The 57,671-nt window shown below is 31.4% G+C and carries 56 protein-coding genes and 1 tRNA gene (1 of these 57 running past the window's edge); 27 read left to right on the forward strand and 30 right to left on the reverse strand.

Annotated features, from left to right (window positions below):
- Together N5D03_RS07535 and N5D03_RS07540 are read right to left on the reverse strand one after the other, a co-directional pair.
- The coding region (locus N5D03_RS07535) for an IS3 family transposase (protein ID WP_280051296.1) at positions 1 to 199 on the reverse strand (199 nt) is incomplete at its 3' end.
- 149 nt (positions 200 to 348) lie between these two features.
- Complete coding sequence (locus tag N5D03_RS07540) at positions 349 to 615, reverse strand: transposase (protein ID WP_038336637.1); 267 nt, start codon at positions 613 to 615, stop codon at positions 349 to 351.
- Between the two features lie 112 nt (positions 616 to 727).
- Between N5D03_RS07540 and N5D03_RS07545 the strand changes: the two genes are divergently transcribed.
- The 5 genes from N5D03_RS07545 (at position 728) to drt3b (ending at position 9,216) form a co-directional block, all read left to right on the forward strand.
- Complete coding sequence (locus tag N5D03_RS07545) at positions 728 to 1,360, forward strand: hypothetical protein (RefSeq protein ID WP_280051297.1); 633 nt, start codon at positions 728 to 730, stop codon at positions 1,358 to 1,360.
- Between the two features lie 92 nt (positions 1,361 to 1,452).
- Positions 1,453 to 4,632: a type ISP restriction/modification enzyme gene (locus N5D03_RS07550; RefSeq protein WP_280051298.1), complete on the forward strand. Its 3,180-nt coding sequence runs from the start codon at positions 1,453 to 1,455 to the stop codon at positions 4,630 to 4,632.
- Between the two features lie 3 nt (positions 4,633 to 4,635).
- Complete coding sequence (locus N5D03_RS07555) at positions 4,636 to 5,433, forward strand: hypothetical protein (protein WP_280051299.1); 798 nt, start codon at positions 4,636 to 4,638, stop codon at positions 5,431 to 5,433.
- Position 5,434: 1 nt separating this feature from the next.
- Positions 5,435 to 6,919, forward strand: coding sequence for an antiviral reverse transcriptase Drt3a (gene drt3a, locus N5D03_RS07560; protein WP_280051300.1), 1,485 nt, complete (start codon positions 5,435 to 5,437; stop codon positions 6,917 to 6,919).
- Positions 6,916 to 9,216, forward strand: coding sequence for an antiviral reverse transcriptase Drt3b (drt3b, locus tag N5D03_RS07565; protein ID WP_280051301.1), 2,301 nt, complete (start codon positions 6,916 to 6,918; stop codon positions 9,214 to 9,216). The genes drt3a and drt3b overlap by 4 nt, the downstream gene beginning before the upstream one ends.
- Before the next feature lie 219 nt (positions 9,217 to 9,435).
- Here drt3b and N5D03_RS07570 read toward each other — a convergent pair.
- A tRNA-Ile gene (locus N5D03_RS07570) sits at positions 9,436 to 9,509 on the reverse strand.
- A 76-nt stretch (positions 9,510 to 9,585) separates the two neighbouring features.
- A complete protein-coding gene (gene mce, locus N5D03_RS07575) occupies positions 9,586 to 9,984 on the reverse strand; it encodes a methylmalonyl-CoA epimerase (protein ID WP_219034454.1) in 399 nt (132 codons plus the stop codon).
- 78 nt (positions 9,985 to 10,062) lie between these two features.
- On the opposite strand from mce, the gene N5D03_RS07580 reads away from it, so the two are divergent.
- Both N5D03_RS07580 and N5D03_RS07585 read left to right on the forward strand, forming a co-directional pair.
- Complete coding sequence (locus N5D03_RS07580; protein ID WP_038337013.1) at positions 10,063 to 10,815, forward strand: tetratricopeptide repeat protein; 753 nt, start codon at positions 10,063 to 10,065, stop codon at positions 10,813 to 10,815.
- 115 nt (positions 10,816 to 10,930) lie between these two features.
- Complete coding sequence (locus N5D03_RS07585; protein WP_114999401.1) at positions 10,931 to 11,269, forward strand: hypothetical protein; 339 nt, start codon at positions 10,931 to 10,933, stop codon at positions 11,267 to 11,269.
- 48 nt (positions 11,270 to 11,317) lie between these two features.
- Here N5D03_RS07585 and N5D03_RS07590 read toward each other — a convergent pair whose 3' ends face one another.
- From N5D03_RS07590 to N5D03_RS07610, 5 genes are all read right to left on the reverse strand, one after another.
- Positions 11,318 to 11,698 (reverse strand): hypothetical protein, encoded by a 381-nt coding sequence (locus N5D03_RS07590; protein WP_280038239.1) that lies wholly within the window; start codon positions 11,696 to 11,698, stop codon positions 11,318 to 11,320.
- A 250-nt stretch (positions 11,699 to 11,948) separates the two neighbouring features.
- Entirely contained in the window at positions 11,949 to 12,821 is an 873-nt protein-coding gene (locus N5D03_RS07595; RefSeq protein ID WP_280051302.1) for a hypothetical protein, read from the reverse strand.
- A 76-nt stretch (positions 12,822 to 12,897) separates the two neighbouring features.
- Positions 12,898 to 13,920, reverse strand: a complete 1,023-nt coding sequence (locus tag N5D03_RS07600) for an AMP-binding protein (protein WP_280051303.1) — start codon at positions 13,918 to 13,920, stop codon at positions 12,898 to 12,900.
- Between the two features lies 1 nt (position 13,921).
- Positions 13,922 to 14,533 (reverse strand): DUF1684 domain-containing protein, encoded by a 612-nt coding sequence (locus N5D03_RS07605; protein ID WP_221855293.1) that lies wholly within the window; start codon positions 14,531 to 14,533, stop codon positions 13,922 to 13,924.
- Positions 14,530 to 15,567, reverse strand: coding sequence for an o-succinylbenzoate synthase (locus tag N5D03_RS07610; RefSeq protein ID WP_280051304.1), 1,038 nt, complete (start codon positions 15,565 to 15,567; stop codon positions 14,530 to 14,532). Before N5D03_RS07610 ends, N5D03_RS07605 begins: the two co-directional genes overlap by 4 nt.
- 148 nt (positions 15,568 to 15,715) lie before the next feature.
- On the opposite strand from N5D03_RS07610, the gene N5D03_RS07615 reads away from it, so the two are divergent.
- The 11 genes from N5D03_RS07615 (at position 15,716) to N5D03_RS07665 (ending at position 24,216) form a co-directional block, all read left to right on the forward strand.
- A complete protein-coding gene (locus N5D03_RS07615; protein ID WP_280049698.1) occupies positions 15,716 to 16,168 on the forward strand; it encodes a hemerythrin domain-containing protein in 453 nt (150 codons plus the stop codon).
- A 104-nt stretch (positions 16,169 to 16,272) separates the two neighbouring features.
- The gene (locus N5D03_RS07620) at positions 16,273 to 16,713 is read left to right on the forward strand and encodes an Rrf2 family transcriptional regulator (RefSeq protein WP_280049699.1); all 441 of its coding nucleotides are present in this window, start codon (positions 16,273 to 16,275) and stop codon (positions 16,711 to 16,713) included.
- Between the two features lie 56 nt (positions 16,714 to 16,769).
- The gene (locus tag N5D03_RS07625) at positions 16,770 to 17,222 is read left to right on the forward strand and encodes a hypothetical protein (RefSeq protein WP_280049700.1); all 453 of its coding nucleotides are present in this window, start codon (positions 16,770 to 16,772) and stop codon (positions 17,220 to 17,222) included.
- Entirely contained in the window at positions 17,203 to 17,982 is a 780-nt protein-coding gene (locus tag N5D03_RS07630; protein ID WP_280051305.1) for a methyltransferase domain-containing protein, read from the forward strand. Before N5D03_RS07625 ends, N5D03_RS07630 begins: the two co-directional genes overlap by 20 nt.
- Before the next feature lie 12 nt (positions 17,983 to 17,994).
- Positions 17,995 to 19,029, forward strand: coding sequence for a copper-containing nitrite reductase (gene nirK, locus N5D03_RS07635; protein ID WP_280049702.1), 1,035 nt, complete (start codon positions 17,995 to 17,997; stop codon positions 19,027 to 19,029).
- A gap of 20 nt (positions 19,030 to 19,049) precedes the next feature.
- Positions 19,050 to 19,865, forward strand: coding sequence for a formylglycine-generating enzyme family protein (locus N5D03_RS07640; RefSeq protein WP_280049703.1), 816 nt, complete (start codon positions 19,050 to 19,052; stop codon positions 19,863 to 19,865).
- 18 nt (positions 19,866 to 19,883) lie between these two features.
- Complete coding sequence (locus tag N5D03_RS07645; protein WP_280049704.1) at positions 19,884 to 20,450, forward strand: SCO family protein; 567 nt, start codon at positions 19,884 to 19,886, stop codon at positions 20,448 to 20,450.
- Positions 20,451 to 20,470: 20 nt separating this feature from the next.
- Positions 20,471 to 20,881 (forward strand): c-type cytochrome, encoded by a 411-nt coding sequence (locus N5D03_RS07650; protein WP_280049705.1) that lies wholly within the window; start codon positions 20,471 to 20,473, stop codon positions 20,879 to 20,881.
- A 78-nt stretch (positions 20,882 to 20,959) separates the two neighbouring features.
- Positions 20,960 to 21,676 (forward strand): iron-sulfur cluster repair di-iron protein, encoded by a 717-nt coding sequence (ric, locus tag N5D03_RS07655; RefSeq protein WP_280051307.1) that lies wholly within the window; start codon positions 20,960 to 20,962, stop codon positions 21,674 to 21,676.
- Positions 21,677 to 21,808: 132 nt separating this feature from the next.
- Positions 21,809 to 22,399 (forward strand): hypothetical protein, encoded by a 591-nt coding sequence (locus N5D03_RS07660; protein ID WP_280051308.1) that lies wholly within the window; start codon positions 21,809 to 21,811, stop codon positions 22,397 to 22,399.
- 65 nt (positions 22,400 to 22,464) lie between these two features.
- On the forward strand, positions 22,465 to 24,216 hold the full coding sequence (locus N5D03_RS07665) for an outer membrane beta-barrel family protein (RefSeq protein WP_280051309.1): 1,752 nt from the start codon (positions 22,465 to 22,467) through the stop codon (positions 24,214 to 24,216).
- A gap of 460 nt (positions 24,217 to 24,676) precedes the next feature.
- On the opposite strand, the gene N5D03_RS07670 is transcribed toward N5D03_RS07665, so the two are convergent.
- The 7 genes from N5D03_RS07670 to N5D03_RS07700 all read right to left on the reverse strand — a co-directional run bounded on the left by N5D03_RS07670 (position 24,677) and on the right by N5D03_RS07700 (position 32,566).
- Positions 24,677 to 25,336, reverse strand: coding sequence for a YggS family pyridoxal phosphate-dependent enzyme (locus N5D03_RS07670; protein ID WP_280035881.1), 660 nt, complete (start codon positions 25,334 to 25,336; stop codon positions 24,677 to 24,679).
- 3 nt (positions 25,337 to 25,339) lie between these two features.
- Positions 25,340 to 26,587 (reverse strand): DUF1015 domain-containing protein, encoded by a 1,248-nt coding sequence (locus tag N5D03_RS07675; protein ID WP_280051310.1) that lies wholly within the window; start codon positions 26,585 to 26,587, stop codon positions 25,340 to 25,342.
- A 33-nt stretch (positions 26,588 to 26,620) separates the two neighbouring features.
- Positions 26,621 to 27,571, reverse strand: a complete 951-nt coding sequence (locus N5D03_RS07680; RefSeq protein WP_114999386.1) for a D-2-hydroxyacid dehydrogenase — start codon at positions 27,569 to 27,571, stop codon at positions 26,621 to 26,623.
- An 87-nt stretch (positions 27,572 to 27,658) separates the two neighbouring features.
- On the reverse strand, positions 27,659 to 28,729 hold the full coding sequence (gene serC, locus N5D03_RS07685; protein WP_038337000.1) for a 3-phosphoserine/phosphohydroxythreonine transaminase: 1,071 nt from the start codon (positions 28,727 to 28,729) through the stop codon (positions 27,659 to 27,661).
- Positions 28,730 to 28,891: 162 nt separating this feature from the next.
- Positions 28,892 to 30,151: an aminotransferase class I/II-fold pyridoxal phosphate-dependent enzyme gene (locus N5D03_RS07690; protein WP_280049708.1), complete on the reverse strand. Its 1,260-nt coding sequence runs from the start codon at positions 30,149 to 30,151 to the stop codon at positions 28,892 to 28,894.
- Positions 30,152 to 30,244: 93 nt separating this feature from the next.
- Complete coding sequence (locus N5D03_RS07695; protein WP_038336998.1) at positions 30,245 to 31,282, reverse strand: pyridoxal-phosphate dependent enzyme; 1,038 nt, start codon at positions 31,280 to 31,282, stop codon at positions 30,245 to 30,247.
- A 129-nt stretch (positions 31,283 to 31,411) separates the two neighbouring features.
- The gene (locus N5D03_RS07700; RefSeq protein WP_038336997.1) at positions 31,412 to 32,566 is read right to left on the reverse strand and encodes a GlmU family protein; all 1,155 of its coding nucleotides are present in this window, start codon (positions 32,564 to 32,566) and stop codon (positions 31,412 to 31,414) included.
- Positions 32,567 to 32,727: 161 nt separating this feature from the next.
- Here N5D03_RS07700 and aroB point away from each other — a divergent pair, with 161 nt between their 5' ends.
- The 5 genes from aroB to N5D03_RS07725 all read left to right on the forward strand — a co-directional run bounded on the left by aroB (position 32,728) and on the right by N5D03_RS07725 (position 36,787).
- Positions 32,728 to 33,780, forward strand: coding sequence for a 3-dehydroquinate synthase (gene aroB / locus N5D03_RS07705; protein ID WP_114999381.1), 1,053 nt, complete (start codon positions 32,728 to 32,730; stop codon positions 33,778 to 33,780).
- A gap of 113 nt (positions 33,781 to 33,893) precedes the next feature.
- Positions 33,894 to 34,304, forward strand: coding sequence for a peptide-methionine (R)-S-oxide reductase MsrB (gene msrB, locus N5D03_RS07710; RefSeq protein ID WP_038337020.1), 411 nt, complete (start codon positions 33,894 to 33,896; stop codon positions 34,302 to 34,304).
- A gap of 45 nt (positions 34,305 to 34,349) precedes the next feature.
- Positions 34,350 to 34,736: a hypothetical protein gene (locus N5D03_RS07715; RefSeq protein WP_280051311.1), complete on the forward strand. Its 387-nt coding sequence runs from the start codon at positions 34,350 to 34,352 to the stop codon at positions 34,734 to 34,736.
- A 9-nt stretch (positions 34,737 to 34,745) separates the two neighbouring features.
- On the forward strand, positions 34,746 to 36,080 hold the full coding sequence (locus tag N5D03_RS07720; protein WP_280051312.1) for an MATE family efflux transporter: 1,335 nt from the start codon (positions 34,746 to 34,748) through the stop codon (positions 36,078 to 36,080).
- Between the two features lie 95 nt (positions 36,081 to 36,175).
- Positions 36,176 to 36,787: a hypothetical protein gene (locus tag N5D03_RS07725; RefSeq protein WP_052217996.1), complete on the forward strand. Its 612-nt coding sequence runs from the start codon at positions 36,176 to 36,178 to the stop codon at positions 36,785 to 36,787.
- A 178-nt stretch (positions 36,788 to 36,965) separates the two neighbouring features.
- Here the strand turns inward: N5D03_RS07725 and N5D03_RS07730 are convergent, their stop codons facing one another.
- The 9 genes from N5D03_RS07730 to N5D03_RS07770 form a co-directional block, all read right to left on the reverse strand.
- Positions 36,966 to 38,240 carry a TolC family protein gene (locus tag N5D03_RS07730; protein WP_280051313.1) on the reverse strand — a complete coding sequence of 425 codons (1,275 nt, stop codon included), beginning with the start codon at positions 38,238 to 38,240 and terminating at the stop codon, positions 36,966 to 36,968.
- Position 38,241: 1 nt separating this feature from the next.
- Entirely contained in the window at positions 38,242 to 41,349 is a 3,108-nt protein-coding gene (locus tag N5D03_RS07735; protein ID WP_280051314.1) for a CusA/CzcA family heavy metal efflux RND transporter, read from the reverse strand.
- A gap of 13 nt (positions 41,350 to 41,362) precedes the next feature.
- Positions 41,363 to 42,493, reverse strand: a complete 1,131-nt coding sequence (locus N5D03_RS07740; RefSeq protein ID WP_280051315.1) for an efflux RND transporter periplasmic adaptor subunit — start codon at positions 42,491 to 42,493, stop codon at positions 41,363 to 41,365.
- A gap of 41 nt (positions 42,494 to 42,534) precedes the next feature.
- Positions 42,535 to 43,233, reverse strand: coding sequence for an MgtC/SapB family protein (locus N5D03_RS07745; protein ID WP_219034440.1), 699 nt, complete (start codon positions 43,231 to 43,233; stop codon positions 42,535 to 42,537).
- Between the two features lie 249 nt (positions 43,234 to 43,482).
- The gene (locus tag N5D03_RS07750) at positions 43,483 to 44,850 is read right to left on the reverse strand and encodes a HAMP domain-containing sensor histidine kinase (RefSeq protein WP_280051316.1); all 1,368 of its coding nucleotides are present in this window, start codon (positions 44,848 to 44,850) and stop codon (positions 43,483 to 43,485) included.
- Positions 44,834 to 45,523: a response regulator transcription factor gene (locus N5D03_RS07755; protein WP_114999365.1), complete on the reverse strand. Its 690-nt coding sequence runs from the start codon at positions 45,521 to 45,523 to the stop codon at positions 44,834 to 44,836. The genes N5D03_RS07750 and N5D03_RS07755 overlap by 17 nt, the downstream gene beginning before the upstream one ends.
- A 120-nt stretch (positions 45,524 to 45,643) precedes the next feature.
- Positions 45,644 to 46,333, reverse strand: coding sequence for an SDR family NAD(P)-dependent oxidoreductase (locus tag N5D03_RS07760; protein WP_114999363.1), 690 nt, complete (start codon positions 46,331 to 46,333; stop codon positions 45,644 to 45,646).
- The gene (locus N5D03_RS07765) at positions 46,302 to 47,291 is read right to left on the reverse strand and encodes an ABC transporter ATP-binding protein (protein WP_280051317.1); all 990 of its coding nucleotides are present in this window, start codon (positions 47,289 to 47,291) and stop codon (positions 46,302 to 46,304) included. Before N5D03_RS07765 ends, N5D03_RS07760 begins: the two co-directional genes overlap by 32 nt.
- A complete protein-coding gene (locus N5D03_RS07770; RefSeq protein ID WP_280051318.1) occupies positions 47,288 to 48,292 on the reverse strand; it encodes an iron ABC transporter permease in 1,005 nt (334 codons plus the stop codon). Before N5D03_RS07770 ends, N5D03_RS07765 begins: the two co-directional genes overlap by 4 nt.
- Before the next feature lie 85 nt (positions 48,293 to 48,377).
- Between N5D03_RS07770 and N5D03_RS07775 the strand changes: the two genes are divergently transcribed.
- The 3 genes from N5D03_RS07775 to N5D03_RS07785 are packed head-to-tail and all read left to right on the forward strand — an operon-like array spanning position 48,378 to position 50,347.
- The gene (locus tag N5D03_RS07775; protein ID WP_280051319.1) at positions 48,378 to 48,740 is read left to right on the forward strand and encodes a hypothetical protein; all 363 of its coding nucleotides are present in this window, start codon (positions 48,378 to 48,380) and stop codon (positions 48,738 to 48,740) included.
- Positions 48,741 to 48,791: 51 nt separating this feature from the next.
- Complete coding sequence (locus N5D03_RS07780) at positions 48,792 to 49,766, forward strand: TQO small subunit DoxD (protein ID WP_260509588.1); 975 nt, start codon at positions 48,792 to 48,794, stop codon at positions 49,764 to 49,766.
- Between the two features lie 2 nt (positions 49,767 to 49,768).
- Entirely contained in the window at positions 49,769 to 50,347 is a 579-nt protein-coding gene (locus tag N5D03_RS07785; protein ID WP_280051320.1) for a TlpA disulfide reductase family protein, read from the forward strand.
- Between the two features lie 76 nt (positions 50,348 to 50,423).
- Here the strand turns inward: N5D03_RS07785 and N5D03_RS07790 are convergent, their stop codons facing one another.
- The 5 genes from N5D03_RS07790 to N5D03_RS07810 are packed head-to-tail and all read right to left on the reverse strand — an operon-like array spanning position 50,424 to position 57,257.
- Positions 50,424 to 52,673 (reverse strand): multicopper oxidase domain-containing protein, encoded by a 2,250-nt coding sequence (locus N5D03_RS07790; protein WP_280051321.1) that lies wholly within the window; start codon positions 52,671 to 52,673, stop codon positions 50,424 to 50,426.
- Positions 52,674 to 52,685: 12 nt separating this feature from the next.
- A complete protein-coding gene (locus N5D03_RS07795; protein ID WP_280051322.1) occupies positions 52,686 to 53,132 on the reverse strand; it encodes a hypothetical protein in 447 nt (148 codons plus the stop codon).
- 45 nt (positions 53,133 to 53,177) lie between these two features.
- The gene (locus tag N5D03_RS07800; protein WP_280051323.1) at positions 53,178 to 55,829 is read right to left on the reverse strand and encodes a copper-translocating P-type ATPase; all 2,652 of its coding nucleotides are present in this window, start codon (positions 55,827 to 55,829) and stop codon (positions 53,178 to 53,180) included.
- A gap of 23 nt (positions 55,830 to 55,852) precedes the next feature.
- A complete protein-coding gene (locus N5D03_RS07805; RefSeq protein WP_280051324.1) occupies positions 55,853 to 56,674 on the reverse strand; it encodes a DUF3347 domain-containing protein in 822 nt (273 codons plus the stop codon).
- A 10-nt stretch (positions 56,675 to 56,684) separates the two neighbouring features.
- Positions 56,685 to 57,257 carry an AraC family transcriptional regulator gene (locus N5D03_RS07810; protein ID WP_114999350.1) on the reverse strand — a complete coding sequence of 191 codons (573 nt, stop codon included), beginning with the start codon at positions 57,255 to 57,257 and terminating at the stop codon, positions 56,685 to 56,687.
- Positions 57,258 to 57,484: 227 nt separating this feature from the next.
- On the opposite strand from N5D03_RS07810, the gene N5D03_RS07815 reads away from it, so the two are divergent.
- Positions 57,485 to 57,671, forward strand: the start of a protein-coding gene (locus N5D03_RS07815) for a DUF4256 domain-containing protein (protein ID WP_280051325.1). Its footprint extends 374 nt past the window's final position; only the first 187 of its 561 coding nucleotides appear in the window; the start codon lies at positions 57,485 to 57,487; its stop codon lies beyond the right edge, outside the window.

Genomic DNA, 57,671 nt, shown 5'->3' on the forward strand with positions numbered 1-57,671 from the left:
TATTTGGATAAATCGGACGTAAAAGCGGCTCTTTAATCCTTGCAGGAAGTCTTTTTTTACGTTTATTACGTAGGTTAAGTTTCATCGAAGTGTAAATTCGATAAACTCGTTTATGGTTCCAAGTAAAGCCTAAATTTCGTAAACGATAATGCATCATCCAAAAGCCCCAAGTTTGATGCTCGTTGGATAGTGCTATCAATTGAAAACGTATTTTATCATCCTCATCTTTACGTACTTTTTGATAATAAAAAACGGATGTTCTTAAGCTAAATAGACGACAAGCCCTGCGAGAACTTAGCTGATGTTTTTCTTTTGAATACAACACCAACTCTCGTTTTTCACAAGGCGTTATAGCTTTTTTTCGATAACATCTTTTAAAACTACGTTTTCCAAAGTAAGCTCTGCTACAATTTTTTTATATTGGGACAATTGCTTCTCTAGTTCTTTTAATTGAGCTAATTGATGGGCTTCCATTCCGCCATATTTACTCTTCCATTTATAAAAAGTGGGTTGACTTATTCCATGTTCACGACAAATTTCATTGACTGTTTTGCCTTGATTTTGTTCTGATAAGATCTTGACGATCTGAACTTCTGTAAAATTGCTTTGTTTCATAATTATCCCTAAGTTAATAAACTATATTTTTAAACGGTCCGGTTTTTAGGGAAGATTACACACTATTGGGAAAATAAAAAATTTTAGTGACATATATTATAAAGGTAACTTAATGGAATTTAAATCTTTTATAATAAATAAATTAAACAATTCTTCTTATAATTCATCCATTGTTTATTATTGTAAGATGGTAGATAAAAATATCAATGAAAATGAATTTTATAATAAAGACGAATTTTATAATGTAATTATTAATTTTTTTGAAAATTTAATTAAAAATAATGAAAATATTAACTCAGATTTTTGGGAATTATTTCATAATTGTTATTTCGAAAGATGGAAAACTATAGAAAATAGACATTTTAAAGAAAAATTTATTCATCCAAAAGCAATTGAAATATTTAAAGAATTTATGAAAAAAGACCTTGATAGTATTTTAGTAGGTTTTGTAAATACACAAAGTTTTTATTATGATGAAAAAAATGATAACAAAATTGGTATTTCTAAAGAAATACCTAAAATTTTTGGTAGTTATAATGAGTTAAAAAAATTGTTACAATCTAAATCTTTTTATACACAATTAAAAAATCCATCATTTTTTAGAATCGATTTTATTGATTTCATGAACAAATTAGGTGATTTAGATAATAATAAAGAGTTAATGATTGAAGATAATAAAATCAACATTGATTTTCCTCCATTAATAGAAAAACTAGAAAATTCGAAGTATAGAAAAAACTTTTAAGAATATATTTATTCAACACTATTTTAACGCATTTTAATTCTTTTTAAATTAAACTAAAATATTGTAATTTTAGAAATCTATTAAAACTTAAAATGACAACCCAACAATACTTAGAAAATTTAAACCGACTTTATCAAACAGGAAATGCTCGAGAACATTCATACAGAGGAGATTTACAAACTTTATTAAATACAATTTTACCTGATATTTTAGTAACAAATGAACCTGCAAGAGTTGAATGTGGCGCTCCTGACTACGTTTTAACAAAAGGAAAAGCAAATATACCTATTGGCTATATCGAAGCTAAGGATATTGGCGTAAAGCTAGATTCAAAAACATTAAAAGAACAATTCGATAGATACCGTAATGGATTATCTAATCTTATTATTACAGATTATTTACAGTTTGATTTTTACAGAGATGGTGAAAAAACGACAAGCGTAACAATTGCAGAAATTATTGATGGAAAAATAATTTCGAAACCTGAAAATTTTAATGTGTTTGAAAATCTAATTAAAGATTTTTCTCAAACCATTTCTCAAACGATTAAAAGTCCTCAACGTTTAGCCGAATTATTAGCTGGTAAAGCACGTTTAATGGCAGATGTGATTGAGAAATCATTGGATGCTGATGACGAGCAAAATATTACTTCTGAATTGAAAAATCAGATGAATACTTTCAAGAGAATGTTGATTCACGACATTAACAACAAGTCTTTTGCCGATATATACGCTCAAACAATTGCTTACGGAATGTTTGCTGCCCGATATAATGATCCAACTTTAGAAACCTTTTCTCGAATAGAAGCGGCTAATCTTATTCCTAAATCGAATCCATTTTTACGCAAACTTTTTCAAGATATTGCAGGATTCGATTTAGATGATCGTTTAGTTTGGATTGTAGAAGAATTGGTTTCAATTTTCTTGGCAACCGATGTGGCAAAGATCATGAAGAATTTTGGAAAATCTACCAAGATGGAAGATCCGATCATTCACTTCTACGAAACATTTTTATCAGAATATGATAGCAAATTGCGTAAAGCGCGCGGGGTATGGTACACGCCTCAACCAGTAGTTAATTTCATTGTGCGTGCAGTCGATGATATTCTGAAAGACGAATTTGGATTATCTCGTGGTTTAGCTGACACGTCTAAAACTAAAATCAAAGTAAATACACAAAATGCCGACAAACGTTCTGCTACAGGATATAAACAAGAAGAAAGAGAAATACACCGTGTACAAATCTTAGATCCTGCAACGGGTACAGGTACTTTCTTAGCCGAAACGGTAAAGCACATCCATTCTAAATTTAAAGGAATGGAAGGTATGTGGCCTAAATATGTAAAAGAAGATTTAATTCCTCGTTTAAATGGTTTCGAGTTGTTAATGGCATCTTATGCAATGGCTCACTTAAAAATGGATATGTTGTTGCAAGAAACTGGCTATAAAAGTACAGACGACCAACGTTTCCGTATTTTCTTAACCAACTCTTTAGAAGAAGCGCACCCAGATTCAGGGACTTTATTCAGTTCTTGGCTTTCGGATGAAAGCACACAAGCTAATGCCGTAAAACGAGATACTCCTGTAATGGTTGTTATTGGTAATCCGCCTTATAGTGGGGAATCTGCTAATAAGGGAAAATGGATCATGGACTTAATGGAAGATTATAAGAAAGAACCAGGAGGTAAAGAAAAATTAAAAGAACGTAATCCAAAATGGATTAACGATGACTATGTTAAGTTTATACGTTTTGCACAATACTTCATTAATAAAAATGGTAATGGTGTAATGGCTTTTATCAATCCTCATGGTTTCTTAGATAACCCTACGTTTAGAGGGATGAGATGGAATTTATTAAACGAATTTGATAAAATCTATACGATTGATTTACACGGAAATTCTAAAAAGAAAGAAACAGCTCCTGATGGTTCAGTCGATCAAAATGTATTCGATATCATGCAAGGTGTATCAATTAACCTATTTGTAAAAACAGGACACAAAAAAGCCAACGAATTAGGTCAAGTTTTCCATTATGATTTATTTGGAAAGCGTGAGTTGAAATATAATTTTTTAAATAATAATTCAATTAATTCGATTGATTTTAATTTTTTAGAAAATATTGCACCAAATTATTTTATGGTACAAAAAGATTTTGGTGTACAAGTTATTTATGACAAAGGGTTTAAAATAAATGAATTATTTCTTTTAAATAATGTAGGAATTGTTACATCAAGGGATTCATTAGTTATAGATTCTAATAAAAATTCATTAGCAAATCGAATTAACGATTTCTTCCATTTAAATATTAATGATTTAAAATTAAAATATAGTGTAAAAGAAAATTCAACATGGAAAATACAACAGACAAAAGATAATGCAAAATGTTTCAATGATAAATACATATATTCAATATCCTACAGACCGTTTGATAGTAAGTATATTTATTATAATGAAAATTTTATTGAAAGAAGTAGAAAAGAAATAGCAAAACATATTATTGATAAAAAACAAATTTCATTAGTAATAAGTAAACAATGTGTTAGTGATTGGAGATATATATTCATTAGCAAAACTATTGGTGAATTCAATCTAACAGGAACGGCTGGTAGACTTGGTTCAGGATATTATTTTCCTCTATACATTTACAATGATTCTAGTCAAACAAGTTTAGAAGATACCTCAGAACGCACACCAAACTTAAACCTAGAAATAGTAAATAAAATAGCTGATAAATTAGGATTATATTTTTCTGCTGAAAAGCCAGATTATGCTACACAAAAAGAGGAAACTAACCAATTTTATCCAATAGATCTATTAGATTATATTTACGCTGTATTGCATTCGCCAAAGTATAGAGAAACATACAAAGAGTTCCTTAAAATCGATTTCCCTCGTGTACCATACCCAACAGATCAAAAACAATTTTGGGATTTAGTAGCATTAGGAAAACAAATCCGTGAAATTCATTTATTAGAATCGCCCAAAGTTGATGATTTTATTTCTTCATACCCAGTAGAAGGAACTAACATTGTTGGTAAACCTAAATACGCAGAGGGTAAAGTATATATCAACGATACACAATACTTTGATAACGTGCCAGAAGTCGCTTGGAATTTCTACATCGGAGGATATCAACCTGCTCAAAAATGGTTAAAAGACCGCAAAGACATTGAATTAGGTTTCGAAGATATTATGCACTACAATAAAATTATTGTTGCCCTTTCAGAAACAGATCGTTTGATGAAAGAAATTGATAATGTTTTAGAGATATAAATTATGGTTGAAATAGAAAAAGTTAATCACTATACAAGTATTGATTCATTAGAAAAAATATTAGAGAGTAAAAAAATATTATTCAAAAGGTTTGATTTAATGGATGATCAAACTGAAAATGAAGGAGTACCAGAAATCATAAAAAAGAATTTTTTTATTTCTTGTTGGTCTAAAGAATCAAGAGAAATGATTCCTCAATGGGCTATGTACGCTCCTAAAGGAATTAGAATAGAATTACCCAAAAAATGGTTTAAAAAGGATAATCCTGTAAATAATGAAGGAGTTCAAATGCCCGATATTAAAGAATTTTTAGGAGAAAATCATCCAGCTGCAAATATGTTTTTTCCTTTACCATGGAATGAACTAATTAACAAAGACTTTATGATTACTCCACCTTTTGATTCGGATAGCGGATTTATAACTGAGGTTAGTTATTGTAAGGATTATAAAGAAAAGAAAGAAGAAAATTGGTGGTATGATGATCTAGATAAAACATATCACATTAAAAAATTATCTTTAGATTGTTTTGTTAAGTATAAAGATGAATATTGGGATTTTCAAAATGAAATAAGATATTATTTACATGTTATAAATAGACCTAATTCAGTTTTACCTGAATTTATTTTAGCTCCAATTAGCTCAGAATCATTAGCTCAAATAAAAATCACTTTATACCCTAATTGCACAAAAGAAGATGAATTAAAAGTTATTGAAATTTGTGAAAAACATTTAGATATTTTTAATCCTGAAATTCAGATTAGAAGAAGTGATTTAGACGGAAAATATAAATCAAAAAATTAATATGTTAGACCAATCATTTTCATCTAAATCATTTCAAGAAATTTTCGACAAAGAGAATCGAAAAGGAATTAATGTTGAGGAAAAATACAAAGACGATTTTGTTGATTCTTTGGCAAAAGTTGGCGAACTAAAAAACCTTAGAAAACAGATACAGCAAGAAAGGGATTTTGATAGGAAGAAAATACTTTATGCTGATAAGAAAAGATTAAAAAAGGAAAGAGATACGATAGTTACAGAAGTACTGGACGAAGTAACTGACGGAATTAACAATCATATTATTAATTTGGTTTTGGGTGGAAATTATGGTGAACAGAGCTATATGTTTGAACATAACATTCAGAACTTCTTTATTTCTAAAAAGATTCAAGACAATATAAACAGAACATATAATGTAAAACAATCGTCAAGATATGCAATATTAAGTGAGTTATTAAACCTTTTAGAAGACAACTTTCCCAAATATGTTATCCGTACCGATATAAAAAGTTTTTACGAATCAATTCCTCAAAAGAAATTATTGGATAAAATCAATAATGATTATTTGTTAAGCATAAAGACGAAAAAATTTATAAGTCAGATTTTTACAAGCTATAATAATTTAACTGGACAAACAAATCCTGAAACAGCTAAAGGTGTTCCGAGAGGTGTTGGAATTAGTGCCTATTTATCAGAACTCTTTATGAGAAGTATTGATAATAAAATTAGAGAGCTTGATGATTTGGTTTATTATGCAAGATATGTAGATGATATTATTGCCATTTTTATCCCTAAATCAAAAAACATCGATTCAATACAATTAAGAGATTATAAAACAAAACTAACTGATTTAATTACAAGTGAAGGGCTTGCTTTAAATATAAAGAAAACAGATGAATACAATCTTTTAGAGGGGATTTTCAATTTAAGATTTAATGACAATCAACCAAATTATGTCCCTAAAACAATCCAATATTTAGGATATGAAATAGGTAGTATAATTAGGTACAAAAATAATGGAAAAGTAGATAAGCAAGATCTAACTACTAGACTTTCAGAAAACAAAATCAACAAATATTTCGATAAAATAAAATTATCATTTCAACATTTTGAAAAGAAAAAGAAACATAACAGAAAAAATGCTTTTAAATTATTATCTGCCCGAATCAATTATCTCACATCAAATACAAAACTGAGAAATAATAAAGATAAAGTTTTTGTTGGAATCTATTATTCCAATCCATTTTTAAATAGTGATACATCTCTTGAAAAACTACAAACAAGACTCAAATGGAATATTGACAGAGCTGGATTTACAACCGATGAAAAGCAAATAATGCTGAAATATTCTTTTATTGACGGATTTAAGAAGAAAACATTTCAAATATTACCATTAAAAAACAAAAAATATAAGAGCCATAACAGAAAACGGAATAATGTAAATAATCAGAATAATAAAGGAATATTACAATTTGGAATTGCAGAAATCAATTTAATTTGGAAAAGATGAGAAGAAAAAAAGGACATAATATCGGATACAAAAAAGAAAGAGTTGTTCTTTCAGACATATTGCCTTATGAAGTTCCACCATTTTTTTCAAATAGGCATTTCTATAATTTTTTGGTCAAAAACAAGATAGTAATTAATGAAGATAATAGGACAATCCAATTCAAAAAAGACCATACAGGAGTATTAAAAAGATTAATTCAAACTCTTTTTGGAATTGAAAAGAATGTAAATCTCACAAGTGATGCAAACTTTGATTATTTCAAATTTAATGAAAATGCTTTCAAAAAAGTTTTATTAACAATTCCTTTTAAATTCAAGATAACACATAAGGATAATGATTACAGAGAATTGACCGTAATTCATCCAATAAATCAACTTTTCTTAGTAGGGTTTTATGATAAGTATAAAAATACAATTCTTTGCAATACGAAATTAAGCAGATTTTCTTTGAGAAAGCCAAGCAAAGTTTCATCATTAAAATATTATAAAGATAGCACCAACAAAAAGACAAAATCTAAAAATCAAGATATTGAAATAATTGAAACTACAGACAAAGAATATACAAGTTTAAAAACATTCTTTTCATATCAGAAGTATAGTAATATTTATGAGTTTTATGAGTCATATGAATATCAAAGAGCTGAAAAACGATTTGATAATTTAATGAAATTCGATGTTTCAAGATGTTTTGATAGTATTTACACACATACTCTTTCATGGGCATTATCCAATAAAAAAATTGTCAAGGATAATTTAGGAACAAATGAAGATTCATTTGGAGGCAAGTTTGATAAAGTGATGCAACAAATGAATTACAATGAAACAAACGGTATTGTAATTGGTCCAGAGTTTTCAAGAATCTTTGCGGAATTAATCTTGCAAAGAATTGACAAGAATGTTGAAAAAGAATTATACCGAAAAGGCTATAAATACAAAGAGGATTATGATGTTTACAGGTATGTAGATGATTTTTTTGTTTTTTACAATGATGATAAAATTAAGTCAGAAATCTTAAACTTATATAAAATAAAATTACAAGAATACAACTTGTTTTTTAATGATTCAAAAACTAAAATTCTTACTAAACCAATCATCACAAACATTACGGTGGCAAAAGAAGAAATTAGAAAATTGATTGAACATTCAATGATATTTCAGTTTTATGATTCTGAAATAAAAAACCAGATAGGGTTGAAATATTATACAGCTAAAGATATTATTACCAACTACAAAGCTATTTTAGCTAAAACCGAAACAAGTTATAAAGACCTGCAAAATTACTTTTTGGCAATCATTTTTAATAAACTTAAAAGTTTGATAAAGAAAATACAAGATGAACAAGAAACCTTACTTCATTTGTATTCTCAAAAGCGTAAAACCGAAACAGAATTAAATAATACAGGCGAAAAAGATAAATCAAAACATCAAGAGAAATTAGCCGAAATTATTGAAGAAATAAAAGAGCAAGAGAAGAAATTAAAATTATTTTATAATGAATTATTTAATAACATTAATGAAATAATTGAGTTGACATTTTTTATTTATTCTGTTCTTCCAAGAGTAACTTATTCAATAAAGGTTTGCCATATATTATTTAGGATTATTGACTTCATTAAAAATCAAGAACGAACGAAGCAAAGTTATTTAGTTAAAGTTCAAAGTGCAAGAATAGAGGAATTGAAATATATAGCATTTGATTTTGATAAAAAACATAACATTTTCAAAAAAATATATGATGGCATTTTATTGATATTCCAAAAAAGTTTTTCATCTGAATATGCAGAAGTGGAAACTTTATACTTACTGCCAATCATAAATGAATTAGGAGAAAATTATCGATTTGAAGAGGAATTAATAAATAAGCATTTTAGAGTTTTCCAGTTAGATAGCCAAAATAACAAAACTCCAAATACCAGTTTAAACTACTTCACAATTATTTCTTTATTGAACTATATAAATGTAGATTCTAATCAAAAATATAATGAAATTAGAAAAGATATACAGAATATAATTGTCGAAAAATTTAATAACTTTGAAAAGAATAAAGCAGAAGATATTTTCCTTTTGATTGATGTACTTACTTGTCCATACATTGCAAGTACAGATTCGGAAGCGAAAGAATTTAGGCGACAAATTTTAAATAAAATAAGTTTTTTTGATACGCGTACAACAACTAATGCAGAGAAAGATATTATTATTGAAAAAATCACAGGATATACTTCTGATTGGTTTTACAGCTGGAAGGAAAACGATTTAGGAAAAGAACTAAACACTAAGCGAGGGCATAGTGTTTATTAAAATATTTGGGGCAACGTATTCAAGAAATTGAATACACTCTTAAAAGCCATAATTTATAGTTTATTTTGGTAACTATCACACACAAGCCTCGAAAAAACTTTTAGAGTTTTTAAGGGTGAAGGTAGAGTCTTCACCCTATTTTATTTAAACAAACACCCCCTAATTAACCCCCAATAAAAAAATAATCCCGATAAACAGTGTGTTTATCGGGATTTTCTGTGGTCCCACTTGGGCTCGAACCAAGGACTTGCTGATTATGAGTCAGCTACTCTAACCAACTGAGTTATAGGACCAGAGAATTAAGCAATAAAAAGGAAGCTATCACCTAATTCGTTTGCAATATTAAAGCTATTTTTTTGAACTTCAAAATTATTTTACATCTTCGCAAAGCTCTACCAATACGCCATTTGTTGTTTTAGGGTGTAAAAAAACAATACGTTTATTATCTGCTCCCAATTTTGGCGTTTCGTTAATAAAAGTAAACCCTTGATTTTTAAGACGCTCTATTTCGAGTTCGATATCATCTACTCCAAAAGCAATATGGTGAATTCCTTCGCGATTTTTTTCTAAATATTTTTCAATAGCACTATCATTTTTTTCAGAACCGACCAATTCGATCTTCGATTCGCCTACTTCAAAAAAAGAGGTTCTCACACCTTCCGACTCCACTGCTTCTTCTTTGTACGGTGCTTTTCCTAATAATTTTTCGAACAATTCATTCGATAATCCCAAATCTTTTACGGCAATCCCTAAATGTTCTATTTTCATGTGTGTTGTTTTGAGTAAAGATAAACTTTTCTAAAATTTTTTATTTAAAATTTAAAGAGTTTGTTGTAATATTGAACTATGAGTTTTTATGAAGATGGGAGTCAATATCTCCGCAAAGGTCAGTATAGAAAAGCGATTGATTATTTTACATTATCGATTAAGCGTCAAATAGAAGTGGCAAATTCATATTTCGGTCGTGGATTGAGCCAATATTATATGAAACAAAATACAGATGCAATCAAGGATTTTGATAAAGCAATTGAATTAGATGATAAAAATCCAAACTTCTATTTCTACAGAGGAATGGCAAATTTTAATCAATATAATCCAACAAAAGCAGCTGAGAATTTTGATAAAGTGATCGAGATTGATCCGGCAAGTTTTGTAGCTTATCATCAAAAAGGTTATGTATTGATGAATTTGAACAAATACGATGAGGCGATCGAATGTTTCAATAAAGCTTTAGAAATTAATCCAGATTACGAATCATGTTACCACAATCGTGCATTTTGCTACGATCAATTACAACAATTGGATAAAGCAATCGAAGATTATTCGAAAGTAATCGAAATGAAACCACATTTCTTGTCGTATTACAACAGAGGAAATACTTATTTTGTTTTGAATGATTTAGAAAATGCATTGAACGATTTTAATCAATCAATCGAGTTAAATCCAAATCATTTCTTATCATACTACAACAAAGGCGCAATCCTAGAAAAATTTGAGAAACAAGCCGAAGCTGTAGAGGAATACAAAAAAGCATTGCAGTTGAATCCTGAATTTTATTTAGCTGCCGAAAGATTAGCACAATTAGAAAATCAACAATAAAACATAGAAATCGTTTCGAATTGGAACGATTTTTTTTTATGTCTTTTTATTTCTTATCGTAAATCAATGTTAGACCATGCGTTATGTTGTTACTTTGCCTTAAAATTAATCTAATATGCAAGTACAAATCGCCGTTTATGGTAAAAACAAAGAAATTGTAGACACGTTAGAACGCGTGATTAACAAAAATGAAAACTGGAAAGCATTTTGTACCTGCTCACAAGAAGAATTGAAAGGATACGTATCAACAAACAACGTCCAAATAATATTATACAGTAGTGGAATTGGTGCTTCGGAGGTAGAGAAAATGGAGGAATGGATAAGCACTTATTTCCCTACTATAAAGCAAATCCATCATTATGGTGGAGGAAGTGGTTTGTTGAAGTGCGAAATTGATGGTGCTTTGACTGGAATAAAACCTATTAGCAAAGCAAAAATCAATGTTATCCTTTAACATTTTAAGAAAAAAGAGCTTTTCACTTGTAGATGAAAAGCTCTTTTTTTACATATCTTTTATAATCCAATAGTCTCGGGAAATCCCAACATCATTGCGATTAACTTCTATTTCGTCGCAAAAATCTAAAAATAATTCGTCCAAAGTTTTATCAATTTTTGGTGTAGAACCGAACAATTTCGTTAGAATGGGATTGGTTTCGTGCTCCAATAACTTCCCTGTAAACTGCTGAATGTTATTTTCTTTAATGCCAATAAATGTACTTGGCGCAAAAACCATCACCTCATCCGCATCAATCACCAAAAATGTTTTCGATTTTTTGATTAACTGGATCGATTTCTTTTTTTCTTCATCCGTTCCAACTTCTAGACTTTCCAAAAACAACTCGACGTTATCAAAAACTTCTTCCTTATCTTGAACAAATTCCATCTTATAAATTTTAGCAAAATTAAAGTTTTTTTTCTGATTGTTTACTTTTATTCATGTTTCCTATTTATCATTTCAATAGAAAAGTCTTCATCTATTTATGCAAAACTGAAATAAACTCAACTTGACATTATTGTCATTCTAAACCTGTCGAAGAATCTCAGATTATTCTAAACTACTTCAGTCATCTTCAACTCGATTCAAGATCACAACAAAAATATTTCCTTGAGAAAAATGTAGTTGAGTAAAAAAACTAATCTTCTTTCAATAGAATTTCGACTTCTAAATATTCGTGGTAATTTTTGACAAAATCATGGTCAAAATCAATGTCTTCTAAGCGCATTTGAATCCCTTTTTTATCAACATCAATATAATCTAAAATCGTTTGAACATTATAAATTTCAAGATTATGAAACGTCGGATACAACGTAATTTGCTTCAAGGTAAGTGCCATTATAAAGCAATTGATTCCATTAAAATTAACCCCGATATCAGCGAAATTCTTATAAAAAGCAATCAAATTTGTTTTGAGCTGAAGATTATAATTAAAACTTCTCAACTTGAAATTTTTTAAGACCAATCGATTTGTCGTTTTCAAGACAATTTCTTCAGTAATCTGAAGGTTTTTACTCAATAATTCTAAAAGTTGTTTATCCTCAACCAATTGATACAAAATATTCAAATATCGTTTAGCTTCTTCAAAATCAAACAATTCTAAACTCACTAAAATCGATAAGAAAAGAAAACGTTGATTGGTAGGATACACAATTTCAATTTCTTTCAAATACTTTTGCGCTTCATCAAATTTCAATTTATGAATATAATATTCGGCAATGTAGAAATTCGCAGCATACAAGTAATAATCTTCCTTTTTTGCTTCTAAAAGATACAAAATCGATTCTTCGTTGAAGTTTAAATTGCGCTGAACAACTCCTTTCAGAAAAAGTGCTTTTTTATCTTTTGGATATTCGTGAAGCAACTGATTTAATAAATCTTGTGCCTTAATTAATTGCTGAATCGGATTGTGAATAAACGAAAAACTTTTCCAAATTGGATATTGATTTTCATCCATTTTATCATCAAAAATCAAGAAAAAAATATCATTAAAAAGTCGATTGTAATCCACAGTATAAGTTTTAGTAGTGCTAAAATTAAGCTATTTTAGGTAAAATACACGAACAAAATAAAAAAATAGGTCGATCCTAAAACTGTTGTCGTTTTATTTTACCACTTTCCGTTCGAGAAAATGTAGGAATGAAAATAATTTCTTTTGGAACTTGATATTTGGTTAAATCTGCCAAAGAAAAATCCAAGCTCCTCTGCTCTCCTTCCACAACTAAAATTAATTTCTGACCTAATAATTCATCCGTTTTTGAAGTGATATAAAAATCAGAATCAATGAACGGTTTCAGCTTATTTTCTATTTGTTCTGGAAATAATTTTATTCCACCCGAATTAATCACATTATCCGCTCTACCAATCCAGTTAAATTTTCGTGTATCAATCAATTCAACCACATCATTCGTTACAACTTGCAATCCATCATAAGGCGTATCAATCACCAAACAACCTCGCTCATCTTGTGAAATCGTTACCTCATCAAACGCTTCAAAAACTTGTTCTGCATTAGGATATTTTTGATTCGCAACTTGTTTAAACGCAATATGTGTAATCGTCTCCGTCATTGCATATGTTTCGTAGACTTCGTTCTCAAAAGCAAACAATTCTTGTTTCACTTTCTCCGAAAGAGGCGCTCCTCCGATAATTAACTTTTGACATCTTGAAACAAAATCTAACGAATTTTCAACTTGCATAGGCGTTAACGCAACAAAATCAATCGAGGTAAAATTTTGTGAAATTCCACTATTAATTTCATTCAAAGAAATATGAGAAGTTGGTTGCATACAAATCAATTTCAATCCGATTTCTACTGCACGAACCAACATCAATTTTCCAGCAATATAAGTAACAGGCATCACCAATAAAGCCGAATTTCCTTTCTCTAAATGCAAATATTTTCCCGTCATATTCGCACTTTTTCGCATATTTTTTTTGGTTAAAATAATCTCTTTCGGAGTTCCAGTAGACCCCGAAGTATGCGCAATCATCACCTCAGAATCAGAAAACCATTCAACCAAAAAATCTTTTACGGATTGTTCAAATTCGTTGGTAACTTCAATAGCGTTGACATCAAAATTAGGTTGAGAAAAATCTAAATACAACATTCTATTTATGATAACTTACACCTGCATTAATTTCGATATCCAACACATTATTCGCTGGCGGAATGGGACAATTGTAATGTTTGCTATATGCACAATATGGATTATACACTTGATTAAAATCCAACGTAATTTCATTGGCTGTTGTACCTAAATCCTTTGTACTCAAATCCAAATAACGTCCACCTCCATAAGACGTCACGCCGTTTGTTTCGTCCATAAAAGGTAAAAACAAACTGTCTGCATATTTCTCCATAATTGGTGAAGATTGATAAACCGTCAGCGTTTGTTCAACATTATCCAACATGAACGTTACCGTTCCGTATTCTTTGTAATTTTTGATTTTTTTCGCAGAAGTAGGAAACGGAATCACCTTTCCATCTTTGATTGGCGTAAATTTCGCTTTCACTATATATTTTTCGCTGATCGGAAAAAATGTAATGCCTTTGAAATTCGTTTTTTCTTCGTCTACCAATGGCGTCGTTTTAAGATCAGTATAAAAAGTCGCCAATTCGGTTTGATATTTTTGAATTGCAACTAAATCAATTGTTTTTTTTGTCGTTTGACAACTCATTAAAACGATTGTTGCAAAAAATGCGATAATTACTTTATTCATGCTAATTTGTTTCGAAATAAATATTCTCCTCTTAATTCTAATCGACTTGGGAAATTGTTTGTAAACAAACCTCCTGTGCCCAATCCTTGTGGCATTTCTGGGTATAAAATCGCTGTCCATTGTGCAATAGCATTTAAACCGATATTGCTTTCCAAAGCAGACGTTATCCAAAACGGAATTTCGTATGTATCTGCCGCATTAATCCATTCCAACGAACCTCTGATTCCACCAACCAAACTTGGTTTTAGAATAATATATTGCGGTTTGATTTTTTCTAACAATTCGAATTTATCCTCTTGATGAACAATTCCAATTAATTCTTCGTCCAACGCAATTGGTGTCGGTGTTGTAGCACACAATTCCGTCATCAAATCGATTTGTCCAGTTTTGATAGGTTGTTCAATCGAATGTATTTTTAATTCTGCCAATTGTTGTAAGACCACTTTTGCTTCTTCAAACGTAAAACCTCCATTCGCATCTACTCTTAATTCTAATTGATCCGCAGAAAAGTCTTGTCTTAATTGTTGAATAATCTTATGCTCATTTTCCCAATCAACACCGATTTTAATCTTGATACAATTGAAACCTAACGCTAATTTTTCTTGAATTTGTTCGCGCATAAATTCTACCGAACCCATCCAAATTAATCCATTGGTTTGAATTCCGACATCACCAGATGAGAACGATGATTCATACAAATTAGGATTATAACAATCATCGTAATGATCATTGTATCGATTGGCTGACATACTTTGAAACGCTTGCTCCAATCCAAATTGAATCGAAGGCCATTCTCTCAATTGACTCCATAATGTTTCAATTCCTAAATCAATATTCTCGCATGCCCAATGTAATTTTTCTTCATATTCAGGTCGATCATCAAAACTCAACCCTTGGAATAAACCACATTCTCCTACATATTTTTTTCCTTCTTCTATGGTTAATAAATAAGTCAGTTTTTCGGTCAACACTCCGCGTGAAGTACCACTTGCTTGTTTAAAAATCAATTTGTACGGTTCAAAACTTGCTTTCATTCCTCAAAATTAATCAATGTTCAAGAATTTCTCAAATGAAACAGAAGTTCTTTTTAAATTAAACTTTTTCATATAAACTTAACTCATTCAGTGTTTTATTCGAAATATTTTGTAATTTTAATTAATTATTTAACCATAATCAATTACTATGAAACGAAATCAACATATTGTTCTTTTGTCAAAAGATCATCATTTTGGTTTACTGTGCAGTTGGAAAATACAACAAGGTTTAAATAAAAACATTGAACCAGAACGCATGGCAACTTATGTCGATTACTTTTGGAAAAGTCATCTAAAAGAACATTTCAAAGAAGAAGAACAAATTATCTTTCCTTTTTCGGACGAACAACACAATACACAAATTAAGGCAGAACATATCGAAATCGAACGTTTAATTGAATTAATTGCCAAACAACCTGACACAAATTTATTAAGTGATTTTGCAACAAAACTTCATGATCATATCCGATTTGAAGAACGTGCATGGTTTCCATTTTTGGACGAATATATCAATGAAGACGATTTTGCTGCTATTGGATTAAAATTAGAGGAATCACATCAAAAAGTTGAAGACGATTACAACGACGAGTTCTGGAAATAAACCTTCCTTTTAAAACATGATATAAATTATAGTTTTAATAAAACACTTTTTACTCTTTTATTAAATATATAGCGTATATTTGTAGTGTAAAAAAAGATTAAGGAATGTTATCAAAAACTTGTGAATACGCAATTAGGGCGTTGACTTTTATAGCTCAACAAACAAAAGACGGCAACAAGATCAGCATCAAGGATGTTGCAAAAGGAATTGATTCGCCTGAATATTTTATTGCGAAAATTTTACAAGAAATGACCAGAAAAGATTTATTGCAATCGACAAAAGGACCAACAGGCGGTTTTCATTTAAATGAAACCAATTTGAATAATTCATTGGCGAATATTGTAAAAGAATTTGACGGAGATAAAATTTTTAACGGTTGTGCATTAGGTTTAAAACAATGCTCGGAAACAAGTCCTTGTCCATTACACGATCAATTTAAAGGAATAAGAAACAATTTAAAACAATTATTAGAATCGACAACTATTCGAGATTTAGTTGAAAAATTGGAAACAAAAAATGTTTTTTTAAGACTGAATTTTGAATAAAAAAATTTAATTTTAAATCGGATAAATAAGTCTTTTATAAATTTAAAACCGAACTAATGAAAATAAAACATCCTTTTATATTTGCGCTTCTTTTCTTATGGATAGGAATTTTTATCAGCATAAGTTTTATTGAAACGCCTTTAAAATTTCAAGTCACTGGAATGACTTTACCGATTGCATTAGAATTAGGAAAAATCACATTTGGAATTTCAACAATTATTCAATTTGTACTTTTAGGAATTATCCTTCTCCTATTTTTTATCAACCGAAAAGAAATCAACTATCCAATGAAAATTTGTGTCATTATTCTAACGATTATTTTATGTCTTGAAAAATTTTGGATGTTACCTGTTTTGGATGCTCGAGCAGACATTTTAATGACAGGAAAAGGCTTACCTCCTACTCCTTTACACGACTATTTCATTTATGCAGAAAGTTTAAAATTGCTAATGTTAATTGTCTTTTGTGTCACATTAATTACAAAAAAAAATGAGCAAAGATTCTATTGAAAAAATGTCAGGACATTGGGTTTTGGCTAAAGTCGGAAAAAAAGTATTACGCCCTGGAGGGAAACAAATGACCGATAAAATGATCAAATTATTGGATATTAATTCAACGGATCATGTGGTAGAATTTGCGCCAGGATTAGGTTATACAGCAAATATTACACTTCAAAAAAATCCGAAAACCTATATAGGTATTGATTTAGAAGAAGCTATTGTAAAAGACTTAAATCTTAAATTCGGAAATGAGAAAACAACGTTCAAATTAGCTAACGCAGCTCAGACGGAATTGGACAATGAAAGTCAGACAAAAGTTTATGGAGAAGCTATGTTGACAATGCATGCTGATCACCGAAAAAGTGAAATCATACAAGAAGCCTTTCGTATTTTAAAAAATCAAGGCATCTATGCCATTCATGAGTTAGCATTAAAACCAGATCTGATTTCAGAAGAAATCAAAAAAGAGATTCAACGAGAATTGGCTGAAACCATGAAAGTAAATGCACGACCATTAACCATAGAAGAATGGAAAAATAGGTTAATAAATGAAGGATTTGAAATTATCACAATAGAAACTGCAGAAATGCACTTACTAGAACCGTCTCGATTAATCGACGATGAAGGATTTAATGGTTTCATGACTATTGTCAAAAACATTGCAACTCAACCTGAAATTAGAGAGCGTGTAATTAAAATGAAAAAAATATTTAAAAAATACGAAGAGCATCTTTGCGCTACAGTAATTATGGCTAAAAAAACAACTTAACAGATCAAGCACATGAAAAAATTTGTAATCCCTTTTGCAATGGTTTGTTTAGCTTTCGGAATGACAGCTTGTAAACAAACAACAAAATCTACTCAAACTACTGACACTGAAACAATCGCTATTTCGAATGAGGCAGCTGAAGAAGCAAAATTAACTTCTCCACCATTAGTTCCTGAACCAATCGGAGATAGAGCGGCTAAAAAATTAATTGTCCGTTTAGAAACAATCGAAAAAACAGGAGAATTAGCAGATGGTACGCAATATAATTTTTGGACTTTCGGAGGTACAGTTCCTGGTAGTTTTATTCGAGCACGAATTGGGGATGAGATTGAATTTCACCTAAAAAATAATGAAAACAGTGTATTTCCACACAATATTGACCTTCACGCAGTGAATGGTCCTGGAGGTGGAGCTGAAGCATCATTTGTTGCACCAGGTAAAGAAGCTGTATTCAATTTTAAAGCATTAAATCCTGGTTTATATGTTTACCACTGTGCTACTGCTCCAGTTGGAATGCATATCGCAAACGGGATGTATGGTTTAATCCTTATCGAACCAGAAGGTGGTTTACCAAAAGTTGACAAAGAATTCTACATTATGCAAGGAGATTTCTATGTAAAAGGAAACTTTGGCGACAAAGGAATGCAAGAATTTGACATGAATAAAGCTATTGCTGAAACACCTGATTATGTTGTATTCAACGGAAATACTGGAGGATTATTAGGCGACAATGAATTGCAAGCTAATGTTGGCGAAACCGTTCGTTTCTTTGTTGGAAATGGAGGTCCTAACTTAACTTCATCTTTCCACTTAATTGGAGAAATTTTCGATCGCGTATATCCTGAAGGTGGAAGTTTAGTAAACGAAAATGTTCAAACAACACTTATTCCTGCTGGTGGAGCTGCTATTGTAGAGTTCAAAGCTACTGTTCCAGGTGAATATGTAATTGTGGATCATGCTATTTTCAGAGCATTTAATAAAGGTGCTTTAGGAAAAATAAAAGTCAATGGAAATGACAATCCAAAAGTATTTAAGTCAAATAAATAATTAATCTCAGTTCAATTAATATGTACCGTTTAATCGTTATATTAACCGTATTTATTTCACTTTTATCTTGTTCTAAAACGACAACAACAGAACAAAAAAATGAAACCACCACTTTAGCTTTTATCCAAGATGATAAAAAAATGGTGAAAGTTGATGGTGGTTTCTATAAACCGTTTGTTGGAAATCAAGATAGTTTAGTTGAAGTGCAATCGTTTTATATCGATGAAACGGCTGTCACAAATCGCGAGTATATCAAATTTCTAAAGGCAAATCCGCAATGGACAAAAGACCAAGTAAAACGAATTTATGCCGATAGTACTTATTTGAAACATTGGACATCCAATTATGAGATTCCAAAAGGAGTAAGCTTAGATGCGCCTGTCACAAATGTTTCGTGGTTTGCTGCAAAAGCTTATGCCAAAAGTGTAGGAAAACGTTTACCAACAATCGATGAATGGGAATATACTGCACGTGCAGACGAACAAATGAAAGACGCAACAGAAGATCCGGCTTTTACCCAACGTATTCTTCAATTGTATCAAAACAAAATGAGTTATACGAAACCTGTCAAACAGTTTTCACCAAATGCTTGGGGTGTTTATGACCTTTATGGTTTAATTTGGGAATGGACAGATGATTTTAATTCGGTTATGCTTTCTGGTGAATCTAGAAAAGACAATACCGTAAATGAAACGCTTTTTTGTGCTGGTGCTTCGGTTACCTCATCAGATTTGAAAAATTATGCTGCCTTTATTCGTTTCGCTTTAAGAGGTAGTATTGAAGCTAATTACACGGTCAACAATTTAGGATTCCGTTGTGCAAAAGATATTAATTAACCTATAAAATAGAATAAGATGAAAAAAATTCTATTCCTTATGCTTCCACTAATTGTGTTGTTTTCTTGTCAATCAAAAACGGAAACAACCGTAACTGATTCTGAATCGATTTTCAATTTGCAATCCGAATGGCAAACACAAAATGGAAATGAAATCAAATTGGAAGAATTAAAAGGAAAAGTTTTGACTGTAGTGATGATTTATACTTCATGCAAAACGGCTTGTCCGCGATTGACATTGGACATGAAAGACATCGCAACAAAAGTCAATTACAAAGGAAAAGACTTGACTTATGTTTTGGTTTCTATTGATCCTAAAACAGATACACCAGAAAAAATGACCGATTTTCTAAAAAATAATAAAATAGATAATAAACAATGGTTATTTTTGAGAAGCTCTGAAGATAATACACGTGAATTTGCAAATAGCTTGGCAATGAAATACAAACAAATTTCTCCAATCGATTTCTCTCATTCAAACATTATCAGCGTTTTTTCGAAAGAAGGTATTTTAGTTCACCAAAAAGAAGGCTTAGCTATTGACATTGATGAAACGGTGGATGCTATAAAAAAACAACTAAATTAAGAACAATAAAAAATTACGAAATGAAAAAATTAACTTTTATGATGGCCGCTCTTGTTGCGGTGTCGTTCTATTCTTGCAACAAAGCAGAAGACAAAAAATCGACAGATAGCGAAATTGATTATTCAACTGTTGATGTTGGAAAACCAGCTGAAGCACCTCAAGCAGCAGAATTAACAAGTGCTGAAAAAGGAAAAAACTTAGTTGAAAAAGCAGACTGTTTATCTTGTCACACAGTTGACACAAAATTGATTGGACCATCTTATCAAGATGTTGCAGCAAAATATACAGAAGCTGATCGTGATATGTTGGCATCAAAAATTATTGAAGGAGGAAAAGGAAATTGGGGCGATATTCCAATGACACCTCACTCTACAGTAACAAAAGATGAAGCTGGTCAAATGATCGATTATGTTTTATCATTGAAAAAATAATCCCTATAACTCCCCGACATAGGTTGGGGAGTTTTTCAAAAAAATTTAAATTAATAAAGGATATAAAAGTATTTTATTATGAACACTAGAACAGACTTAATAGGAGAAATGGTTGCAGAAGATTTTAGAACTGCTGCAGTTTTCAAAAAATATGGAATTGATTTTTGTTGCCGTGGAGGAAGAACCATCGAAGAAGCCTGTGAAAATAAAACTACAGATGTAAACAAAGTGTATAATGATTTGGAAAATTTACCTTCTCAAACCGAAGCTTCAATTGATTTTAAATCGTGGCCATTGGATTTGCTAAGTGAATATGTTGAAAAAATACATCATGCTTATGTGGAAGAAAAAATACCTGTTTTACTCGCTTTCTTAGACAAATTATGCAAAGTTCATGGTGAAAGACATCCAGTACTTTATGAAATAAACGCTTTATTTAATCAAACAGCTCAAGATTTGAGTGCTCATTTAAAAAAAGAAGAATTAATTCTTTTTCCATTTATCAAAAAAATGACTCATGCAAAGAAAAGAGGAATAGAATTAGAAGTTCCTCATTTTGGTACAGTTGAAAATCCAGTTCACATGATGGAACATGAACATACCGCAGAAGGTGATCGTTTTGCAAGGATTGCAGAACTTACCAATCATTACACTCCACCAGCAGATGCGTGTAACACTTATCGCGTGACCTATGCAATGTTAGAAGAATTCGAGAATGATTTGCATACTCATATTCACATCGAAAACAACATTCTATTTCCAAAATCTATTCAATTAGAAAAAGAACTTAAATAAGTTTATTCACTCCCAATAATCCCCTTATTGGGAGTTTTTGATTCTTTAATTCATTATTATTTAAGATATTTTCACTTATAGTTTTGTAACTTTTTGATGATTGATGCGTCTTATTTGTAAACAACCCTATAAATGAAAAAATATTTTCTTCCAATTATTTGTATTGCATCTGTTCATACTTTTGCTCAACAAGAAATAAAAGGAACTTTTCAATATACCAATCAAGCTCCAATAGCGTTAGCAGATGTAATCATTTTTCAAGGCGAAAAAATTATAGATGAAATTTCTACTGACAAAAATGGGCACTTTACGGTTATTTTAGAAGAAGGAACTTATACGTATAGAATTGAAGAAGCTGGAATTTTACTTCATTCATCCTCTCTCACGATTATGAATCATACGGATTTAGGAATTATTTTAGTTCCTAAAACTGAAAATGTAACCTTAACGGAAGCTGTTGTTACAGGTCAAAAAAAATTAATTGAAAAGAAAGTTGATCGAATCATTTTTAATCCAGAATTAGCCGAAGGCGCAAAAGGAGGAAATGCCTTAGATGCGTTAAAACTTGCACCACGTATAAAAGTTGAAGAAGCTACAGATGCTATTTCGATTATAGGAAAAGGTTCAGTAAGCGTCATGATTAATGACCGATTAATGCAAATGAGCAGTGAACAATTGTCAAATTATCTAAAAACCATTCGAACAGAAGATATCGATAAATAGAAGTTATCACCAATCCACCTTCAAAATACGATGCAACTGGAAATAGTGGAATCATTAATATCGTATTGAAAAATGCAAAACAAGAAAGTTTCAATGGCTCTATTTCAAGTTCTTATAGTCAGCAAAAATATCCAGGTTTTAACTTAAATGGGAATATCAATTACCGAAAAGGAAAATGGACCTTAACCTCGAGTGTTTATAGTGGTGTTGGAAATTGGTACAATGAAAGTGAAAATTCGACTATTTATCCTGATCAGAAATGGTTGACAAACGGAAAAAATAAAAATGAGAACCAGTATTATGGTGGAAGAATTGGTATTGACTACCAACTAAACGATTTATTCATTACAGGATTTAACTTTGACTATTCTGATGGAGATGGGATGAACAAAGGGAATTCCATCACTTCTATTTTTGATTTAACAAATAATACCTTAAACCGATATATGACAACGAATTGGGATGGTGGAAAATGGAATTGGAATTATTTGGGATTAAATTACCATATCATCAAAAAATTCAAAACGGAAGGTAAAAAGTTAACATTCGATTTTGACTATTCGAATAACGGAAACGATAGCAATAACAAAAATATCAGTAACGAATTTGATCCTAATTGGGCAGAAATTCCAGGTAAATACGAAAATAATTACAGCTTAAATGACGGCTCTTCAAACCGATTCAATGCAAGTATCGATATGGAGCATCCTGTTAATTCGTGGAAAATGAATTATGGAACGCGTTTACGTTGGGCAACAGATGAAGCGGAAAATCAACGATTTTTAAAACTTAATCCGAATGATAATTTCCATGAAGATACCGATTTTGCAAGCAAATACAATTACAAAGAGAATGTCTACGCATTGTATTATTCGGTAGAAAAACAATTGAGTGAAAAGCTGACAGGAAAAGTTGGGTTACGCTATGAGCATGCACAAGTGAAAAGCATTATGGAAGATCCGAAAAATAATTACGAAAAAACTTATGACGGCTTATATCCTACCGCTTATTTGATGTATCAATCATCGGAAAATCATTCGTTTACATTAAACTATAGTCGTCGTGTAGATCGTCCATTTATTTGGTATTTAAATCCAAGAAGAACGAAACAAAATGAGTATAATTATTCAGAAGGAAATCCAAATTTGACGCCTTCTAATTCGAATAATTTCGAGTTAGAGCATGCGTATAAAGATTTATTGGTAACAAGTTTGTATTACCGCAATGCGAATGATCTTTTTGAACAAGTAAGCATCATGGATCCTGATACCAAGATTACACTTTCTAAGCCTTATAATATTGGAAAAACATATAGTATTGGATTTAGTGAAAACATCAATGTAAAACCATACAAATGGTGGAAAATAAATGCTTCGGCAGATGTTTATTATCGCAAAACCACAAGTAAAATTCCTGAAATGAATTATACATTAGACGGAATGAATGGGGAATTTAGAATTACAAATAATTTAGATTTAAATAAAAAGAAAACACTTTTTGCTAATTACACTTATTCATATTATACAAAAAGTACAGATGGATTAGACAAATTTGGAGATTTTATGCGTCATAACATTGGTATGAGAGCAATGGTATTTAAAAAGAAATTACAACTTTCGGCAAATATCTCTAACCTTTTCGAAAATAAAAATGGAACTTACACAAGTACGTCTAACAACGTAACAAATATGGGAGTTAATCAAGCTTTCAGAATGTATCGTATTGGAATTAGTTACAATTTCGGAAAACAATTTAATATAGAACGCTCAAAATCTAACCAAGAACAAAGCGGCGGAGGCGGTGGAGGAAATGGTTAAAATTTATTCCTGAATGAATAGAACCTGAACAAATCTGTTCAGGTTTTATTTTTTTATAATGATTATTGATCCAATTCTATCAATAGTTTTTTTAATTTGGATATACTTGTAATATATCTTGATATAAAGATATATTTAAAACCAATAAGAAAATTATTCAAACAGAAAATATACCAATTGCAAATGGACACTACTCACAATGTATAGAATAATGGAATTCTATTTCTGGTCAATTACCAATAGATTGCGAAACCAAAAAAATTCTGTTAACAATTTTAGAGCAAACTAACTTAGTTTTTAAAAATATCGAAACGATATTACATGAAGCTAATAGCGATAAAAACCATGTATTTCTGGTGGAAATGTCAATTTAAACACTTTACCTTTTTAGAAATTGTTGTATAAATAATAAACCCCTAAAACATAAATTTCAGGGGTTTTGTATTGCAATACTATTCTGTTAAATCGAATAATTACGATGTCCAAAGATCGAACTCCCAATGCGAACCATTGTACTGCCTTCTTCTATCGCGATTTGATAATCTCCTGACATTCCCATTGATAAAATAGAAATGTTTTGATAAATAGATTTCAATGAATCAAAGTTAGATTTTAAAGAACGGAATTCTTCATGAATCTGACTTTCATCTTCCGTAAACGTTGCCATTCCCATCAATCCAACTACGCGAACATTTGGTAAATGCTGAATTTCTTCTTGCATTATCTGTTGAATTTCTTCTTCATCCAAGCCAAATTTTGTTTCTTCATCTGCTATAAATTGTTGCAACAACACATCAATTACGCGATTATTTTTTTCGGCTTGTTTGTGAATTTCTTTCAACAATTTTAAACTATCAACACCATGTATCAAATGCACAAAAGGCGCCATATACTTCACTTTGTTGGTTTGCACATGACCAATCATATGCCAACGTATATCCTTTGGAAGAACTTCGTATTTATCGCACATTTCTTGAATCTTGTTTTCACCAAAATCTCGCATTCCAGCCGCATAAGCTTCTTGCAAATCCTCCACAGGTTTTGTCTTAGAAACCGCTACCAATATCACATGAGCAGGAATTGTAGCTTCGATTGTTTTTAAATTTTCTTGAATACTCATTTTTTATTCTTTCAAATCAAATACAGCAAAACCGCTTAATGGTTTTGGTTCGATATATGTACTTTTTGGTGGCATTTTAAGCCCTAAATCCGCAATCAATTGCAAATCCTTCACATCCACTGGATAAAAAGCAAAAGCTGCAATATAATCGTGATGATCAACTTTATTTTTAAGCGCTTCTACTCCTTCTCTATTGCGCGTACCACATTCGTAATGAATGCGTTTATCCTTTTTAGAATCTTGAATATTTAGAATTGGTTTCATCACATTTTCTTCGAAAATATAAGTATCCAATTCGCTTAAACCTTCGGTTGTCAATAAATTATTTTTGACATATAAACTATAATATTGACCATCTAAATACATCACAATATGATGTTTTTTGGTTGGCACAACTAATTCATCACCTTTCGGAATAATTTCAAAATCAGCTTCTAAAGCAGTTAAAAACACTTCTGGAGTTAAGCCGTTTAAATCTTTAATTAATCGATTATAATCATTGATAATCAAATCTTCATTCGAAACTAAAAGTGCTAACGTATAATTAAACGCTTCATCACCATAGACTTCATCTTTCGAATTTTCAATCGCAAATTTTGTGTATCGCTCCGAACTTTCCATACGATGATGTCCATCTGCAATATACAATTCGTCTAATTTTTCGATTGAATCTTTTAATTGTTTTAAATTTAAACGATTATCAACTCTCCACAACAAATGTTGCGTTCCGTTTTCTTCTTCTATTTTCAGAATCGGCTTGCGTTTCATTTCCGTATCAATCAACAAATCTACACGTTGAGCAGGTTTATAGGTCAACAAAACAGGTTCCGCATGGAAATGAGATTCTTTCAAATAATCAGCAAATAATTCCACACGACGCTCCAAAGTTTCTTCGTGCTTTTTTATTTTATTTTGACGATAATCATCAATATTCACCAAGCCTAAAAGTCCTTTTGTTTCGCGTCCATCAGGCTGTATGACTTGATAAATATAAAAAGACGACTTGTCTTGCGTTAATATTTTTTTCGAAATAAAATCCTCAAAATTCTCACGAACTTTTCTGAATTTCTCTTTCGGATCTTGAATCGTTTCGTCCCAAGTTGGCAAAATAATATGCAAAAAAGAGTTTTCTCTGTTATTGATATAATAATCCAATTCTTCTTTCGAATATTGATTAACGGCAAGCGTCACAAATTCTTGAGAAGTTTCTTCTGTAGGTCGAATTCCTTTGAATGGTTTAAATTGAGGCATTTTGAATAGTTTTAGATAGAATGAAACTCAAAATTATTTTCCGTAAATCTCAACGATTTGCGAAGCTAATTCAGTTCCAATTCTGTCCTGCGCTTCATTCGTAGAACCTGCAATATGAGGAGATAATGACAAAGATTCGTTCATCAACAAGCCCATTTCTGGTGTTGGCTCATTCTCAAAAACATCTAAGGCTGCTCCAGCAACTTTTCCGTCTTCAATTGCATCAACCAAAGCACGCTCGTCAACTACTCCACCACGAGCCGTATTAATTACAATCACGCCATCTTTCATTTTTGCAAATTCTTTTTCACCCAAAATATATCCATCTTGTGCTGGAACATGCAGCGAAATGAAATCTGCTTTTGTAATGACTTCATCAAAATCAACAGAAGTGATGGTAAACGTTAATTTTTGACCATCAAAAAATTCTAATTCAATGTCACGTGTTGCTGGGAATTTATCATACACTAAAATATTCATTCCTAAACCAATCGCTTCACGAATCACTTCTACACCGATACGGCCAAAACCGATTACACCCATTGTTTTTCCTCTCAATTCGATTGCTTTTGCGTAAGCTTTTTTCAATCCATTGAAGTTAGAATCTCCTTCTAAAGGCATATTACGATTGGCTTGGTGTAAATTACGAACGATAGAAAACAAATGCGCAATTACAAATTCTGCTACAGATTGAGAAGAAGATGCTGGCGTATTAATCACCTGAATTCCTTTTTCGCGTGCATAAGCAACATCGATATTGTCCATACCAACTCCTCCACGACCGATAATTTTAAGATTTGTCGCATCAATCAAAGGTTGACGAACTTTAGTCGCAGAACGCACTAAAAGTACTTCAACTCCATTTTCGTTGATATAATTTTCTAATTGTTCTTGTGCTACGTGAGCAGTTATTACTTCGAAACCTTTTGCTTCTAAAGCTTCTATTCCTGCCTTAGAAATTCCATCGTTTGCTAATATTTTCATGTTATTATTATAGAATTAAGATGTGAGATTTTAGATGTTAGATAATATATTTCTCAATACTAATATCTAGCATCTAATGTCTGCTGATTAACCAAATTTTTGTTCAAATTGTTTCATTACTTCTACCAAAACTTGAACAGATTCTAATGGTAAAGCATTGTACATAGACGCACGGTATCCACCAACATCACGGTGACCAGCCAAAGAAACAACTCCAGCTTCTTTTAACATTGCATCAAAATCAGCTTTGAAATCTTCGTTATTTAAGACAAAAGTGGCATTCATTTGAGAACGATCTTCTGTTGCAGCAGTTCCTGTAAATAATCCGTTACGATCAATTTCAGCATACATTGCATCTGCTTTTGCAGTATTAATTTTTGCAATCGCTTCTACTCCACCTTGCTCTTTTAACCATTGTAAATTTAACATGACACCGTAAATTGCAATTACTGGCCACGTATTAAACGATGATTCTTTTTTGATATGTGTTTCGTAGTTTAAATAATCGGGAATATTACGTCCCGTTTTACCTAATAAATCTTTTTGAACGATTGCAACAGCAGAACCTGCAGGTCCCATATTTTTTTGGGCTCCAGCATAGATTACACCAAATTTAGAAACATCAATTGTGCGAGATAAAATATCCGAAGACATATCACAAACTATTGGAACTGGAGAATTTGGAAACTCTTTCATTTGTGTTCCAAAAATGGTATTATTTGATGTGCAGTGGAAATAATCAACATCTGAAGGAACAGTATATCCTTTTGGAATATAACTATAATTTTGATCTTTTGAAGAAGCAATAACTTCGATTTCTCCGAAACGCTTCGCTTCTTTGATAGCATTTTCTGCCCATTTTCCTGTTTGTGTATAAGCTGCTTTTCCGCCTTCTTTCAATAAATTGTAAGCTACAGTAGGAAATTGCAATGAAGCTCCACCTTGCATAAAAACTACGTCATGTGTTTCTGGAACATTCATCAATTCTTTTACCAACGCTCTTGCTGTATCAATTACTTCTACCGCATCTTTGCGACGGTGAGAAATTTCTAAGATTGATGTTCCTGAATTGTTGAAATCTAAACAAGCTTGAGCCATTTTGTCGAAAACAACTTGTGGTAAAATGCATGGTCCTGCACTAAAATTGTGAATTTTCATAATTAAAATTGTTGTGTGTTTGTGTGTCTAATTTGTAAACAAATATAGTAAATCAAATATGGAAAAAAGTGAATAATTACTTAACTTTTGAACAGAATACAAACAAAAAACCCTAAACTAATTCAGTTTAGGGTTTTTCTATTATTTGATTGAATATTTATTTTAGTATTGAACAAAATCAACATTCAATTCTTCTGCTTTGCGTTTGTAATATCCGTCAGCTAATTTATCTTTAATCTCAGCAAATGAGTTTAACGTATATTCGATGTGTTCGTCTTCGTGAGCAGCAGTTGGAATAATACGGAAAATAATCATTCCTTTTGGAATAACTGGATAAACTACTACAGAAACGAAAATACCATATTCTTCGCGCATTTCTTTTGCCAATACAGTCGCTTCGATAGGAGAACCATTCAATACGATTGGCGTAACACATGTGTTAGAACCTCCAATATCAAATCCTCTTTCTTCTAATCCTTTCTGAATTTTTTCTACATTGTGCCATAACTTATCTTTAAGCTCTGGTTGAGAACGTAATAACTCAAGACGTTTTAAACCTCCGATTACCATTGGCATTGTCAATGATTTAGCAAAAATTTGAGAACGTAAGTTATATTTTAAAATACGAATAATGTCTTTGTTACCTGCAATAAATGCTCCGAAACCTGCCATAGATTTTGCAAAAGTTGAGAAATAGATATCAATCTTATCTTGACAACCTTGCTCCTCTCCGGCTCCAGCTCCAGTTTTACCTAAAGTACCAAAACCATGTGCATCATCAACTAATAAACGGAATTTGTATTCGTCTTTGTAAGCAGCAATTTCTTTTAAAATACCTTGCTTACCTGTCATTCCGAAAACACCTTCTGTAATCACTAAAATTCCGCCTCCTTGTTTGTCGGCTAATTTACGTGCACGAATAATTGTTTTTTCGAAACTTTCGATGTTGTTGTGTTGGTAAATAAAACGTTTACCAAAGTGTAAACGAACACCATCCACGATACAAGCATGACATTCAGCATCATAAACGATTACATCATTTTTAGATACTAAAGCATCAATTGTAGATACCATTCCTTGGTATCCAAAATTCATTAAATAAGCAGACTCTTTTTGAACAAAATCAGCCAATTCTTGCTCTAATTGTGCGTGAAAATCTGTTTGTCCAGACATTGCGCGAGCTCCCATTGGATAAGCCATACCATATTCAGCTGCCGCATCAGCATCAGCTTTACGAACTTCTGGATGGTTAGCTAAACCTAAATAGTTATTGATTGACCAAGTAATTACTTTTTTACCTTGGAATTCCATTACGGGTCCAATTTCTCCTTTTAACTGTGGAAAAACATAATAACCTTCACCATAATCAGCGAATTGACCTAATGGTCCAGGGTTCTGTTTTAAACGTTCAAAAATGTCCATTTTATTATAGTTTAATTTTTTATTAATTGAAAAAAAGTAGAAAGTGAACGAACACTACCTACTTTAAATATTTAATTTTTACAAATATACGTATTATTTAATTCTTTCGACTGTTGCTCGAGCTTCTAAACCATTGAGTCTGCTATTTGTAAAGCCTTGCTCTGCCATCCAATCATCACTAAAAACTTTTGTCATATAGCGCGAACCATGGTCTGGATACAAAATTACAACTAAAGAATTTTCGTCAAATTCTCCAGCTTCAGCCAATTGTTTATATGCTTGTGTTGCAGCACCAGAAGTATATCCTGCCATAATTCCTTCTTTCAAAGCAATTTCTCTTGTACGATAAGCAGCTTCTTCGTCTGTCACTTTGATAAAAGAATCAACCATTTCAAAATCTAAAGCTCCAGGAACTAAATTTTTTCCCATTCCTTCGATTCTGTAAGGATAGATATCATTCTGATCAATTTTTCCAGTTTCGTGATAACCTTTCAATATTGATCCATAAGCATCAACTCCGATGATTTTCACATCTGGGTTTTGCTCTTTTATATAACGTGCACTACCTGTCAAAGTTCCTCCTGTACCTGTACAACCGATTAGGTGAGTAATTTTACCCTCTGTTTGATTCCAGATTTCAGGACCTGTTGTTAAATAGTGAGCTTCTGTATTCCCTTGATTAAAATATTGATTAATATAAAGAGAATTTGGCGTTTCCGCAGCAATACGTTTTGCTACTTCGTAATATGATCTTGGATCATCAGCAGGTACATTCGCAGGGCACAAAAATACTTTTGCTCCCATCGCTTTCAAGAATGAAATCTTTTCTGCCTTTGTTTTATCCGATACCGCTAAGATACATTTGTACCCTTTTACGATAGCCACCATAGCTACAGCAAATCCAGTGTTACCTGAAGTTGTTTCTACAATCGTAGCACCAGGTTTTAATAGACCATTTTTTTCAGCCTCTTCTATAATATGTAAAGCTATTCTGTCTTTTGTTGAATGTCCAGGATTGTAACATTCTAACTTTGCATAAACTTCGCCTGGAATGTCTTGGTTAATTCTGTTTAACTGAACTAATGGAGTATCTCCAATTAACTCTAAAACGTTTTTATATTTACCAGTCATTTCACAAATATTCTTTTCTAACAAAAAGCAAAATTAAGGATTTTTTAATTAATTGTTAAAAGATTAACACGTAAAATTAATCATATTACAATTTTAAACTTAAATTCTTATGATTTACTCGTTATTAAATTAGTTATTATTTAAATTAAAAATATGTTCTAAAATTCTTTTATCAGCAAGTGTAAAAGCAATTTTTCTTCTTTCCATCATTTTTTCTGCAGCTTCACAAGCTTTATCAAAATTAAAAACAGGAGCGTCTGATTGTCCACCCCAACTATAATGTTTAATCATATTTGGTGGAAAACCTGATTGAAAAACGTTCGCACAAACTCCAACAACTGTACCAGTATTAAATTGTGTATTGATTGCAGATTTAGCATAATCGCCCATTATTAAACCACAAAATTGCAAACCTGTTTTTACAAATCTTTTTTGGTTATAACTCCATAACTTTACTTCTGCATAATTATTTTTCAAGTTTGAGTTATTTGTATCCGCGCCTAAATTGCACCATTCTCCAATTACAGAATTCCCTAAAAACCCATCATGTCCTTTATTTGAATATGCTATTAGGATTGAATTATTTAATTCACCACCAACTTTACAAAAAGGACCAATCGTACAACCAGCATATATTTTTGCACCCATATTTATTTTTGCATGCTCGCATAAAGCTAATCCGCCACGAATCATAGAACCTTCCATAATTTCGGCATCTTTTCCAATATAAATTGGACCTTCTGATGCATTCAAAATAGAAAATTCAACTTTCGCACCTTCTTCAATAAATATTTTTTCAGGAGCTAAAACTTGGTTGGTTGTAGATATTGATTGAGAAGTTCTTCCTTTTGTCACCAAATCAAAATCAAATTCAATTGCCTGGAAATTGTAAGTAAACAGATCCCAAGAATGTTGTAGATGAATTACTTCATCTTCAAATTGAATAATATCTGATGTGATTTTTGGAGTTTCTTCAGTTGATTTAACTGCTACAAGTTGATTGTCAAAAATTAGGGTTTGGTTTGGTTTTAAATTCTTTATCGCTTCAATTAATTTTTCATTCGGAAAAAAAGTTGGGTTGATAAATGTATTTTCTGTTTGAAGTTTAGCAGGAAATTTTTCTTGCAAATAAGGTTTCGTTTGATAAGAAACCTCTGTATTTAGTATTTTTTCCCAACGTTCTGCAAAACTCAATATCCCCATTCTTAGGGCAGCTACAGGTCTTGTAAATGTTAGGGGCAAAAAATCTTCCCATTCTTCGCCATCAAAAAGAACTATGTTCATTGATCTATGAATTTGTGCAAATTTAAAAATAATTATTTTATAAGTCGATAATATCAATATAGATTCTATCGACAGCCCTCCTAAAATAAATCATTCAAAATATTTGGTTGATGTAAAAAGGTCGTCGTAATTTTAGGCACATTTTAAAAACATTTTTCATTTTGAAATCAGCTCCGATTCATTTTGGTTCAATCGCATATATATTAGACGATTACCTTGCAAATAACACTTTTTCTTCTATCTTCTTTTTGGTAGATGAGAACACTCATGTGCATTGTTTACCGCTATTATTAGCCGATTTGGACAATATTTCTGCTTACGAAATCCTTGAAATTGACTCTGGAGAAGAAAATAAAAACATCGATACTGTAACTAATCTTTGGTTAGCATTAAGCGAGTTGGGTGCAGATCGTCATTCATTAGTTATTAATGTTGGTGGTGGAGTTTTAACGGATATGGGAGGTTTTATGGCTTCTACTTTCAAGCGTGGAATCAAATTCATCAACATTCCAACTACGTTATTATCGCAAGTTGATGCTTCTGCTGGTGGAAAAAATGGAATTGATTTGGAAGGAATGAAAAACATGATTGGGACATTTACACAGCCGGAAATGGTGTTAGTTGATCCTAAATTTTTGTTGACATTAGAGCAACGTCAAGTAAAATCTGGCTTAGCCGAAATGTTGAAACATGGTTTAATCAAAAATCGTGATCATTGGGATAATTTGGTGCAATTACCTTCGCACGATGCCGAATCTTTAGCTCCTTTTATCATGGATTCTATTCATATCAAAGAAAATGTGGTTGACAATGATCCATATGAAAAAGGTGAACGCAAAATTTTAAATTTTGGTCATACAATAGGTCATGCCATCGAAAGTGAATCCTTAGAAACTGATTTTCCGCTTTTACATGGAGAAGCAATTGTAATCGGAATGATTATTGAGACATTCCTTAGTTATGATCAAGAATTAATTTCTAAAGCTGATGTGGAAGAGGTTTGCGAAAGTTTTTCGTCAATGTATGCATTAAATACAATTGATATGAAAATTTTTCCGAACTTAATGGAATGGATGAAACACGACAAAAAAAATCAAAACAATTCAATCAACTTTAGTTTGATCAACAAGATTGGAAATTGTCGTTATGATGTAGTTTGTACTGAAGAAGAAATCAGACAAGCTTTTGAAAAATATAATCAATGGATTGCCTAAAAAAATATACTTCTTTTTTTGTTGTTGGATTAATAATGAGCCTTATGGCTGCTTGTACATCTCAACACAAGAAAGAAGATGCTAAAGTAGAACAACCTTCAAACACTGTTACGATGAACGAAAAACCTCAATTCAATATCAATAAGTCAAACGAAGAATGGAAAAAAGAACTTTCTTCTGAAGAATATTATGTTTTAAGAGAAGCTGGAACAGAACGTCCTTTTACAGGAAAATTCAACATGCATTTCGAAAACGGAATTTATACATGTAATGCGTGTGGAGAAGAATTGTTTTCTTCTTCTTCTAAGTTTGATGGACATTGTGGTTGGCCAAGTTTTGACAAAGAAATAAAAGAAGGTAAAATTGTAGAACGCGTAGACACTTCGCACGGAATGAAGAGAACAGAAATTCTTTGCGGAAATTGTGGAAGCCATTTAGGACACGTTTTTGATGACGGACCTACAGAAACTGGTTTACGTTATTGTGTGAATTCGCTTTCGTTAGATTTCAAACCTGTTAAATAATATCAAAAGCTGTTTCGACAGCTTTTTTTAATGTAAAAATACTTTATGAAAATACTTCGTATTATTATCGTTCTTATCTTATTGTTATTAATTTATAACGGTGTTTACAATTACAATTTAATGGTGAATATAAGAACAACCGATCGTCCGATTAATCCATTGCGCTCTATCTTTTTCGGTTTTTATTTCTTCTTAATTCTGTTGAATTTGATTGAATATATTCGAGGAAAATTTACATACGGATCATTCAAAAAAGTAATTTATTATTTGATTTTCGCTGGATATTTAGCGTGTATTTTCATGTTCAAATACAACGATTATCACATTCCTGGCTTACCACTTTTAGCTTATTTCACATTGGTCGGAACTACCTTATTTATGTTGAGTCAAATCATCAAAAACAAACCACCATACAAACGCGTAAAAAAATAATTTTTCGTAATGAGTTTGGTTTTGGATAGAATTACGTTCAAACAAATTAATCAATTAGCGATTCCTGCTATTTTTTCAGGAATTGCCGAATCTCTTATTACCTTAACCGATATTGCGATGGTGGGTAATGTAAAAGAATATTCGGTTGAAGCACTTGCTGCGACTGGTTTAGTTGGTTCTTTTCTTTCAGGAATTATTTGGATAGTTGCCCAAACCAAAACTTCTATTTCGTCTTTGGTTTCGCAAAGTTTTGGAGCAAATAAATTGGATAGTCTCAAAACTTTAGTTCCGCAAGCGATGTATTTCAATATATTTTTGAGTTTACTTATCTTTATACCAACGTATTTTTTTGCACAAAATCTATTCGAATTGTACAATGCAAAAGATTTGGTTCTTCAATTTTCAGTAGATTATTACAAAATCAGAGCATTTGGTTTTCCATTAACACTTATTTCGCTCACTCTTTTTGGAGCATTTAGAGGAATGCAAAACACCGTTTGGGCAATGAAATGTAGTTTAACAGCTGCATTTGTTCATGTCTTTTTAGACTATATTCTAATCTTTGGAGTAAATGGGATAATTCCCGCTTATCATATTAAAGGCGCTGCTTATGCAAGTTTGATTGCACAATTGATTATGGTAATTATGGCGTTTTACTACTATTTCACGAAAACTTCATTTGGATTAAATCCAGGAAAAACCATTCATCCACTTTTTAAGAAATATATCAACTTAAGTTTCAATTTTATTTTACGAACAGCTTCGTTGAATGTTACATTTTTTCTTGCGAATTCTTACGCCACCGATTACGGAAAAAATTATATCGCCGCGCAAAGTATTTTGATGAATATTTGGTTGTTCTTTTCATTCTTTATTGACGGATATGCAGGTGCTGGAAACGCGATGGCAGGTCGTTTACAAGGCGAACGAAACTATCCTAAACTTTGGATTTTAAGCAAAGATATTTCCAAATATTCAGTTTTAATTGCGTGTATTTTAATTGCGATTTGTTTCATTTTTTATAATCAAATTGGGCAAATTTTCAATCAAGATCCAAATGTTTTGATCATTTTCAATTCTGTATTTTGGATGGTTTTATTAATGCAACCAATCAACACATTGGCTTATATTTTTGATGGATTTTTCAAGGGAATGGGCGATGCAAAACTCTTGCGAAACAACTTAATTATCGCAACATTTCTTGGGTTTCTACCAACCATTTATCTTGCAGATTACTTTGGTTTAAATATTTATGGAATTTGGATTGCATTTGGAATTTGGATGTTTTTACGCAGTTTTCCATTGATGTATATTTTTAGAAAACGAGTTTTTGAATCGAATTAGATCTATTATTCAAGCACTTCAATCTATTTTTTTAGATAAATGCAACATTCATTTATTTTTTGCGTCATTTATAGTATATTATTAAAACTATAAAAATGAAGCAACTATTAAAATTTACTTTCTCTTTATTCTTAATTTCAAATTTTGCATTCAGTCAAAATACAATAAAAATGACTTATAAATACGGAAGCGATAATGGTGAAATTCAAGATATCACTGATTTTGAAAATATTTATATCGAAACTTTAAATTTTGAGGGAGATTTACTAAACGGAAAAAATTATCAAATTAATCTTGAAGAATATAAAAATGGAAAATTTACTACTAAAAAGTTACTTTTTGACTCTTCAGAATCTGATTATTTCAAGATTAATTCAAATTCATTATCATTAAAATTCTTTTTCAAAATGAGTGATGGAAAACTTAAAACATATATTAGAAGCGATCTTTTTGGAACAAAAAAATCTTATTTCATTCTTATGAATGATTCAGATAAATATGCTTTAAAAGATTTTTTTGGAGAGAAAAAAGAAATAACAATCAATCCAAATAAGAAAAATGCAATATTTACTATTCTCACTCCAACAATTCATCCAGATGGTTCAGGTTCATATTGTGAAGTTGCTCAATCAGATATTGCACCAGAAAAATTGGGCGAACATTTCAAAATTCCACATTATTTTTTAGTTACAATTAATTTTAAATAAATAGCATTAAAAAAATCCAACTCTTCACAAAGTTGGATTTTTTTATTTCATCTAAATTCTATTTTCCTAAAGTGTAGAAATAGAAGCTTGTTGAATTTTTCCGTTGAAATATGTCCTAGACATTTAATTGAAAAATCATCACGAAAATAATTCATAAATCTTTAGAGTTAGTAAAGATTTAAAAATCAATATCCCAAATTCCTACTACTCTTTCTAAGTCAATAAGACCTGAAGCACAATTATAAAGAGTTTCCAAATATTGATTTTGAGTTTCATTATAAGTACGTTGAGCGTCTAGAACCTCTAACAAAGACGAATTTCCTCTTTTGTAACTGTATTTTTTAGCCTCTAATATTAAATTCGCATTTTTTAATATTTCAATATCAAATTGTTTCAACTGTTTTTTATAACCTTCATACAACTCATATGCTTCTTTTACTTGAGATTTAATCTCTAATTCTATTTGTTTATAATTTAGCTCCTCTTGTTTAAATTGCATTTTAGCAACCTTCAATTCATTATTATATTTATTAGAAAATTTCAATGGAATATTTACTCCTCCTTTAATTTGTGTGAACTGAGGAGTTTCTGCTATCAAATTTCTAACAGCTGTTGAATGCTCTAATCCTAAAATCAGTCCCAAATCTATTGCACGATTTGCTTTGGCTAAATCAATCATTCTTTGACTAACATCTTTACTTTGCAAGGCTACTAATAAATCTGTTCGATTACTTAAGGCCATTTCAGTCAAATTGATTAAATCAAAATCACGTTGAAACGTTTTCAAATCTCCTACTGTAGAAAATAAATCTGCATATTGATCAATTCCCATAAAAGTTGACAATCGAATTTTTGATGTAGCAAAATCTGTTTCTGCTTGTATTATTTCATTTTTTAATGACTGAGTTTCTAATCGACTTTGTCTTGCATCAGTTTCAGAAATCTCTCCTAATTTGAATCTTATTTCATCCGAATTTGCTAACTGATTCATCATGTTATAAGAATTCTCTTTTACATTCAACATTTCTTTCTGATAGATTGTTTGAAGAAATCCTAATGTTGCGTCTGCTTTTAAATTTTTGAAATAATCTAAAAGAATTAATTTCGTTAATTCAAATTCACTTTTAGCTAAATTAATTCGAGCTTTTCTTTTTCCTCCTAATTCTAAAACCCATCCAACTTCCGCTGAATATCCAAGTCCCATTTTTCTTTTGGCTTCTCCATTATCAAAATATTCAAATTGAAGTTCGGGATCCGTAAATGCTTTTGCACTTAAAATTTCTGTTTCGGCAATATCTACATTAAAGCGTTCTGCTGTATAAGAAATATTGTTTGCCTGAACTGTTTCTATAAATTTTTTATAATCTAACTCGTTTTCACTTGTTGTTTGAGCAATTAATTTAGTATTTACTATAAATAAACTACACACAACTAATAACCAATATTTTTTCATTTTAATCTTGTTTTTGATTAACTGATTTTTCTACTGAATCTTTTCCCCATTTCTTTTCGATCATATAATACAAAGCTGGAAGGGCAAAAAGTGTAATGATTGTTGAGAATAATAATCCGTATACGATAACCGTTGCTAATGGACGTTGAACATCTGATCCTATTCCTGTTTCTAATGAAGCTGGTAATAATCCTAGAATCGCAACTGTAGCTGTCATCAAAACAGGTCTGAAACGATTTTTTGTACCTTCTATAACAGCTTGAGAAAGTTCCATTCCTTTATTTTTCAGTAAATTGATTTGAGAAATCATAATCACTCCATTCTGAATTGCAACTCCAAATAATGCAATAAAACCAACTGCTGAAGATACATTCAACGTCATTCCTCTTACATTTAAAGCTAACATTCCACCGAATATCGCCAAAGGAATAATTCCTATTAAAAGCAAAGCTTGTCTCAATTTACCGAATGCTGCATATAAAAGTATAAACATGACTAATATTGCAATTGGAATAATAACTGAAAGTCTTTTATAAGCTCTGTCTTGATTTTCAAACTGTCCACTCCATTTAATATGATATTGACTATGGTCATAATCAATATTTTGTTCTATTTTATTTTGGGCTTCTTTTAGGAAAGAACTTAAATCGCGGTCTCTCAAATTCAGTTTTATTGTCAAATGACGTTTATTCATTTCACGCGTAATTGTACTTTCTCCTGTATTTAGTTTTACATCGGCAACTTGCGCTAATGGTATTTTTACACCATCTACATTTGTCAAAGTTAATTGTCGTATTTTTTCTGGTGTATTTCTACTATCTTCTTTATATCTACAAGTAAAATCATATACTCTATCATCTGAAAATATTTGAGAAATAGCTTTTCCTCCAATTGCGACTTCTATTAATTCTGAAACATCAGAAACATTCAATCCATATTGTGCAATTTTATCTCGATTAGCATGAATTTGAAGTTGAGGTAAAGGTGGTTCTTGATCTATTGATACATCAACAGCACCTTTTACCATTTTTAATTCTTTCATGATATTCTCAGTTATTTTACGTGTTTCAGTAAAATCTTTCCCATATATTTTTACAGCCAACTCACTATGTGCTCCTGAAATTTTATCCATAACGCCATCAATCATTGGTTGTGAAAAACCAACTGTATATCCTGGCATACTAGCATACTCTGATTCTAATTCTCGAATCAAATCATTCTTCGTTTTTCCTCTAGGCCATTCTTTATATGGTTTCAGTCCTATTGAAACTTCAAAATGAGATGCTGTCCATGGATCTGTTCCGTCATCATTTCTACCAGCTTGAACCATTACATAGGTAACTTCGTCATATTTCATTGTATGTTCTCTCAATACATCGCTCATTTCTTTTGACTTCTCTACCGATAATCCTGGAGGTAATTCTACTTGTAACCAAATAGAACCTTCGTCTAATGTTGGTAAAAAATCTTTTCCAACAGAAATAGATAATACTGTCGCGCTAGCAAGAATTAGAAGTAATGGTAGAATAACTTTTTTGGGTTTAGCAATTATTTTTTTGATAACCTTTGAATAAGATTTCGTCAGCTTTTCCAACCATTTATTATGATAAATTTTTCTTGGTTTTTTATACATTACAAATGCTAATCCTGGGATTAATAAAAGTGCAACTGATAAAGCTCCAAGTAATGCATAACCAACAGTAAAAGCCATCGGAGTAAAAAGTTTACGTTCTACTCTTTCAAAAGCGAACAATGGTAAATAAGCTGTTATAATAATTAGTGTTGCAAAAAATATTGGTTTTGCTACTTGCTTTGCAACCGTTGAAATAGTTTTCTCCTTTAATTCTTCTTTAGGATTTTCCTCTCTTTTTTTCAAAACGGTTTCCATCATCACAATAGCTCCATCTACAATAATTCCGAAATCTATAGCTCCTAACGAAAGTAAATTAGCTGGAATGGATGTAAAATGCATTAATATAAATGCTATAAGCAATGAAATAGGAATTGTTATAGCTACTAGAAGAGCTCCTCTCCAACTTCCAAGAAATACAATAAGTACAATAACGACTAAACAAATACCTTCCATTAATGTGTACGAAACAGTATTAAGTGTTGTATCGACTAAATCTGTACGATCTAAAAATGCATGTATTTTTACATCTTTTGGCAACAAATCATTATTCAATTCATCTACAGCTTCATGAATACCTTCTAAAACTACAGAAGTATCTTCTCCTTTTAACAATAGAACTATCCCTTCAATTCCGTCACTATGATTTCGGCTTTTATCGCTATAACCTAAAATTCCTTTTCGCTCTAAGTTTCCATATTTTAATTCGCCTATATCTGATAATAAAACAGGTACACCTTTTTCTGATTTAATAACAATCTTACCAAAATCTTCTAAATCTTTTACAAGACCTATTCCTCTAATCACATATCCTATATCTCCTTGAGGTAATGTACTTCCTCCTGCATTAATGTTATTTTTTTCTATTGTTTCTACAATATCATTTAACGAAACATCATACTGAGTTAATTTATTTGGATCTATTTCTATTTGATATTGCGTTGTAATTCCTCCAAAATTTGTTACTTCTGCAACTCCTGAAACTTGATTAATTCTTGGTACAATAACAAAGCGTTGTAAATCTGTTAATTCTCTTAAACTCTTTGTATCACTTTCAATAATATAACGAAATACTTCTCCAATAGGAGATGTTAAAGGATCTAATCTTGGTTCAGCTCCATACGGCAACTCAATATCATTCAATCGTTCTTGAATTCTCATACGAGCCCAATAATCATCTACTCCATCTTTAAATACAATCGTAATTATAGATAATCCAAATGTACTTTTGCTACGCATAACATGCATACCTGGTAAACCATTTAGCTCTCTTTCTATTGGAATTGTTATTTGTTGTTCTACTTCTTCCGCAGCCAACCCAGGAACTTGAGTTACTACTTGCGAAGTTACATCAGCGATATCAGGATAAGCTTCGATAGATAATTGTTTCCAAGAATAATATCCAAAGAATGCAGCCAAAGAAAACAAAGCTACCATTAACCATTTTTTGGCAATCGCCATTTCTATTAGTTTATTCATCTCAATAGCTTATTTATTTTGCTCCCATTAAAAAGATACCTCCTTCAATCACTACTCTTTCTCCTACTTTTAAACCATCTGTAACACGAACAAAATCGTTATTTTCTGAAGTTCCAATTGCTTTTACATTTGCTTTTCGATATTTTCTATCACCTATTTTCACAAAAACATATTGATTTTCTTTTTCTTGAAAAACAGCTTTTGCAGGAAGGATTATCTCTTCTTTATCTAGACTATTCAATGTTACGTTAACATACATTCCTGGTTTTAAAACAAATTGATTATTATCCGTTTCTATAAGCACATCAACACTCCTCGTTTCTTCATTTAATAATTGTCCTATATTAATTACTTTTCCTTCGAATATTTTTGATGGAAAAGCATCAACTGTAAATGTTATATGTTTTAACTCTTCTAAGAAACCTAAATTATGTTCTTTTACTTGTGCCGAAATCCATACCTTTGATAATTCTGCTACTGTAACTAAAGCTTCATGATCTTCTTTTATGAATTGTCCAACAACTAAATCACTGCTTACAACTCGTCCAGAAATAGGAGACCGAACAATTAAAGATTGCCCCATTCCTACTCTAGAAGATGAATTAAAAACTTTTAATGATGCAGCAGTTTGATCTGTTGCTATTTTCTTTAACTTGTAATCTGTCTCAGCCTCCTCTAATTCTCTTTTTACACCTACAGCATGATTGTATAAATCTTTTTGACGTTTCAAATTCATTTCTGCTTGTTTTAACTCTTGCTGAGCTGAAAAATATTCTTGCTGAGCTGAAAAATATTCTGAAGATTTTATTTCAAAAATGGGAGAGCCTTTTTTCACATACTGTCCCAATGTGACGAAAGATTTTACTATGCGTCCTGCAAAAGGCGATGCTACCTGAGCAAATCGTTCAGGAATTGCTTTTACAACTCCTGTCGAACTTAACTCCGATTCTATCGTTTGAAGTTTTGATGTTTCTAATTTCAATTTAGATTCTATTGGAGAATTTTCTGATAATTCTATTTCATTATTTACCCAATAAAAATCTGGATTATCAGTTTGCTCTGTTTTATTTTTACAACTATTCGTCAAAAACATTGCACTTCCTACTAAAAGCAGTATAAAATGAGTTAATCTTGTTATTTTCATGAGATATTTTTTCTGTATATTCTTATTACTGTTTATTATTTTTACACTTCGTTACTTATAATTTCCCAACGAATTTTCTGGACATCTTTTTCAATTGTTAATCGACTTGCTATTTTTTCTAAAAGACTATCTTGTTGATTTAAAGCTGATATTTCTGCTGAAATCATTACAGAATCATTTATTAAATCATCATCACTTGAAAGAGACTTCATCATAAGATTTTCATTATTCTCTATTGATCGCATTAGTAATACTCTCAAATGATTTTCTACATCATTTCTACATTTTATTACCAATAAATATTCAGTATCCTTGTGGTTTTTATTTTTGAAAGAATAACGATAAATGTGATTGCTAATTGGTCTTAATAGTAGATGCGCTAACATTATAATTGAAGTAAGTATAACTGCTTCTATTGAAAGTCCTGAACCGACAAATAACCCAATTGCTGCTGAACACCAAATGGTAGCGGCAGTATTCAATCCTCTTACACTTAATCCATCTTTCATGATTACTCCAGCGCCTAAAAAACCTATTCCGCTGATAACATATGAAGCTATTCGTCCTACTGCATCACCTCCGATAGAATAAGACATTAATATAAACGCTGCTGAACCCACACATACTAAAGTATTTGTTCTTAATCCAGCACTTTTTTGACGATATTCTCGCTCTAAACCTATTGCAGCTCCTAATAGAAAAGCTAATCCTAACTGCATTGTAAAATTCATTAAATTCATTTTATTTCCTTTTTTAAGACAAACCAAAATTTCAATTATCTCAAAAGCAGTTATAAATGAATCTTAGGTTTATTGTTTGACAAATTGGGAATCTGTTTCCATTATATTTTTTTCTGGTGCAAATTTACAATACATCAAAAGCTACTGCTGTTAGAAACCCTTTAGAAGAATATTAGAATTTTATTAGAACAAAAAAAGCCTGCTAAATAGCAGGCTTCCATTATTTTTTTTTTAATGATTTAAGTTTTATTATGACTTCTTCAATACGATCTGAAAAATAGTCTCTTTTCCTTCTTCAGAATATAATTCTAAACGAGCATCATGTAAATCGACAATTTTCTTTGTCAGAGGTAATCCTATTCCTTGTCCTTGAATATTTTTATGTTTATCACTTCTAAAAAAAGGTTTAAAAATCAATGCTAATTCTTCTTGATCAATTTTATCTCCTTTATTAATAAAATTAATTTTCACGTCTTTATCATCAAAATCAACTTGAACAATACAACTATTATTAATTGAATATTTGCAAGCATTTTCTATTAGATTAGTAAAAGCAACCTTTAATAAATACTCATTTCCTATAACTGCAACTTCGTTTTCTTCTTCTGGTATTCTAATAAAATTTAAATCTACTTTATACTCTTTATTGCTTTTTTGAATTTGCGCAACAGAATCTAAAAGTATTTCATCAATCCGAATCGTTTTAAAATTTATTTCCGAAGGATCATAACTTGCTTTTGCCATATCAAGCAAACTATTTGAAAGACGAACAATTCTTTTCGTATCATTCAATGCAAATTGGATTAACTGTTGATACTCTTCATTAGTATGCACTTTATCTACAGCCATTTCTAACTCTGTTATAATTGCAGCCAAAGGTGTACGAAGTTCATGTGCAATATTAGAAACAAAGTTTTTTTGTGCATCAAAAGAGTTTTCTAATCGTTGCAACATTTGATTAATTGTTGTTGTTAATTCTGCTAACTCATCTCCTTTTGACTTCAATTCAATTCTCAAATCTAAATTCGAAGCAGAAATTTGTTTGGCTTTATTTGTTATTTCTTTTACTGGATTGATTGCTTTATTTGTAAAAAAGAAAGCAGACAAAATAATTAATAGCAAAGAAAGAATATAAATCAGTATGATGTTTTTCAATAAATTGTTCATTTTACTGTATCCATATTCGTCTAAAGCAGCCGCTGTTACAATGTAATGATTGCCATCTACAACATAATTCATTCCAACCACTTGCCATTTATCTTGATAAAAAATTACAAATCCTTTTTGTTGTATTTCATCAAATAATTCGTCAGTTTCTTTTACAAAATCTATTTCAACAGCATCATGATAAAGTAGTTTTTTGTTTTGATTATAAACCGCAACTTCTACTTCATTGATTGTTTGTCTATTATTATGATAAATATTATGTAAAACTTCTGAAGGAACTTTAGCTTTAAGAAAAAGATTTGATTTTGTAATTGCTTCTTTTTTCAATAATTCAAAAAACTCTTTTTCTCTATCTTTTTTAGCTGAATAATAAATAATAAAAGCAAAAAAGAAAAGTATTGCAGCTGTAAGCAAAGTGAATAAAATCGTCAGTTTAACTTTTATTTTCATCTTTTTTAAATATAAATCCCTGACCTGTTTTTGTGTGAATTAGTTTTGTAGAAAAATGTTTATCAATTTTATTTCTTAAATAATTTATATAAACATCAATAAAATTAGTTCCTGTATCAAAATGTGTGTCCCAAACATTTTCTGCAATTTCATTTCTAGACAAAACTCGTTCTTTATTTTCTAGCATATACTGTAATAATCGAAATTCTTTAGGTGTTAAATCAATTTCTTTTTCTTCTCTTTTTATAATTTTAGTATGAAGATTCATCTCTAAAGTATCATATTTTAATAAAAAGGATTGTGAATTATGATTAAAATTTCTTTTTGATAAAACCCCTATTCTAGCAACAAGTTCTCGCATTTCAAAAGGTTTCACCATATAATCATCTGCACCAGCATCAAATCCTTCTACTTTATCATCTGTTGTTCCAAGAGCTGTTAACATAATAATAGGAAGAAAAGGTTTCTGTTTTTTGATTTCTTGACAAAAATCTAATCCACTTAATTTAGGTAAAATTATGTCAGATACAATTAAATCATACTCTTCGCGAAGAGCTAATTTAAGTGCCATTTCACCATCATAAACTACAGTAACTTCGAATCCATTTTCTATTAATCCTCTTCGAATTAATTCAGACATTCTTTGATCATCTTCTACTACTAAAATATGCATACTACAAAAATAAGGTTTTAGTTTTAAGGACATTCCATTAATTTCAAATAAAAAAATCTGCATAAAAACTTATTTTTTTATGCAGATTACATCTTCTATATAGATTCTTATTACGTTTTTTTATGGCGTAGAAATAGAAGCTTGTTGAATTTTTCCGTTAAAATATTTCCAACCGTTTAATCCAAAATCGACCAAATATTCGGCCATTTCATCTGGTTGTAAAGGCGCAATATATCCCGGAAACGCTTCTTCTAACATTTCTGTTTGCACCGCTCCTAACGCTACTGCGTTTATTCTTGGACCAAGTTCATTTAATTCTTCTGCTAACAATTCAGTCAAATTAACCGTTGCAGATTTTGAAGACGAATAAACAGACAAACCAGGAAATTTCACCGAACCTTGTACAGCTCCCATCGTCGAAATATTAACTACATGAGAAGATGTATCAAATTTTGGCATCAAAACTTGTATCAAGCGATAAGGTGCCATAAAATTAATCTGCCAAGAAGTTAACAAATCCTCTTGTTGCATTTCTATAAATGGTTTGTTGATACAAACTCCCGCATTATTGTACAAAACATCTACTTTATTCCAAGATTCCACAGCTTTCAAAACATCTGAAATCTCATCAAAATTAGCCAAATCAACACCGATAAACTGATATTGATTTTCTTTTGCAAAAGCTGTTAATTCCTTCAATTTATCTACATTTCGAGAGACTGTCAACACTCGATTTCCTAATTCCAAATGTTGTTTTGCCAATTCAAAACCAATTCCTCTACTCGCTCCCGTTACAATTATATTTTTCATAGTGTTGTACAAAATTTACAATTTCTTCTATCGTTTCAAACTTTATTCCTTCAAAGATGATGTTATTTTCTGTGATTTCAATATGATTTTCCGCATTATTTTCAACAGAAATTCCATTACGAATTAAGGCATTTTTTACCCAAAAAGCCAATTCCGAATTTCCTTTTACACCAATCGTTTTAGAAAATGATTTTTGTGTCGAAAAGCGATTATTTTTTTCATCATATATCAGATTTTGATTGGATAACTTCTGAATAATTTGATGCTCAAAAGCCATTTGTTCTGGAATATTTTCGAAAAGGTTTCCATTTTCAATCCACCAAATTTTATCTGCTTTCTCTAAAGCAAAATCAACTTCGTGTGTGATCATTAGAAATGATTTATCTGTTTTTAATTTTAATTCAGTCAATAAATTGAAAATACGATATTGATTCGCTAAATCTAAATTAGAAGTAGGCTCATCCAAAATTACCAATTTAGCATCTTGACATAATGCACGTGCAATCATCACCAATTGTAATTGACCTTCGCTAATTTCATTCGCAAATTGATTTGCTAAATTTGTAATTCCAACCAATTCTAAAACCTCATCAATTAAGTTTTGTTCTTCGTTAGAAATCTTTTTCAAAACCTTGTGATAAGGCAAACGTCCCATGGCAACCAATTCCGAAACTTTGATTTTTGGAACAATCGACAAACGTGGTAAAACAACTGCTATTTGCTGTGCAATTTCTTGAGAAGATAATTTTTTGATTGGCTTATTTTCTAAATAAATTTCTCCATTCAATGTTTTCTGAAAACCTAAAATCGAATTAATCAATGTTGATTTTCCTGCTCCATTTTTTCCTAAAACAGCAACTAATTCATTCGAATTTATAGTCGCATTTATAGCCGAAACAATTTCTTTTGAACCATATCCAACTGAAACATTTTCTAATTTCAAAACGGTATTTTTCATCGCACTTCATTTTTATTATTCAACAAAATACTAATGACAATCGGCGCTCCAAACAATGCGGTAATGATATTAATTGGTAATGTTCCGAACGGAAAAACTTCTGTCAAAATCGAAAATAATAACATAAAAAATATTCCAGAAACAAAAATCCATCGGTACAAAATTTTCATATCACCTGTTCGTAATAATGTTCTACAAATATGTGGAACTGCCAATCCAATGAAGCTAATTGGTCCTGCAAAAGCCGTAGCAGATGCCGTTAATAAAGCTGTCGAAACTAAAATCGTGAAACGTAATTTTTTGATATTAATTCCTAATGATTGTGCATATTTTTCGCCCAATAATAAGGCTGTAATTCCACGTAAAGTAAATAATGAAACAATAATTCCGCTCAAAATAAATAAACCAAAAACGCCTAATTGTTCCCAAGACAATCCGCTTAATGAGCCAAATCCCCAAACTAAATACGTTTTTATTTTATCGGAAGGAGCAAAATATTGCATCATGCCAATTAATGCACCTGCTAAACCTGCAACCATAAATCCGATAATCACCAAAGATACAGATGATTTAACACGAAATGATAATGAAATAACCAAAAACAACGCGACAATTGCGCCTAAAAATGAAGCTATAATTGTAATCCAAGGATTATTAAGAAATTCTTCTAAACCAATCATCGAAAAAAGAAAAATCACAATCGCAACGCCTAAACTTGCCATCGAAGTTATTCCCAAAACAGAAGGTTCTGCCAACGGATTTTTGAATAATTCTTGCATTAAAAAACCTGAAATTGGCAACGAAATTCCGACCAATAAAGCAGTTAATGATTTTGGTAAACGAAAATTAAGAACAAGATTATGCAACATTTCGTCTGAGTGACCAGAAAACACATTAAAAATTTCGATGAAAGAAATCGAAACTTTTCCAACGCTTAAACTCAAAACGAAAAGTAAAAGTGTTAGAATTATTAAAACAAAAAATAGTGGTTTTTCTTTCATCAAGACAAAGATAGAAATTCTAATAATTTCTTAAAGTTTAATTGTGAATTGGTTTTTATTGAAAATTAATGATTAGTTTCGTTCCATGAATTTTAGAAGTTTCGTTTTAATCATCTCTTCGATTTTTGTGCTACTTACACCATGTAGCATTAAAGCTTCTATTCATACGATTTTGCAAGTAGAAAATGTTCATCAAACAAAAACTTCTCAAGTCAAAATCAATCAAAATCATTCGAATTCGTGTACGGTTGTTAAGTTTGAAACGATTAAAAAATCGACAAAAAATCTTGATACTCCGAATTTTGATTTACCAGATTCATCTATTCATTTCATTGTATTAGCACGTTCTTCATTAATTGAAGAAGATATTGATTCGAATGAAATTCAATCACCAAAAATACCTTTTTATCTGTTGTATAAGCAATTGAAATATTCGTTGATATCTTAATTTTTCACAATTAATTTAGACAACAATATTCAATCACTTATATAAAAATTCATGCAAAATAAATCTGTTTTATCAATGGGTAATGCTGTATTGGCGTTACGTTTAGTCATTGGTTGGACGTACTTTTCTGCCTTTTGGAGGCGTTTAATTTTAGAAAATAAACTTGATCCAGAAGCTGCGGGTTATATTGGCGAAAAATTCAATCATTTTTTACCAAATGCCCTTTTCATCAAACCACTTATTCAATATTTAGTCGAAAATCCTGAAGCCTTACTTTGGAACATGTGGATTTTCACCATTGTAGAAGGCGTTGTAGGCTTACTCTTAATGCTTGGTTACAAAACACGAATCATGAGTATTGCCGTTTTCTTTTTGGCAATGGGAATTTTACTTGGTTCGGGCTGGATTGGTACAACTTGTCTGGATGAATGGCAAATTGGTGTTTTAGGATTAGCTGGAGGTTTTACGTTATTTCAGGCTGGTTCTGGAAAAATTTCGTTGGATTATTTTTTCAATAAAAATCAATTTATTCAACAAGAAAATAATTGGAATTCAATTTCAATCAAAAAGTATAGACCTTATTTTGTAGGTCTTAGTTTTTTTATTTTATTCGTTACTTTGTTTACAAATCAGGTTTTTCATGGTGGAGTTTACGGGACTTTGCACAATAAATCTGTCAAACCAAAAGTAGAAATATCTAATTTGAAACAATATCAAAACAAGGTTTCATTTGATGTAATGCGAATAGAAGGCGCTGATGTTTATGGCTCTTTTTTAATCCAAATTGATTTTCATAATCATCAAAATGAAATAATTGAAAGTTTGGATATGAAAGAGTTATCTAATTTAGACAAACAACAAATTTCAAATTATTATGTAGCAAAAGTTACACCGCACAAACACAGTTTGGTGTTACCTTTGGGTGCGAAAGCAAATCTGAATTTTGATATTTCAGACAAAATTCACAAAGTAGTTTTAACCGATATAAGCGGATTACAATGGGAACAAACAATAACAAATTTATAGCAATGATCAAAAGAAATTATTCAACAATTATTATAGGAGCGCTGGCTTTGGTCTTACTTTTTGTGCCAGAAGCAAAAGCAATGATGCAACAAGGTTTAATGAAATTAGGCTTATTTGAACCGAAATTAGAAAAAGTTGAACCAACAACTCAACCAAAATCTAAAGCAAATTATACATTCGAAATGGTGTATGCTGACGGAAAAGCAATCAATATGGAAGATTTGAAAGGTAAAGTTGTATTCATGAATTTTTGGGCAACTTGGTGTCCGCCTTGTATCGCGGAAATGCCATCAATTCAAAAACTTTATGATAAAGTAAAAGATGATAACGAAATCGTTATTTTGACGGTTGAAGTAGAAGGAAAACGTGATAAAGTAGCAAAATTTATGGAACGTAAAAATTTATCGTTGCCTGTAGTTTATCCAAATTCATCTATTCCTACTGAGTTTTTTAATGGTTCGTTACCAACAACAGTTATTTTAGACAAGAAAGGAAATATTGCACATACAACAATGGGAATGGCGGATTATTCTGGACAAGATATTGTTGATTTCTTAAATGAACTGAAAGCGATGGATTAATCATTCAACATCATCTAAAAACAAAAAGCTTCAAGAAAATTCTCGAAGCTTTTTATGTTTTATACTATTTATATTTCTAATAAACTAACCTCAATCCTACACCGAATCCCATATCGCTATCGTAATGAGTTCTGATGTGCATATTTCTGTTCAAGATATAGCTCAACTCGCCCATATATTCTTTATCTGTATTCCACATAAAACCAGCGCGAACTCGTTTTGAAATTGGAATATCCTCTCTCATCAGTTGCAAACGAACTTTTCCTGTTTGATAAATTTCGGTCTGAAAATCAATTAACATTGGTAATTTATACACAAAACCAGCACTGAATAATCCTTTGTTTCTATCTGTTTTTTGACCAAAAATATTCTTTTCTACAATTCCGTGGTCTGTTAACATTTTGTGTTGATTCCAATCAAAACCTACAAAAACTTGAAACCATTGATTTCGATCAATAAAACGTCCCAAATGTGTTTCTACTTCATAACCGTGTTCTGGTTTGTAACCAATTCCCCACTCCGAAGTAAAAGCCCAACGTGCATCTTGCACCATCAACATACCATCTAAACCATTTGTAGCGAAATCATTTTCTACCATAACATGCTTCATATTACTTTCCATTTGCAACATTTTATAAGCATGTTTTTTATTTGGTAAATTAGGATTTTGATAATCTCCAACCTCAAAAACGCGATTCATTCCGCCCATCATGTGATACAAAATATGACAATGGAAAAACCAATCACCTTCTGTATTTGCCTCAAATTCGATGACATTTGTTTCCATCGGCATAATATCCAACACGTTTTTCAGCGGAGAATATTCACCATTTTTATTAATGACACGAAAATCGAAACCATGTAAATGCATTGGGTGACGCATCATCGAATTGTTATATAAGGTAATACGCAGAATCTCACCTTTTTTGACTGGAATTTTATCCGATTCCGAAAACACTTTGTTATCCATACTCCACACATAACGATTCATATTTCCTGTTAATTCGAAACGCATTTCTTTTATTGGAGCATCTTTCGGAAGTGTTGTGTTTTCAGGTGATTTTAGCATTCCGTAATTTAAAGTGGTAATGTTTGAGGATGTATTTCCGTGCGAAGAATGATCCATTTCAACCATTTCTGAATGATTTTCAACAGAATCTTTCTTTGATTTTTTGGATTTCTTTTTCGCTTCGCCAGAAATTTCAGGATACATCACGGTGTTCATGTCCATTTGCTGTAAGCTCATTTTCATTCCCATATCGTTCATTGTTCCGTTCATATTCATCATGTCGTTCATCATCTTCATTCCTTCAAAATACTTCAATTTTGGAAGTGGTTCCATCAATTGTTTCTTTCCATCACCAATGAACAACGAAGCCGAACCCGTTCTGTCTTCAGAAGTTGCTTGAAATTCGTACGATAAACCACCTTCAGGAACTGTAACTACAACATCATAGGTTTCGGAAACGCCAATAATCAAACGATCAACTTCTAAAGGTTCTACGTCATTTCCATCATTTGCTACAACCGTAATTTTGCCACCTGCATAACGCAACCAAAAATAAGTCGACGCACCACCATTCGAAATGCGTAAACGTACTTTATCTCCTGCTTTGAATTGTTTCAGTTGACTTTCATTCTGCGCATTTATCAAGAATTTTTCGTAATAAACATCACTCACATCCATCGCCAACATACGCTTCCATTCGTTGGTCAATTTTGTTTTGAAATGCCCTTCTCGAATTGCTTCAGCATAACTTTGCGTTGAACCTTTTTTGATTCCCGCCCAATCGTTTGCATTGTGCAACATTCGTTGAATATTTTTTGGATTAAGATCTGTCCATTCGCTCAACATCACAGGAATTGTAGGTAAATCATCAATTCCTTTTCGGAACGTAGGATCATTTTCGCGTTTCTTCAAAATCATCGAACCGTACATCCCAATTTGTTCTTGATACCCCGAATGACTGTGGTACCAATGCGTTCCGTTCTGAATAATCGGAAATGAATACGTGTACGTTTCACCAGGTTTGATTCCCATTTGTGTCAACATCGGAACCCCATCTTCTTTATTTGGCAACCACACGCCGTGCCAATGCAACGAAGTGTCTTCGTTCAATTTATTATGTACACGAATGACAGCCGTATCGCCTTCCGTAAACTCTAAAGTAGGCATCGGAATTTGACCATTTACTGAGATTGCTCTTTTCTCTTTTCCAGAAAAATTAACAATGGTATCACGTACATATAAATCGTATTCCACACGTTTTTGCGCATGCAAAGCAATCACCAACGGAATAAAAAGTAAACAAAGTAATTTCCTCATGAGAATGATTTATTATAACTGACTATACTTCTTATAATTCTCCTCGTTTTCGAAATAATCAACATTTCCTTGCTGATCTTTCAAAACAATATACGCATTCGCTTTATCAATTTCCTTTCCTGTAAAAGGATCTTTTGCTTTACGCGCAGTTTCATCATTCGGAATTCTTTCTACACACATATTACAACATCCATAATAGGTTTTTCCGTCATAAGGAACTTCGAACTGATTTTTGCCCATATACGCGTTGTTCACCATACAAACTTGCTTATTCGGAACTTTATCTCCCACATTGTAAGCCAAGTTTTCTGTATTTGGAGACATTTGCATATTCATATTTTCTTGATGCTCTACATGAGTAGTTTCTGGCGATGATTTTTCTTCATCTTTCTTTGAACAAGACACTAAAAAAAATGTTGCTAAAACAGAAATTCCAACAATCGATTTTATATTTTTCATTATTTCAATTTTTATTTTTTATCAATTTTCACTTTTATATTAAACCTAAATTTTTGCTCTATTTAATCGAGCAGCATTTAAAATGACAGAGACAGAGCTCAAACTCATCGCAGCTGCAGCCACCATTGGTGATAATAGAATTCCGAAAAATGGATACAATAATCCTGCTGCAACTGGAATCCCTAATACATTATAGATAAAAGCAAAAACTAAATTTTCTTTAATATTTCGCATCATTTTATGACTCAATACAATACTTTTATACACGCCAATCAAATCACCTTTCAATAAAGTAATATCCGCACTTTCAATAGCCACATCGGTTCCTGTTCCCATCGCAATCGAAACATCAGCTTGTGCCAATGCAGGAGCATCGTTTATTCCATCGCCCGCCATCGCAACCACTTGTTGTTTGTCTTGCAAATCTTTGATCGTATTCAGTTTTTCTTGAGGTAAAACTTTCGCTTTAAAATGCTCAATACCGACTTCTTTAGCTACTTTCAAAGCTGTTTGCTCATTATCGCCCGTCAGCATCATTACATCTACTTTTTGCGCTTTTATTTTATGAATTGCTTCTTTCGATGATACTTTTATTTCGTCAGAAATTTCAAATGCAGCCAACACTTTTCCGTTTACACCCAAGAAAGATAGAGTGTTCGTACTATCCACTTTTGGTACTTGAAGCCCTGCAAATGTCATCAATCCTTCGTTACCCAAATACACTTCTTTTCCGTCTACCAAACCTTTTACTCCTTTACCTGCTAAATCTTCAAAATTCTGAATCGAATGCAAGTTCAAGCTTTCTTTTTCAGCCGCATGAACAAAAGATTGCGCCAATGGATGTCCACTATTTTGGTTCATACTTGCTGCTAAAAGCAATACTTCATTTTTATTTGCTCCTTCAAACGGAATGATATTCACCACTGCAGGTTTTCCCTCAGTAATCGTACCTGTTTTGTCAATCGTTAAAGTTGTTACTTTGTTCAAGCGCTCTAAAGCTTCGGCATTTTTTACCAAAACACCATTTTTTGCACCTTTACCAACTGCAACCATCACCGACATTGGCGTAGCCAAACCAAGGGCGCATGGACAAGCCACTATCAACACCGCTAAAGCATTAGCAATGGCAAATGCCACACGATTTTCATTGCCAAAAATCCACCATGCAAAGAAGGTTACTAAAGCAATAACCATAACAGTAGGTACAAATATTTTGGAGATTTTATCAACGACTTTTTGAATCGGAGCTTGACTTCTACTTGCTTGATTCACCATATCAATGATTTGGGCCAATAAAGTTTCTCCACCTACTTTGGTTGCTTTCATCAAAAAGGTTTTACTTCCATTTATTGTTCCCGCAACCACTTCATCGTCAACCGTTTTTGAAACAGGAGTTGGTTCACCCGAAATCATACTTTCATCAATATCTGCAAAACCTTCGGTTATAATTCCATCAACAGGAACTTTATCCCCTGGTTTTACACGCAGAATATCATCTAATTGAATTTGATCAATACTTACCTTTTCTTCTTTTCCATTAACAATTCTAAAGGCTTCATTCGGTGATAATTTAATCAACTCTTTTAAGGCTGAATTGGTTTTAGAATGTGCTTTTGCCTCCAACATTTGTCCCAACATTACCAATGTTAAAATCACTGCTACCGACTCAAAATATAACGCTACTTGACCGTGATGCGTTTTGAACTCCGAAGGGAATAAATGTGGAAAAAATAAGCCCACTACCGAATACAAAAATCCAGCACCAGCACCCAAACCGATTAAACTGAACATATTGAGATTCCATGTTTTGAAAGAAACCCAAGCTCGTTGGAAAAATGACCAACATGTATAAAAAATGATGGGTAAACACAGTGCAAACTGAATATAAGCTGATATTTGAGGACTCACAATTTTGCCAATTGGGTTACCTGGTAGCATTTCGCCCATTGCTAAAATGAAAATAGGAACGGTTAGCACCATAGAAATCCAAAACATTTTTCGGGTATGATGATAGGCATCATCAGTCGAATCAGTTTGTACCATAGGAATTAGATCCATTCCACAAATCGGACAAAAACCAGGTTGATCTTTGATGATTTCGGGGTGCATCGGACAGGTATATTCGTTTGATAAGTTCAACTTTTCTTCTTTTATCAAATGCATTCCACAAACCGGACAATTACCAGGTTTGTCGTAAGTTTTATCACCTTCGCAATGCATCGGACAATAATATTCGTCGCCAGAATTTGCTTTTTTAGGAGCTATTGCAGATGTAACTTCATTTGTATTGTGTTGGGCATGTGAGCAATTCGCGTGATCGTGCTTTATTGTTTCTGTTACTTCTTGTTTTTTATGTGAACAAGAAGCCTCATCGACAGTCGAATTAATTTCTAAATTTTCCTTTTTCATCAAATGCATTCCACAAACCGGACAATCTCCAGGTTTGTCGTAAGTTTTATCACCTTCGCAATGCATCGGACAATAATATTCGTCTACAACAATTTCCGCTTTTTTGTGTGAACACGAATCCGAAATTGATTTAGACTCGTTAGATAAGGTTTCGGTAGTTGCATTTTCGGATATTTCTACCAAAAACATCCCGCATTTCGAGCATTTATCTCCTTGATTACCGATCACTTCTGGATGCATTGGACAAGCATAACCTGGCGATTTTTTGTGCATTTGATGATTTTCCATTTAAATGTTTTTTTTAAATTGGTTTACAATTTATCAACTGTGCTTCCACATGTCAACATCATATTTCCGTAAAATGGATTTTTAATATCCGAATCTTTACTCAACCAATTCGAACCTCCATTAAACATTGGACAATTTTGATAATAAATGGTATAACCAAGATTTGCTTTTTGAGCTAATTTGTACATTGGTGATGATAATTTTGCAAAAAATGCACGCTGTTTATCAATATTTTTTTCGTGAACTAATTGTTTTGAAGTTGTTTCTAAGTCTTTCAAAGCTTCCATCCAAATCGTATGTGATTCATGTGAAAGTTTACCCATCTCTACAGCAGAAATTGATTTCGAAAAAGCAGTGATTTGTTTCGAGATTTCACTTTCATTTGTTTTTACAAAAGCATCTTTTAATGAAAAGTAAGCATCAAAAACGAGTGACAATTGATTTTGTTGTTGAGAACTTTCATTTGAAGTATGATTGGAATGATTCATTTCCTTATGGTTCATCGTCATTTTTTTATCACGAGAATATTGACAATCTTTCTCCAATTTCGCGTAAGCCTCATCTGGTGCCATATATTCTGCATTATCAAAACCCGCCAAAGCAACTTTCTTCAAAATTTCGTTCGAATTTGTTTTTGCTTTATTATATGTAATCAAAGCTATTTGAGTCGATGCATCAAAATCCACTTTAGAAATTCGAGGTTGATTACCAGCTTTTTCAATTAATTCTTTCGCATTTACACAATTTCCTTTTACTTGAAATTGTTTTGTCTCTTGATTTTTAAATTGTGCATTTGCTGTAAAAGCAAGAAAACTTCCGATAACTAAAAAACTATATTTTTTCATAATTTTTGATTTATATTTTATCAATTGCTCGACGCGTATGTTTGCTCAATTGTTTGAAAACAGAAGGTGTTAACCCTGTTACTTTTTTGAATTGTGCACTAAGATGTGCCACACTCGAATAATTCAATTGAAACGCAATTTCACTCAACGATAATTCGTCATAAATCATTAATTCTTTGACCTTTTCTATTTTTTGCTGAATAAAATATTTTTCAATAGTTTGTGCTTCCATTTCTGAAAATAGATTCGAAATATATTTGTAATCCAAATTAGTTTTCTCACTCAAATAATCAGATAAATTGACTTTAAGTTCGTTATTTTCCTGATGAACCAGCTGAATAATCAATGTTTTTATTTGTTCAATCAACTTACTTCTTTTATCATCAATCAACTCAAAACCAACTTCTTCTAATTCATTCCGAACCAATTCTAATTGTTCATTATCAATAGGATTTTTCAATTCAACTTCTCCCAATTCGATATGATTTGTTTCAATGTTATTCATCTTCAAAATTCGTCCTACTACTACTTTACAGCGATGACAAACCATATTTTTTATAAATAATTTCTTTGTATTTTCCATGTTATATTTTCGAATTTGAGCGATTTACTTCATTTAAATTTACAAAATCTTCTGTTACAAATTTCGTACAACTTCATTTCAAAAGATTATACAATTTGGAAGATGATGTATATAATTTTCAGATTAATCATTTTTCATTAACCTATTCTTGATAAATGAATTACCAAAATCATCTGGTTTTTGAATATATTTGATTAGAAAAATAATTTCTCAAAACAATAAATTCTATGACAAAAAACGAATTAACTCCAGCAGAACAACAAAACTGCATTCAGATTTTGAAAGAACGCTTTGAGAAAAATATGCACAGACATAAAGGTTTGGATTGGCAAAAAATAGAAGAAAAGATCATCAATCAACCTGAAAAAATTTGGTCTTTGTATCAAATGGAAATTACTGGAGGTGAACCTGATG

The sequence above is a fragment of the Empedobacter sp. GD03861 genome, assembly GCF_029840885.1.
Classification (GTDB): Bacteria; Bacteroidota; Bacteroidia; order Flavobacteriales; family Weeksellaceae; genus Empedobacter; species Empedobacter falsenii_B.

What these genes read in the sequence shown, in the direction of transcription:
- N5D03_RS07605 (WP_221855293.1), bottom strand. Translation starts at nt 14,533, where the DNA reads ATGAATAAAGTAATTATCGCATTTTTTGCAACAATCGTTTTAATGAGT.
- N5D03_RS07650 (WP_280049705.1), top strand. Translation starts at nt 20,471, where the DNA reads ATGAAAAAATTAACTTTTATGATGGCCGCTCTTGTTGCGGTGTCGTTC.
- N5D03_RS07620 (WP_280049699.1), top strand. Translation starts at nt 16,273, where the DNA reads ATGTTATCAAAAACTTGTGAATACGCAATTAGGGCGTTGACTTTTATA.
- ric (WP_280051307.1), top strand. Translation starts at nt 20,960, where the DNA reads ATGAACACTAGAACAGACTTAATAGGAGAAATGGTTGCAGAAGATTTT.
- N5D03_RS07555 (WP_280051299.1), top strand. Translation starts at nt 4,636, where the DNA reads ATGGTTGAAATAGAAAAAGTTAATCACTATACAAGTATTGATTCATTA.
- N5D03_RS07690 (WP_280049708.1), bottom strand. Translation starts at nt 30,151, where the DNA reads ATGGACATTTTTGAACGTTTAAAACAGAACCCTGGACCATTAGGTCAA.
- drt3b (WP_280051301.1), top strand. Translation starts at nt 6,916, where the DNA reads ATGAGAAGAAAAAAAGGACATAATATCGGATACAAAAAAGAAAGAGTT.
- serC (WP_038337000.1), bottom strand. Translation starts at nt 28,729, where the DNA reads ATGAAAATTCACAATTTTAGTGCAGGACCATGCATTTTACCACAAGTT.
- mce (WP_219034454.1), bottom strand. Translation starts at nt 9,984, where the DNA reads ATGAAAATAGAACATTTAGGGATTGCCGTAAAAGATTTGGGATTATCG.
- N5D03_RS07750 (WP_280051316.1), bottom strand. Translation starts at nt 44,850, where the DNA reads ATGAAAATAAAAGTTAAACTGACGATTTTATTCACTTTGCTTACAGCT.
- nirK (WP_280049702.1), top strand. Translation starts at nt 17,995, where the DNA reads ATGAAAAAATTTGTAATCCCTTTTGCAATGGTTTGTTTAGCTTTCGGA.
- N5D03_RS07695 (WP_038336998.1), bottom strand. Translation starts at nt 31,282, where the DNA reads ATGACTGGTAAATATAAAAACGTTTTAGAGTTAATTGGAGATACTCCA.
- N5D03_RS07800 (WP_280051323.1), bottom strand. Translation starts at nt 55,829, where the DNA reads ATGGAAAATCATCAAATGCACAAAAAATCGCCAGGTTATGCTTGTCCA.
- N5D03_RS07735 (WP_280051314.1), bottom strand. Translation starts at nt 41,349, where the DNA reads ATGAATAAACTAATAGAAATGGCGATTGCCAAAAAATGGTTAATGGTA.
- N5D03_RS07580 (WP_038337013.1), top strand. Translation starts at nt 10,063, where the DNA reads ATGAGTTTTTATGAAGATGGGAGTCAATATCTCCGCAAAGGTCAGTAT.
- N5D03_RS07550 (WP_280051298.1), top strand. Translation starts at nt 1,453, where the DNA reads ATGACAACCCAACAATACTTAGAAAATTTAAACCGACTTTATCAAACA.
- N5D03_RS07755 (WP_114999365.1), bottom strand. Translation starts at nt 45,523, where the DNA reads ATGCATATTTTAGTAGTAGAAGATGATCAAAGAATGTCTGAATTAATT.
- N5D03_RS07720 (WP_280051312.1), top strand. Translation starts at nt 34,746, where the DNA reads ATGAGTTTGGTTTTGGATAGAATTACGTTCAAACAAATTAATCAATTA.
- N5D03_RS07700 (WP_038336997.1), bottom strand. Translation starts at nt 32,566, where the DNA reads ATGAACATAGTTCTTTTTGATGGCGAAGAATGGGAAGATTTTTTGCCC.
- N5D03_RS07625 (WP_280049700.1), top strand. Translation starts at nt 16,770, where the DNA reads ATGAAAATAAAACATCCTTTTATATTTGCGCTTCTTTTCTTATGGATA.
- drt3a (WP_280051300.1), top strand. Translation starts at nt 5,435, where the DNA reads ATGTTAGACCAATCATTTTCATCTAAATCATTTCAAGAAATTTTCGAC.
- N5D03_RS07675 (WP_280051310.1), bottom strand. Translation starts at nt 26,587, where the DNA reads ATGCCTCAATTTAAACCATTCAAAGGAATTCGACCTACAGAAGAAACT.
- N5D03_RS07670 (WP_280035881.1), bottom strand. Translation starts at nt 25,336, where the DNA reads ATGAGTATTCAAGAAAATTTAAAAACAATCGAAGCTACAATTCCTGCT.
- N5D03_RS07590 (WP_280038239.1), bottom strand. Translation starts at nt 11,698, where the DNA reads ATGGAATTTGTTCAAGATAAGGAAGAAGTTTTTGATAACGTCGAGTTG.
- N5D03_RS07785 (WP_280051320.1), top strand. Translation starts at nt 49,769, where the DNA reads ATGATCAAAAGAAATTATTCAACAATTATTATAGGAGCGCTGGCTTTG.
- N5D03_RS07810 (WP_114999350.1), bottom strand. Translation starts at nt 57,257, where the DNA reads ATGGAAAATACAAAGAAATTATTTATAAAAAATATGGTTTGTCATCGC.
- N5D03_RS07600 (WP_280051303.1), bottom strand. Translation starts at nt 13,920, where the DNA reads ATGTTGTATTTAGATTTTTCTCAACCTAATTTTGATGTCAACGCTATT.
- N5D03_RS07780 (WP_260509588.1), top strand. Translation starts at nt 48,792, where the DNA reads ATGCAAAATAAATCTGTTTTATCAATGGGTAATGCTGTATTGGCGTTA.
- N5D03_RS07610 (WP_280051304.1), bottom strand. Translation starts at nt 15,567, where the DNA reads ATGAAAGCAAGTTTTGAACCGTACAAATTGATTTTTAAACAAGCAAGT.
- N5D03_RS07770 (WP_280051318.1), bottom strand. Translation starts at nt 48,292, where the DNA reads ATGAAAGAAAAACCACTATTTTTTGTTTTAATAATTCTAACACTTTTA.
- N5D03_RS07585 (WP_114999401.1), top strand. Translation starts at nt 10,931, where the DNA reads ATGCAAGTACAAATCGCCGTTTATGGTAAAAACAAAGAAATTGTAGAC.
- N5D03_RS07645 (WP_280049704.1), top strand. Translation starts at nt 19,884, where the DNA reads ATGAAAAAAATTCTATTCCTTATGCTTCCACTAATTGTGTTGTTTTCT.
- N5D03_RS07805 (WP_280051324.1), bottom strand. Translation starts at nt 56,674, where the DNA reads ATGAAAAAATATAGTTTTTTAGTTATCGGAAGTTTTCTTGCTTTTACA.
- N5D03_RS07775 (WP_280051319.1), top strand. Translation starts at nt 48,378, where the DNA reads ATGAATTTTAGAAGTTTCGTTTTAATCATCTCTTCGATTTTTGTGCTA.
- N5D03_RS07545 (WP_280051297.1), top strand. Translation starts at nt 728, where the DNA reads ATGGAATTTAAATCTTTTATAATAAATAAATTAAACAATTCTTCTTAT.
- N5D03_RS07540 (WP_038336637.1), bottom strand. Translation starts at nt 615, where the DNA reads ATGAAACAAAGCAATTTTACAGAAGTTCAGATCGTCAAGATCTTATCA.
- N5D03_RS07725 (WP_052217996.1), top strand. Translation starts at nt 36,176, where the DNA reads ATGAAGCAACTATTAAAATTTACTTTCTCTTTATTCTTAATTTCAAAT.
- N5D03_RS07745 (WP_219034440.1), bottom strand. Translation starts at nt 43,233, where the DNA reads ATGAATTTAATGAATTTTACAATGCAGTTAGGATTAGCTTTTCTATTA.
- N5D03_RS07640 (WP_280049703.1), top strand. Translation starts at nt 19,050, where the DNA reads ATGTACCGTTTAATCGTTATATTAACCGTATTTATTTCACTTTTATCT.
- N5D03_RS07760 (WP_114999363.1), bottom strand. Translation starts at nt 46,333, where the DNA reads ATGAAAAATATAATTGTAACGGGAGCGAGTAGAGGAATTGGTTTTGAA.
- N5D03_RS07765 (WP_280051317.1), bottom strand. Translation starts at nt 47,291, where the DNA reads ATGAAAAATACCGTTTTGAAATTAGAAAATGTTTCAGTTGGATATGGT.
- N5D03_RS07680 (WP_114999386.1), bottom strand. Translation starts at nt 27,571, where the DNA reads ATGAAAATATTAGCAAACGATGGAATTTCTAAGGCAGGAATAGAAGCT.
- N5D03_RS07730 (WP_280051313.1), bottom strand. Translation starts at nt 38,240, where the DNA reads ATGAAAAAATATTGGTTATTAGTTGTGTGTAGTTTATTTATAGTAAAT.
- N5D03_RS07715 (WP_280051311.1), top strand. Translation starts at nt 34,350, where the DNA reads ATGAAAATACTTCGTATTATTATCGTTCTTATCTTATTGTTATTAATT.
- N5D03_RS07740 (WP_280051315.1), bottom strand. Translation starts at nt 42,493, where the DNA reads ATGAAAATAACAAGATTAACTCATTTTATACTGCTTTTAGTAGGAAGT.
- N5D03_RS07790 (WP_280051321.1), bottom strand. Translation starts at nt 52,673, where the DNA reads ATGAGGAAATTACTTTGTTTACTTTTTATTCCGTTGGTGATTGCTTTG.
- N5D03_RS07615 (WP_280049698.1), top strand. Translation starts at nt 15,716, where the DNA reads ATGAAACGAAATCAACATATTGTTCTTTTGTCAAAAGATCATCATTTT.
- msrB (WP_038337020.1), top strand. Translation starts at nt 33,894, where the DNA reads ATGAACGAAAAACCTCAATTCAATATCAATAAGTCAAACGAAGAATGG.
- N5D03_RS07660 (WP_280051308.1), top strand. Translation starts at nt 21,809, where the DNA reads ATGAAAAAATATTTTCTTCCAATTATTTGTATTGCATCTGTTCATACT.
- N5D03_RS07630 (WP_280051305.1), top strand. Translation starts at nt 17,203, where the DNA reads ATGAGCAAAGATTCTATTGAAAAAATGTCAGGACATTGGGTTTTGGCT.
- N5D03_RS07795 (WP_280051322.1), bottom strand. Translation starts at nt 53,132, where the DNA reads ATGAAAAATATAAAATCGATTGTTGGAATTTCTGTTTTAGCAACATTT.